The following is a 49,827-nucleotide window of genomic DNA, read 5'->3' as shown; positions in this document are numbered from 1 at the left end:
GCTTTATCCAAGAGTATACAGTCTGAAAACAGATTATTTTTAGAGAAAATACCTGACCTTATTTCAAAATAGGTTATTCGTTCGATAAAATAGATTAAATATTGAGCTATGAATTATTCAGGTTATTAACTACCCCAAACAATAAATTCATTTGCTAAAGCTGAATTTTTGATTTTCATATTAGTCGCACTTAGTACCTCACCAATTTTTTCTGGCAATGCAATTTTATTTGTTAGAGATGGCTGACAAGCTATAACTCGTCCACGAATCGGAACATTCTTCTTTAAATCTTTTTCCAAAAGTTTTATATCTCCTTTTATGAAAACACCGTATCCACTTTCTTCATTAGCCAACGGATACTGCACTGCTGAATAGTTATTAGAAAAATACTTCATAAAATTCCCCCGTTCTTTTTTACAACTCAGAATTTAACTAAGCTATTTAACCATTTGTTTACTCCATACTAAATTTCTACGATGACTAGGCAGTCCATTAATTGACAAAAATATAGAATCTTTTGCTGCTATCAAATCATCCTGCTTTTCTCTGTATCTTAAATTACCTTGCATTATATAACAGGCTTTCGAAGCTCTAGTTAAAGCTACATAGTGCACCTTCAAATCTTCTTCATAATATTTGTATTCATTTTCCCATTCACTCGGCAGTATATACTTATAATTATCGAAAATAAATGTAATATCAAATTCTAATCCCTTAGCTTTGTGAATACTCATTATCTGAACTTCATCATCCTTAGCGGGTTTAAAATAATCTAATTTTTCTTTATCACAAAGGATAGTTTTTAGAAAAGAAATTTGATACTCTGGTAATTTTTTATCACCAATTAAATGGCAAATACGCCGATTTGAGTTTTACCGTTACTAATTTCTTGAGAGTACAAAAACCTGCTGCAGAGAAGAAACTCAATGATTACGGTTTTACCGTTACTAATTTCTTGAGAGTACAAAAACGTCTCGCTTTTGTCGGTATTTCGCCACTTCGTTTTACCGTTACTAATTTCTTGAGAGTACAAAAACCCAACAAAACTCTTAATGTCGAGTAGCTCGTGTTTTACCGTTACTAATTTCTTGAGAGTACAAAAACGAGAAGCAATAAATGATGAAGTAGTAGAAGGTTTTACCGTTACTAATTTCTTGAGAGTACAAAAACCATTTATCTATTTCTTCAGTAACATTCACTGGTTTTACCGTTACTAATTTCTTGAGAGTACAAAAACGAGAAGCAATAAATGATGAAGTAGTAGAAGGTTTTACCGTTACTAATTTCTTGAGAGTACAAAAACACCCAATCATTCATCGTACCTGGCGATACAGTTTTACCGTTACTAATTTCTTGAGAGTACAAAAACATATAAAGGAAAGAAAAAGCTTCACACAAAGTTTTACCGTTACTAATTTCTTGAGAGTACAAAAACGTTCGCGTTCCTTTTATATCGCTGTTCACAGTTTTACCGTTACTAATTTCTTGAGAGTACAAAAACTTGGTTGGGACGGTTCAGACGTGAATGACTTGTTTTACCGTTACTAATTTCTTGAGAGTACAAAAACATAAAGATAAAGAAATAGATAAAGAAATAGGTTTTACCGTTACTAATTTCTTGAGAGTACAAAAACCAGGCAGACCAGCGGCGGGAAAGACGGCTTGTTTTACCGTTACTAATTTCTTGAGAGTACAAAAACAGCATTGGATTGGGACCAATGGAGCCAACGAGTTTTACCGTTACTAATTTCTTGAGAGTACAAAAACACTTCAGTTTCCTCCTTTAAAGGTAGTCCAGTTTTACCGTTACTAATTTCTTGAGAGTACAAAAACTAGTAGAGTAAGCAAAGCGCAAGAACATGAGTTTTACCGTTACTAATTTCTTGAGAGTACAAAAACCTCGGCAAACTTTTTCTTCTGATCAGCAATGGTTTTACCGTTACTAATTTCTTGAGAGTACAAAAACAGGTGACTATGCAGATGAACGTGTGTGAACGTTTTACCGTTACTAATTTCTTGAGAGTACAAAAACGCTAAAAAGATTGCTGAGGGGTTGAATCTAGTTTTACCGTTACTAATTTCTTGAGAGTACAAAAACCATGGCTAATGATTTTGAAGTCATCGGCAAGTTTTACCGTTACTAATTTCTTGAGAGTACAAAAACGATTACTGATTTTACAGTAACTTATCCTGAAGTTTTACCGTTACTAATTTCTTGAGAGTACAAAAACGTATGATGGATTCCCCCACTGAGTTTAAAAGTTTTACCGTTACTAATTTCTTGAGAGTACAAAAACATATTCGTTTAGATATTCGTCAAACTTATTGTTTTACCGTTACTAATTTCTTGAGAGTACAAAAACGTATCTGCCATTGATTTATCGTAATTAAACGTTTTACCGTTACTAATTTCTTGAGAGTACAAAAACGGTATATCCGCAATCACAAGTTGTGCTCTCGTTTTACCGTTACTAATTTCTTGAGAGTACAAAAACTAGAGACGTTTACGCAAACAGCCACCGGCAGTTTTACCGTTACTAATTTCTTGAGAGTACAAAAACGGGAGATAAAATTCAAGGTTTGGGATATAAGTTTTACCGTTACTAATTTCTTGAGAGTACAAAAACCAAAATATTTCTTTGATATCCACTAATTCCGTTTTACCGTTACTAATTTCTTGAGAGTACAAAAACTCGCCCTCGCTGACAAACTGCCCTTGTATAGTTTTACCGTTACTAATTTCTTGAGAGTACAAAAACCAAATGTTCGTTTACACCTCCTAGCTAAATGTTTTACCGTTACTAATTTCTTGAGAGTACAAAAACGAAAGGAAGATCATCATCATCGATATCTTCGTTTTACCGTTACTAATTTCTTGAGAGTACAAAAACACCTTTTAAGCGGAAAGTGAATGAGCAGTCGTTTTACCGTTACTAATTTCTTGAGAGTACAAAAACGTTTGCCAATACTTACCATCGTAGTAATAAGTTTTACCGTTACTAATTTCTTGAGAGTACAAAAACAGTGCAGATAAAAACAATAGTCAGAAAATCGTTTTACCGTTACTAATTTCTTGAGAGTACAAAAACTTGATTTTAATCTCATAGTCATAAGTTTATGTTTTACCGTTACTAATTTCTTGAGAGTACAAAAACTCTGGTGTTTTGTCATCCTTTAATTTTCGAATGTTTTACCGTTACTAATTTCTTGAGAGTACAAAAACAAGGAGATGAATTGGAACTTGAAGGACAATGTTTTACCGTTACTAATTTCTTGAGAGTACAAAAACGCTGGTGGGGGTCTGTTAAAAACAGACGTGGTTTTACCGTTACTAATTTCTTGAGAGTACAAAAACCTCAAATAGACGTCTCTAATCTAAAGTTTTCGTGTTTTCGTCAACTCAACAAAAATTTTTGTTCTAAAACCGATAAAGACTGCTCTTCTTCCGTACAATATAAGGTCGATGAACAACCCAAAAGTTGAATGACTACTTTTAATAATACCATATCTTTTGCTTTTAGATAGACCCCAGATGTATTCCATTTCCAACCAACATATGGAAATACTCGATAAAGTGCTTGAAGTATCTTATTATGATCCAATTTAGTTTCGTCTGGATAGTATCTCAAAATAGACTCGATTAATAAATCAAAATCAGGCAGTTGTTGATAATCATCATATACAACCACTGTATTCGATATGTCACTCACTGAATAGGTAAAATCAATATAATCTTCACTCATAATGAAGATATGTAACAATCCTGTTTTTTCTGCGATAGCTTTCAAATTCTTTATAAAAACAGGGAAAATATCTTTTGATATAAAAGAATTTGGATTATTAATCCATATCCATGTTTTTTTGTTCGTCCTTTCAATTTCGTTGTTAATTAATGTACAATAGTCATCTAACATCATTGAAATATCCATCATTTCAATCGGATATAAAACTGAATTTTCATAGAAACTCAATTCTAAAAAATATTTAATGACATTAGCATAGTTAATAGGTTTCATCACGGTAATAATTCTTTCCGTTGTTGCACTAAAATTATCCTGTAATTCTACCTCAAATTTCAAAATCTCATCATTAATTACATCAATTTGCTTAGTTAAAGCATAGTTGTTTTCTAGAGAATCAACATAGTTTTTCATCATACTGCCTCTTGAATAACGATATTGTTCTAAAAAACTTTCTCGACAGTCTAAAAAATACATAGGTAAATTTCTAGACTTCATTTGCTTCCCGTTGCAGCGAATGACTATTCCATCGTCTCCATAAACATTCTCTTCTAATTCAGATAAATTTTTACCTGTAGAAAATCGTTTAAGCCCTCGATATAATTTCCACTTCACTTCATGATTTGCACCTAAAATATAGGTTATTTCATCGCCACCAAACTTTAAAAATTTTCCGAATTCATATTCAATTTCTATTTCCATTAAATCACCACCAATCTTTGGCTTCCAATCACTTCTTCTTGATGTCCTTTTGTCCCCACTAAAAACTTCATATCTTCAAATTGTTTTTCGCTAACATATAACAGCCTAACCTCTCCAACTGGTGGTATCATTCTTTTTAAAATAGATTCATATTTTTTACCAGCTGATCGATTAGGAACCGTTCGATAATAAATAGAGTACTGTAGCATCACAAAGCCATTCGATAGAAGTTCCTTCCGAAATAACCGATAAGCTCTTCTGTCTTGTTGTGTTTCAGTTGGTAAATCAAACATACAAAATATCCTCATTTTTTGATACCTCATCTTTCTGCCTCCATAAAATCTCTTAATAATACTTCGTGAATTCCGCCATTTTTAGTAACCGATTTCAAAAAACTGCTTACAAATTTTTTCATCACTTGTTCTACTGTGCTTTTTTTCGTTCCATAGTACATAGGCTGATTCAAAAAATTAATAATTGTCAACCGAGCTTCATACGTCAAAAATTCATATTCCGGTAGAATCATTCGGTCAATCCAATAATCCATTAATGGACGAAAAGGTTCCATTAGATCATCTACTAAATTAAATGAATTAAATTCATTTTTATGAAAGATTCCCATCATGGTCATTAGACCTTGACCGACAATAATTCGAGCCATAGCAGCTCGGACAATAGCATAACCATAATTCATCGCACCATTCGTCAAACATTCATCATCTCTCGTGAAATCCAGTCCATACAATGAATTAAAATATACTTTTGCCACGTGTCCCTCTCTATTACTGGTATCTCCTGGCTGTAACTGATTATGCAACTCAATCATAGTCATCAACCGCTCGTCAGTGATTTTTTTATATACAGCAAACTCAATTTGATTCAAAATTTTTTGCCCCACTATTTCTTTCCAAAGTAGTTGCTTTTGCTCTTCTGTCCATTGAATTTGTTCTAAAACTCTCTTTGCTGTTCGATGATAGTTCCCATAGTTTAAAAGTAAGCCCGTTGGTAAATACTTATTATCGCAAATAACCAAAGCGATATTATGTTTAGTAAATTGGGCCAATATATTGGTTGTGACCGATGTATTTCCTTCAATAACCACCATACTAATATCAGATAACGGAATTAAATATTTACTACCACCTTTAAAAATTTCTAAATTGTCTAATTTGAGTTGTAGTCGTTCACTTTCTTTGATATGTATAATTCGCCATGTCATATCTTCCCCTCTTTTCTGAATAAAATAAAAACCCACTCAATAAATTGAGTGGGAAATTCGGCATAAAGCCTTATTTTTGTAGATTCTCAAAAAATTAGTAACGGTACAAGACGTCTCTTGTACCGTTATTGTATCAACCTTCGAAAACGGTGTCAAGGACATTCTTGGGCTCTGTACCTTCTTGACTAATATAATATGAATTCCCCAAAATATCAGTATTTACTTTTAGTAATCTATATCCTTTACGAGTAAATTTTTTTATAAATTGACCGTTTGGTGTCACTTTTCCGTATAATGACACAATTTCTTTCGAATCAAATTTTGTCTTATCAATTGGTTTTAATTCAACATAACCTTTTTTTGTTGGAATGGTTCTAGAACTATAAAGTAACTCCACAGACTCATCATTGACTATATCAATGACTTTAATTCTATCTCCTCTATAAAGAGTCATGATAAAATGAGAATCATTAGATACGCCTTCATTTACTTTAATCTCTTGATATCGTGTGCTCAGAATCCCATACTCTCTATTAACAAACTTAAGATCTGCATACTTCAATCCCATAATTTCGTATTCTTGTGTGTTGTCATTGAAGTACACATCTGTTCGCCACGGTTTTAATGACTGTAAGGCAACTTTTTTATTGTGACTGTTTTTAGGAGTAATATTGATATGACTTCCTAATTTACTATCATAATACTTCAATGTTCGGATTGCCGGACCATTATTTTTCTTTGCGTACTTAGTCACTGGTCCATGGTCTCTACGATACAGTTCAAAGGGACTGATAGCTACAGATTTTACTTTACCATTACTTTGAACCTCATCTACTGCAGCCGGATAGTCACTCATTATTTTTTCTAATTTTTCAAAAGTTTTCGGATCAATTCTTTGCATCAAGAATTTTGTTTTATCTTTCTCATAAATCTTTTTGAATGCTAAATAATCGGCTGTATCGTAAATATTTTTTATTTTTCCTAAAACATAATCCTGAGGTTGCTTGTCTTTGCCAACTTTCACAGAACGTGTCGAATAAATAGTTGCGTCACTCACTTTTCGGTTCATTTTTTTATCTACTTGATGACGAAACTTAATTTGATCGTCCATATTTACTAAATAGCTTAAAAAATGAGCATAAGGTAATTGATACATTTCGTTTTGATAGGTTTCATCATCCAGAACTTCTCCAGTCTTTACATCAATCACGTTTTCATTCACTTTTAGTGGAATAATTTCTTCGTTCCGTTCCCAAATTTTTAGCATCGGAGATACTGCAATAACGGTCGCATCTACGGCGTGATGATGGTGAGTCTCTCTTGATTTGTTAATCCGCCAAGTTCCTCTTAACTTACTTGTTAGTTTGCCACGAATAACTGTTACTTTCGTTTCTAGCTCTTTACTTCTCACAAACTGCTGCAACTCATTTAACACAATTCTTGAAGCATATCGGGTATCTACCAAATTTCGAGCAATGAATCTTTTCCGTACTTCTAAGTCATTAAGATTTTCGGTAAATTCTAAATTACGTTTTTTTGTCGCTGACATTCGTGAATTACTTCTGATCATTGCCTGCATTTCTGAAAATTTTTGTCCCTTGCCAAGTTGCATAAATCCATAGGGAGTTCTTTGGCCTTTTTCTTGATTCATCTCGCTGTAACAAAGAACTTTATTATTTTGACTATCATCATACGAAATGGACAAAGGGATAATGTGATCTACTTCAAATAGCTGATCTTTAAAAAATAAATCATCTGCTTTGATTGTTTTTCCAGAATATGGACATTTTCCTTGCTGTTGATACCACAAACGGATTTTCATTCTTAATTTTTTTCGTTTATATAATTGACTTTCTAACTGAGAATCACTCACTCCTGCGAGTTCTTGAAATTCCATTAACGCTGACTCTTTTTCAGCTTCATTTTCTTTCTGGAACTTTTGAGTCTGACGTCTCTGTTCATCCTCATCGCCATCTCTTGGCATTTCAATGACTATATAAGCAATATCCTTATATTTTTTAACTAATCCATTAAAAATTTCCATGGATTGTTTAACAGATTTCCTAACAATCGGATTGTAGATGTTCTCAGATAGATTCTTAATGTCTATGCCATTTCTTTCACTATAGTCTTTTTTATGTTCATGAATCAGACCTAAATTCGTTAAAATCGTCATCTGTTCATCAGAGGTTTGCAATAATTCCGGTATCAATAACTTCATAGTTTTCAAAGAAAACCTATGCCATTTATTATTACTATCCAAATTAAAGGCTTGTTTAGATTCAATGATTAAATCTATCAATGTATCATCTAAAAAGCTGTATGCTTGTTTTTTATTTTGCAACGCTCTTCTAATTTCACCATTTTCAGTATTCAAAGTTAGGATTCTTCCTAGCTCATCTAAAAATTCAATCGGCCATTCACTAATATCTACATCTTCAATCAAAAATTTATTTCTGACTTTGCGATAAATTGCCATAGAATGAATTTCTGGTTTATCCTTACGGTCAATTCGATAGCCAGAAATATCTTTTTCTTCAGACTGAGTTACTTTCTGAATCACTTTCATCATGTTAACACTTCGGCCAGTTGAAGTTTTTACTGTCTGAATGATTTCTTCTTTTTGAGCTGTCGATAATTTCCCATTTTCCAAAGTTTGGATTTTCAAATTATTTAAATCATTCAACAAGTTATACAGTTGTGCAGTATAAGAATTTCCGGCTGCACGATATTCGTCAGGAAAAATTTTATCTTTGCCAATCAAGATTTCAAACAGATTCTCTAGAGTTGTTCCATCTTCTCGATAGATTCCATAATCAGTCCGAGATTTTTCCGATCCCGGTCCAGTGTAATAGGCGCGTTTCCTAGAAATCACTTCTAAAACATTCTCCATAAATTCTTCCGAAATTTCATTATGGAATTCTTGTTGCTTTTGTAAAATTTTCTTGGTTTCATCAATATATGCGGAATTCGGAAATACATTTATTAATGTCTCATTATTCTCGTTTGATAAGTCTTTGACTTGTCCTCTGATTTTCCCGTATTTTTCCAAGCGTTCTAATTGGATTTCAGCAGGCGTCATTTTTTCTAACAACTTTTGATTGATATCCACACTTTGCTTGTAATCAGATTGACTCCTCGCATCTTCAGAGTCTTCCAAAGAATAGCTTATCCCTCGCCGCTTCACCAAGTGTAAGAGCGCAGTTACTATTTCTTCTTTAGTTAATTCTTCTGCCAGTCCTTTGACTCGTAATTCGTAAGGACTTAACGATAAACTGATTTCTTCTTTTATGAATCCTCGTTCACTTAGGTAATTCTTCAGATCTGATACTCGCTGTTTCCTTCTTCTAAGTAAGCGCCTTGATTGGCGAAAGCCACGCCGTTCTTCATTTCTAGATGCCGTTCCGCTAGGAAAAAGACTAACACCTGTCTCAAGGATTTTCCCAGAGTTCGTACTGACAACAGACCATCCGACTGATGCTATACCTATGTCAAAGCCAATATTTACTTTTTCATTAATTATACTTTTTTTCCCCATATGCAACCTCCCCATTCAAAAATTTATCTTCCCTCGCTAGAACATTAATCAATATTAGCTTAGCTTTTTAAGTAAATTTAATAGTACTTGATTCTGCGCTTCTAAAGTTTCGACTTTATTTTGAAGTGCCATCAACTCATTATTAATTTTTACCATCTCAAACCTAATTAGATATTGATTAATTTTATATCTGCTAATACCCAATAAATTAGATATTTCAGACGTCGAAAATTCAGCATTCGTCAATAATTGAATTTCCATTTCTTCAATAGTATTTTTGATAGCTTACCCTCCTCACTACATATTATTGTTTTATTTTTTGAGAAGTACAAAATCAAAATGTGAATCTATACCTCAAATATCATCAAGATATAGATTTTTATTTTAAATCTTTTTTTCAAAAAGAGTATAAAACTAGCGAGGGAAGACACCCTAATTGTATCATATTTCTTAAAACAAAACACCGTCTATAGAAAGCGCTTCATCAGTTGATATAAACATATTTATCAACTCTCAATTAGACTCATTTTATTGAAACAAGCTCAGATGTATCAAGGAGACAATTGAATTTTGGAGATTTCAATTTTTAGTTTTTAATAAAAAAACTGACACTCTACTTACTGTGATATCTTGGAAATAGAATAACCACTACTGAAAGTAAAGAACCAACTTAAAAATGGAGATTTACGTAAAAATTCAAATTTAAATTCAGCCTGATTATTTTAATCACAAGCTGTTGGAAGCTACAAACTTCTCCCGCCATAAAAAAATATTACTTACCCCAATAATTGGTCCAGTAATTCTAGAATTTCTTGTCGGTCAAAGTCAATAGCATCATTTTGAGGAATCAATTCACTATTTAACTGCAACAAACTGATAAATTTCTGCATATCATTTTGAATTGAATCTGGCATCTCTAATTTATTAGTATTCTCTAGTGAGCCTAATAGACGAGCAATATCATTTAAATGCTTTTTTATGTTCTTACTGTCAACTCTAGCGCCTGATTCTTTTCTTTCCGTTAAATCTATCCAAGCTTTTGCTTTAAACACAATCATTGCTTTACTATTTAGAACAGGATATCCTTCAATTATTTCTCTTCTTGACGTTAAAAAATCATAATAGTCTGTATCTAGAAGAAGAGCTGATAAACTCATTTCATCTTCAAATGACAACGGAACTGTGCGACTGTGATTAGATAAAGCATATAGTGGCTCTTTACTAAATAATTCAATCATCTTGGGAAATGCTTCATTCTCAGTAGTGAATCGAAACAATTGATTATTTTCGCTGACTTCTGGTGTATAGTTTCCCTCTTCAAGAAATGTCGTAATCACTTCATAGAATTCTTTATCCTTTTTATCATCAATAATGACCATGTCATAATCTTTGGTCGATCTGCTATCTAATCCTTTTGACTCTAGTATGATTGAGGTTGCTGTCCCACCTATGATTATATAGTACTCTTCAAATCCTTTGAACGCTTCAAGAAATTTCTCATTATAGTTTGCTGGCATCTGCTTCATATCCTTCCAAAAATTCATTTACTACTTCTGATAGCTCTAATTCTATTCGTGGATCAGTTGAATCTTTTAATGTTAAATATAAAGAGATTGGATCAACTATGTTATTTTGATTTTTAATTGGTTCATAACGCCAAATTTGTAGCTCAGTAAACCCTTCTAGGGAAGTTTCATAATAACTTATAGGTTCATTTTTCACTATCCAGTTAAATTTTTTATTGGAAATTGCAAAAATCTCTCTGTCTTCCGCCAACATGGATAATTTGGCTAATGCTAAAGTTCCAGCAATTGTATAAATAGGAGCTTTGAATCGATCTAGTTTTTCCCTTCCTGATGAGTCAAGGTATACTGTCTTTTTAATTGGATTAAACAAAAACTTTTGGCTTTCGCTAAAAATTTCTTTTCTACTTTTTCTAAATATGTACTCCCCATATTCAGATAATAACCACCCTTGATTACTGAACCTTTTCAAGACCCTATATATACTTGGTTTTGACAATTTTGTTTTGTCCATAATTTCTTCAAGAACAATTTCTTTCCTACTTTGATTCATCAAATAGATAAAAACTAGTTGTTCACTAGGTGAAAATTTTTTAGTCTCAAAAAACTCTAAATTCTTATTTAATACAATTCCTAATTGGGGTAAAAATAAACTTCCTTTATAATCAATAAAAGGAATTCTTGCTTTTAATAATAAGCTTCTATTTTGATTGGAAATAGCTGAAAAAACCAGAATATAACTGCTGCCAATCATATCCCCAATATATTCTGCCTGTTTGACAAAATTTTCCAAAGAGTTTTGTCTAACCTCTTTTACTAAAACGTATTCTTTCTCGTTTACTTCTAATCCTAAAAGTTCATATCGATTTTTATACGCCATGGGCAAATTCAGGGTGATATCAAATTCATTGGTAGAAATACCTAAATCGGAAAACACCTTTTTCAAAATATTTAGTTTCATCTACAAAACCTACTTCCTAAATTATCAATATATATTGATAATATCAAAACCATTGATAATTTACAATTTTTATGATAAATCACTTCAAATACTGTAGCTTGAGTCAAAATAAATATTTGGAGGAACTATAAATGAGTCGGAAAAAATACTGTTTAGTTTACTAACAGCTATAATCGCTTTTTTGATCCAATTACAAGTTTGGCTGCCGCTGTTAATTATAATAAGATTGCCGATTATGTTTCCACACGGCACATCTGGCTATGTAAATGCTGGTGACTTAAAAACAGTGATTGTCAAACCCAATCAAACAATGTCTCTTATCCCACCATTCAATCTATGACTATAAAAAATACAATACCTACCACGTGCGCCTCAGCTACCCTAAATTAATGTATACTGGAGCAACTCTAGTCAGACAATCTGGTACTTCATTAGAAGTAGATCTCGGAATCCCTGACACCTAACACAATACAAATATCACACTGATTACTGCCACTACTTTGTACCATTGTTGCCAAGTTTTGTACCAGAGTTTGCCATCGTTTGTACCACCCATTGCCACCAAATGTACCACATACGTAAACACCCCTTAGCCAGCTAAGCCTACGCTGGATAAGGGGTGTTTTTAGGCAATCCCTTGGATTGCTAGAAGGGATTTCTATTAAAGGGTGTGGGAAAGACCAATCCGTTCTCGCATGGATACTTCGCCGTCAATCGTAATCGTATAAGAATTATGTACGATACGATCAATCACCGCTTCCGCAGTAGGGCCACTTCCTAATTTCGAATGCCAGCCGCTGGTGTTGAACTGGGTACAGAAAATAGTAGAGGTCCGCCGTTCCCGCTTCTCAATGATTTCCATTGTGAGATAAAGTTCCTCTTCTGTAAGGTCGTGCAACAGCCACTCATCAATAATCAGTAACTCTTTTCTGGTATACTTCCGGATCAGCTTTTTGTAGCTGTCATCTGGTTGGTTCTTGGCAATCTTGAATTCATCCAACAGGTCTGGGAGCCGCACATATTGCACATCGTAAAATTGTCGGCAGGCGGCGATGCCGAAAGCACAGGCGAGGTATGTTTTTCCAGCTCCTGTTGCTCCCATCAAAATGATATTGTTCTTGTTTTCCAAGTAAACACCATGGGCGAGGCGCAAAATCTCTTCTTTTGGAAGCCGACGGTCTTCAAAGTACTGAACCTCTTCAATAGAAGCGGATGGCACTTCAAAATTTGCCTGTTTGATCAAACGTTGGAGCTTGTTGCTTTTCCGCCGGGCATATTCCCGATCCACCATCAACGTGAAGCGTTCATCAAAAGCCAGCTGCTCGTACTGTTTGCTCCTTGATTGGTCTTTATAGGCATCGGCCATGCCGCCCATTTTCATTTCGATTAACTTGTGGATTGTACTTTCATTCATCATTTGCTCGTCCTCCATAGTAAGCGGCACCGCGGGTGAAACCATAGGTGTGGTGATTATCCTCGGCTCGTTGCTGCTGTTCTTCTTCTGCTCGTTTTTGGTTGGTTTTTAATGCAGTTTTGATAAGGGAGACCGTCGGCCTTTTTGTGACATCCAAGACGGTCTGGCAGGCTTTTTCAAGTTCATATTTCGTGTGCTTGCGTAAGACTTTCTTGAGCGCGAATATGGCATTGACACCTTGTTTTTCTGCAGCTGCGTTCGCTAGAATGGCTTCCACCACGTTTAATGTAGCGAGGCCGACCTCTCTTGCCCAAGCCAAAGCATTCTCAGGGGTTTGGTTGACGTAGAGGCGGTGCTCATCGGGCATGTGATCCCGGTTAGTGGACTGCTGCCTTGACTTAGAGTAACTCTAAAGTGTTATAGTCTATTTATGAACAAAATAATATAATAAATGGAGGAATTAATGATGCATACAGTTAAACTAAATAACGGTATCGAAATGCCTATCGAAGGGTATGGTGTTTTTCAAGTATCACCCGAAGAGACTGAGCGTTGTGTGACAGAAGCTCTTGAAGTAGGATATAGGAGTATTGATACAGCTGCTGCTTATGGAAATGAAGAAGCAGTTGGTAAAGCCATCAAACTTAGCGGTATCCCTAGGGAAGAATTATTTGTTACAACTAAATTATGGGTATCAGATCAAGGATACGAAAACACTAAATTAGCTTTTGAAACCTCTTTAAAAAAATTGGGCTTAGATTATCTTGACTTATACTTGATCCATCAACCTTTTGGCGACTATTATGGTTCTTGGCGTGCAATGGAAGACCTATATAAAGAAGGGAAAATTAAAGCAATCGGAGTTTCGAACTTTGAAGCAGATCGATTAGTTGACTTGATTTTAAATAACGACGTGGTTCCTGCTGTGAACCAAATTGAAGTTCATCCATTCTTGCAACAAAATGAAGCAAAAGCTGTGATGGAAGAATACGGGGTTCACATTGAAGCCTGGGGACCTCTATCAGAAGGTGCAAACAACATTTTTGAAAATGAGCTCTTAAAAGAAATTGCTGAAAAACATCAAAAATCAGTCGCTCAAGTGATCTTAAGATGGCATCTTGATCGTGGTGTTATCATCATTCCTAAATCAGTTCGTAAAGAACGCATGCAAGAAAATCTAGCTGTTTTTGATTTTTCATTGGGTCAAGAAGACATCGAAAAAATTGCTACATTAGATTTAGGAAAAAGTACCATCATAGATCATCATAATGTTGAGGTTGTTAAACAATTAAACTCTTTAAACACTCCTCATTAAGGTAACTAAGCTTTTTTCAAACATTTTGTCAGAACAGTTTTTATAAATGTAAATTTTGATTAGTAGGAGGAATTATTTATGAAAGTTATGATTTTAGGCGCTGCTGGGCAAATTGGTAAAATGGTAACCGATGATCTATTAACTCAAACTGATTTTGATTTAGTATTGTATGGCCGAAATGTTTCTTCTCGGTTGTCAGCTAAAGCAAGTGATCGTGTTTCATTAGTTGATGGCGATTTTAAAGAATTGGATAAAATCAAAAAGCATCTTGTTGATGTAGATACCGTTTATTTAAGCTTTGTTGCGGAAGACGATTTTATCAAATCGTTAGTTGAGCTATTAGAAGAAAGTGATGTTACTCGGTTTATTGCAGCAAGTGTTCCTGACTTGTATCAAGAAGTTACTGGTAAATTTCAAAAGTGGTATCGAGCCAATACGGGTATTATGTGGACGGCTCCACCTCGTAAGGCGGCTGACATTATTGAAGCCAGCAAGCTCGATTATGTCATCCTTCGAATAACTTGGCTTTACAATGAAGAAGGGAATACAGATCTTCATATAACAGAAAAAGGTGAGCCTTTTGTGGAAGCACAAGTTACTCGTCAAGCTGTTTCTCAATTTATAACTGATTTATTGACAGGAAAAGCTGATTACCACCAAGCAAGTCTAGGTTTGGGCGAACCTGATACAGAATTTGAAAAACCAAGTTTCTTCTAATCTTGAGTTTTTATTATCCTTTGCCAAGACAATGAAACAAGACCTCAGAAATGTGTTTTTAATAAACACCTTTTAGAGGTCTTTTTTGCTATTTCAAAGTTGATTCCTTTATATGCTACAATTTAGATCTATTGATTCATAATCTCGTTAGTTCTTTTCTGATTTTATTCATTTCTGCTGGATTTCCTCGGTCAATTGTCTCTTTTCCATCTAATAAATTCTCGTAAAAGTGTACTTTTCCTGCAAGAAACTGAGAACTTTGCTGTAGTTCTGCTAACTGCGCATTTACTTTTTCTTGTTGGTCTTTTATTATCTCCAATCTTTCAGGAATTGCTGCTTCACCGACAAGACACAAATCAACATATTGTTTGATTGCTTCTACTGACATCCCACTATTTCTCAATGCCTTAACACCTTGTAGCCACCCTATTGTATCTTCATCAAATAAACGTACATTGTTTTCCCCTCTTTTTAAGCCGGGGATCAACTCTTTATCTGTATAAAAACGAACGGTATGAGGATTCATTTCTAATTGATCAGCAACTTGTTTTACCGTATACATAAAAAAACTCCTTTTTCTATTGGATTAGATAAACTCTAACGCGTTACATTCATTCTAGCAATAAAGATGAAATAATCAATGAAGTTTTCGCATACAGTTAGAAGAACATGAAAAAATAACGATTGATAGACCAATCAAGTCGTATTTATTCATGCCTCAGACTTGAATGTCTTGATTGTTATTCATTTCAACTTCTTTATTTTATAATCGTTTTTCATTACTTTCTATCATTTTGCACCGCATTCTGATAAACGCGTAACATGTTATCTAGCGGTTTCTCTCTTAACAAAACAGTTTTAAGGTATATTCTAATTAGATTTTTGGAATAGGGCATTTATTACGTTAAAGTAAACTCATCCTATTTATAAAACGTACAGCTCATAAAAATTATAGCCTCTTCATTCATCCTTAGACTTTTCATTTTGCACAACTCTCCTTTTATTTTACCAAAAACATAGCGTGGTATCCCTAAAGTCTGCTCGCTTTCTTCTAAATTAATTCCAATTAACTTTAGTGTAGGAAAATAAGCTATTTCTCCAACTGCCGAATACTCCCTCACTTGTCCTGAAATATCCAGTTGACATTGCTCGGAGAAGTAGCCAGTTCCATCATTTGTTTTATGAAATAAAATCGGAAAGCATCGGTCTGATAAATGTTTTTCTGAAAAATAAAGGTCTCTGGAAAGCATTACTTCACAGGTAACATCCCCCATACTGAAAAATATTTTTTTATTTTTTATCTTCAATTTCTTCATTAACATCCTTTCTTCAATCAGTATAAAAATGATTTCTAAGCCTTAAATTCAATTAAAATCATACACCATATAGTCCAGTTTATAGCAAGAAAAACATACAAAAAAGCTTAAGATTTATAGAATCCTAAGCTTTTTTGAGCAAGTCATAAGTTACTATTTTTAAACATCTATTCTTCGGCTGGCCATCCATTTGATCATTTGGGGATCAGAGTGAGAGAAAAACTGACTTTCTCCTTCATTTAAGGCTGCAATTTTTTCTTTATCACCATCACTTAAAGAGAAATCAAACACATCTATATTTTGTGCCATGCGACTTGGATTCACCGATTTTGTGAGAACAATAATATCTTGCTCTACTAACCAACGGACAATTACTTGTGCAACTGATTTATTGTATTTTTTTCCAATTTGAGTCAAGATCTCATTTTTGAAAATATCATTTTTACCTTTCGCAAACGGTGCCCAAGCTTCGACACTGATTCCTTCTTCTTTCAATGCTGCAATATTGGCTGTTTGCTGTTGGAAAGGATTAATCTCGATTTGATTCACTTGTGGAACAACTTTATTAAATTCTGCTAAATCTACCGCACGATCTACCGCAAAATTAGAAATACCGATAGCACGAATCTTTCCAGATTCCTGCAGTTCTTCCATTGCTCGCCAAGCGCCATATACATCGTTGAAAGGTTGATGCAAGAGCAATAGATCGATATATTCTAGTCCCAAACGATTTAATGAGCGTTGAAAAGATTCTTTCACGCCCTCATAAGAGACATTTTCTACCCATATCTTAGTTGTTACAAAGACTTCTTCTCTAGGAATACCTGATTTAACGATGCCTTTTCCCACAGCTTCCTCATTCATATAGGATTGGGCAGTATCAATATGACGATAACCTGCTTTTATCGCTTCAAATACTGCATCTTCAGCTTCTTGTGGGTCTGTGATTTGGTAAGTTCCAAAGCCCAAAATAGGGACTTCAACGTCATTATTCAACTTGATTGTTTGCATATTAACGACTTCTTTTTCATTTTATTTTTTGTTTAAAGTGTTTCATTTTCTATGATTCTTCTATTTGCTGACTAAAGTATACACCTTAGAGTGAACTTTATAGCAAGCGATATACTTGAAATTTTAGTGAAAGTTTTTTGATTGAATTTATTAAAGCGAGCTCCAGTGCAAGCATTTATCTTTTTCTATTGCTTATTATTGCTGCTATCAATAATTGATTTTTGTATACGAAAAAGAAGCCAACTTCAGTTTCTCATTTATTTTTGTATAGACCTCAGTAACTACAAAGGGATTGATTACTTCATGACCATCTACAATAGCTGTCAATTTTACTTGATTTAATAAGACAACCAGCGTATCGAATTCGTGAATGCTTTTTTCTTTGAAACTTACATCTTTGTAGATAATTTTCCCTGCTTTTAGCACATCTATTTCTTCGTCTCTTGTTAGAGTGACACCCATATGCACAAAGACTGCATTTGAGTGAACTAAATCCATTAATTTATCGGCATCAGCTTCTTTTAAAGCTTGCCATATTTTGTCAGAAATTTCTATGACCTTTTCCATCCTATTCATCCCCTATTCTTAATTGTTTTCACTTAGTAATAAAATCGGTAAAACATGATAGATATACTTAAATAGTTGAAGCTATCTTATCACAGACAATCAAAGGTTCTAAACTGTTTCGTTCGGCTTCATTTTCAAAATTAGAATCTCATCAGATTTCCAGCTCACCCTTATATAAAACAAAAAATTGTGTTATATAGAAGCATCATTTTTACCATACCACAAGGAAGATAAAAATTTGCTGGATTTTTAATGGTTTTCTTACTCGTAATCTGTTTGGGTACTAATTCTTTTCCACTCTTCTGTTTGTTTTAATCTTTCCTGAAAGACTTCTGTTGCAAATGAAACGGCATCACTGCCTAATAACAGCCTTCTTGGATAATCGTTTTTTTGGATCATCTCTACAATGATTTGACCTACTTTATCAGGATCACCGATTTGACCATGCGGATCGATAAGATTTTCTTTCCGATTTTTAGCAGCTGTTTCTTTGTAGTCATCAATAAAAATATCGCTACCTTTTAAAGAGTCTCCAGTAAAACGAGTGCGAATAGCTCCAGGTTCAACAGTCATCACTTTTATTCCAAGAGATTTTGTCTCCATTGCAAGAATCTCACTGATACTATCTAAAGCTGATTTAGCCGCTGCATAATATCCTGAGCCTACAATGCCTTTAATGGCAGAAATTGAGGTAATGTTAATAACGGCTCCGCTTCTTTTTTTTCGCATTTGTGGCAATACCAATTTTATAAGCTCAACAGGGCCAAAAAAATTGGTTTGAAACAACCTCGCTACTTCTTCAGTTTCCCCTTCCTCAACAGCTCCTCGGTAACTGTAGCCGGCATTATTGACTAAAATATCTATTCTGCCAAATTTTTGTGTTGCTTCTTCTACAGCACGTTGCATACTAGTTTGTTGATTCAAATCTAAATTCAGTGCAATAGCTGTCTTTGGATACGCTTTGACCAAACTGTCTAGTTTTGTGCTGTCTCTAGCGGTTACAATTGCCTGATCCCCGTTTTCTAGTACTGCTTTTGCAATACTCTGACCTATTCCTGAAGAACATCCTGTAATTAACCATGTTTGCATGATTTTTCCTTCTTTCCTGTCTTGTATCAGCTGGTTGTTATCCTTCAAATTTCGTTCATTATCACTTCGAAAAAATAAATACTTTTATTTAATTTGCAATTTCAATTCATTTTATGGTGCAATACCTCATTCAATTGCGAAACTTCATCTTCCATAGAGGCTATCCCAACAAAGTTCATTCCAAATCGTGAAGCTACATGATTCAAAGTATTGTATATAGTGGTGAGTGCCGCATTTTGATCTGTCGCCGATCCTTGAGCAATCACATACAAATCAGCATCTTTTAATTCTTCGCTTACACTTAAATGATCAATAAAGGTTTTTAAATAACCCGACATATCCGACCAATAGATTGGTGTACTAATTAACGGAATATCTGCAGTTTTTATTGGGTTCCAAATGTATTCATAATCTCCAGTTCCTTTACCGACTTGTGGAATTTCATATTCAGCCAAATTCACTTGTTTATACGGTAAATCTCCAAAAAGTTCTTTCGCCAAGAGTGTAGTCTTTCCATCTGCATTTTTACTGGCGTTAAGAAAAATTCGTTTATCATTTTTGCTTCCATGTGCAGCTTTTGAGAATTCCTTTTATTTCGTCCCCTTTCAATTCGTTTGTGTAACAGCCAGTTTACTGACTAAATCAAACCACTCATAAATCTTTTATCCCTGGAAGTTATTTATGATGAGATAAACTCAAATATCAATATCCTATATCTGTTAACCAATCTACTACTTCCTGTTGCGCATTAGGTACATCATTTCTTGAAATCGTTAAGCCATTGTCGATTTCAACAGTCGCATTTGGTTCCAGTTCAGCAATAGCTTCTCTTGTTCCGGTAAATTCGCTGCCGCCATGGGCATTGAATGGAATAATAGTTTTTCCTGAAAAGTCAGTATCCTCTAAGAAACTATAGACTACACTTGGAAGATCGTATACCCATATTGGATAACCAAATAAAATAGTGTCATAATCTTCTAAATTTTCGATTTGATCAGCAATTTCAGGTCGAAAATTATTTTCATTTTCAGCTTCTCCTTGAGCAACTAATTCATCATGGTCTCCCGGATATGCATCTACAGTATTTATTTGAAACACGTCAGAACCCGTTTGCTCTTCGATCCAGTAAGCCATTTGTTGAACATTTCCAAGCACTTCATCTTCATCGGTGACTACGCGACTAGAGCCAGCAACTGCATCTACTCCTCCTGTCTCTGGCATCGAGAAATAAACAATCAATGTACGCTCTGGATCCCGTTCTTCAGATATAAAATCTTGGCTATTTCCGGTACTAATCGAATTAGTTGTTTCCTGTTGCTCATCAGAAGTGCATGCAGTTAAAACAAATACAGTAGAAGCTAATAACACAGTTTTAATAATGGTCTTCATTTAGGTTCCCTTCTTTCTCTTACAGATTATTGTTTCATTTCAACATAGTTTCTACATCTTATATGGTAATAAATAAACAACTTTACATAAATGCATCAATGTTAGGTGCTGTTATCTCTTCTTATTTTTGCTTGTTGGATAAATAAAAATAATGGCAGCAATAAATGAAATCAAAATATAAATCGTCGCAATCATCATTTGATAATGATATTGCGCCACTATATTTCTTGAAGCACTTGTCAATGAAATGATTATAGACAAGCCAATTGATCCGCCGATTTGGTGAACCATATTGACAACGCCTGAAGCAGCACCTGCTTCATCTTCCGTTGTATCAGCAATGCCTGAAGAAGTCAGCGGGCTTAAAGAAAAACCTTGTCCCATGCCAGCTATTGCCATCGGCAGTGCAATCCCCAGCCAATAATTAGATTGATTGTTAAACAACATCAAACTCGCCAGTCCCACAAATGTAATAAACAAGCCAATCACCATTAATTTAGCATTTCCCCATTTCTTTGTCAGATAAGAGACCGGTAAAGAGAAAATAAAAATCGATAATGACAGTGGGAAAAAAGCAATTCCAGCAGTTAAAGGGGTATAGCCAAAATAATTTTGCATAAATTGAGGTGTTAAAAACCATAAGCTGAGCATGGCCCCCAGATAAGTAAATCGAGCAATATAGGCGCCTACTCGTTCCCGATTACTAAATAGCGATAATGGCAAAATGGGTGAAGTCACTCGTGCTTCGTACCAAATAAATACGCCAATAAATAAAACAGCTATAAAAAATATCAAAAGATTGTATTGTTCACCAACGATGCTATAAACTAAACTAATCATTCCAATAACCGATACAACCGAACCAAAAATATCAATTTTACCCGCTGAACGATCTCGCTCTTTAATAAACTTTGCAGATAAAATCAGCATCAATAAACAAACAGGGACATTGATAAAAAAGCCATCCCGCCAACTGAACATGCTGGCCAATACGCCACCAATGATCAATCCTACTGAAGCACCTATCCCTGCAGTCGCGCCATAAGCTGCGACTGCTTTAGTACGCGCTTCTCCTTGATAATTATCCAAGAGCAGAGCCAGCGTTGTTGGTGCCAAAATAGCTGAGCCTATTCCTTGAAAAGCACGTGCAAGAATGATAGTAGATGCATTTGTAGCTAGACCAACAAACAAGGAACCTAACCCAAAAACAATCAAACCAAGGTTGTACATCCGTTTTCTTCCAAAAATATCTCCTGAGCGGCCGCCCAATAACAACAACCCGCCAAAAGTGAGTGAATAGGCATTGGTCACCCAAGATAGTTGTGCTTGGTTTAAACCTAAATCTTGCGCAATTCTAACACTACCTGTAAATACGATTGAATTGTCCAATAAAATAATAAAATAACTTAGTAAAATGATAGGCAAAACCATATCCAATTTTCTTTTCTTACTTGCTATATCCATGTAAAATCCTCCAGTATTGTTGATAAAAACTAACCATACAGCATGAAGTGGACTTCAAGGCAAGTAAAAATTTCATTTCATTGTTGTGCTATTCAATCTGACAATTCAGCTTCTGCTGAGCTAATTAATATCCGTCCCTTCAGCTACAAAACTTTCTGCAATTGTACTATTTGGCTTTTCCACCAATTCCGCTTGAAGCACCTGTAATCACTACCATTTTTTCTTTCATAAATTCTTCTTTCTCTTCATAACTATAGCTTACATCTTATAAACGTCTCTAAAGCAAATATAATATAAAATCGAGCTAGTAATCTCAAAAATAGTTTTTATTAATAGACAGGACGATCTTCGCCTTGTGTATCTGCATCAGCTATTCCAACACTATCATTTTTAAGGAACTCTGGATTTTCAACCATGCGAACCACTACATCTGCTATACTTTGTCGCGAACCAGATACTCCGTTGTACTCTTCGCTTTTATGAGTAAGAACATATTTCACTTCGTCACGATCATTTAACCACGGCAAACGTAAAGTAGTATAATCTAAACCTGACTCTTCAAGAAGTTTGTCTGAACCAATTGCTGAAGGTAAGCCAGATGCAATCGCTTCTTTATTCCAGCGACCGTATTCCCCAGGTACTTCATCATAAATTCCAAGGACGTTGGTTGAAATTACGCGTTTAACGCCTTGTTCTTTCATTGCCTTAATCACATTTTTAGTAGCCGTATTATCTTTATCATGATCAACAAAGGCTATAAAAACAATATTTTGGCCTAACATCACAGTTTTCAGGTCCTTTAAGTTGTCAATATCTCCTTCAATAACTTTTACACGATCGCCAGCTAAGCTGCTCAAACGACTACTGTTGCGAAGATAGAGTGTCAACTCGGTATCTTCTTGTTCCTTTAAGAGTCTTTCTATAACAATTCGCGCAATTTGTCCATTTGCACCTATAATCAATACTTTTTTCATTCTTATCATCCTTTTCAAATTTTAAATTTCTAAAGTAATTGATTCACTAATTGAGTGAATTCTTCGACTTGATCATCTGTCAATCCTTGATCTTGACTAATTTGAGTATGTGTCTTTAATTGCCCCGGTACATTTTTTATTGCCGCTAATACGCTAATAGTGACAAGTTCTCGTTCCAATTTAGAAAGAGTTTCTCGAGCAAACAGGTCTGCAAATAAATGTTCTTTTAAAAAATCATCCAATGCTGGCGAAAATGTGGCGTACGCCGGTTCTGGACGTGGTCCAGTTAAAGAAGTTCGCATCTTTTCGCCGTATTCATTTTTATCGACTGAATCAGATAGACTACGTGAAGCAACTCCCTCTCTATCTATAATTCCTCGTTGACTACGTTCTTCCAATAGTTTCATCAAAGTGACGGTTCCATTGATACTTCTCGGAAAACCTGCGTACGCGTAGATATGCAGCATCGCTTCTTTTCCTTCATTCACCGTCAAACCATTATCTAAAGCTTTAGTAAATGCCAGTTTAAGCTGGTCTAAAGCGCCCAGTGTTGCATAAACTGCGACTGTGATTAGATCGATTTGTTTAGTACTTAATTTATCTGTCATCATTATCCCTCCGTCAAATTATTTTTTTCAACCAATCATCAATGACATTGGCTACTTCTTGATTATTTATATCTTGGAACAAAAAATGCGTATTTCCTTTAATGCCAATATCTGGTAACCTCAAAATTTCCGCTTGTCCGCCATGTTTATTAATACATCCGACCCATTTATCCGCCATTTCAGCCCGAGCTCGCCAGGCATCAACCGGCCATTCTTCTCCTGGTTCACGCGGTACTTTATCGCCATAAATAATAATGATTGGGATTTCCGTTAAACGTTTAAATTTCTCATCTGATATCTCACCAGCTGAAAGAGCTCCCCAAGGACTAAGCGATTCGATTGGTTCCGGTAATTCTCCCTTAGGAAATTCAAAACCACTCCCTGGTTCTAAACAAACAACTCCCTGTACATTTGGACTTTCAACGGCAACTTGCCAGCCTGGACCAGCACCTTGAGAATGGCTGATCAATACAGCTTTTCCGACTTTCTCGAAAACTTGCACAAATGCTTTTGCAATGACATCTTGATCATATGGTCCAACATCAGGTGTCATCATCCGCAAAAAGTTCTTCACATTTTGATTGCCTTTGGGAAATGCCATATCTTCATCTACATTCGGCCAATGACCGATTCTAAAATTACTAAACCAAAGCTGATCATCAGTAACTAGATCAATTTCTGCTTTTACAATATTTTGAGCCGCACGCCCTCTGCGTGGTTGGTCAACTAAATAAACACTATAATTCTTTCGCAAGAAAATATTATTAAAACCTTCTCTGCCATCTGGTGTCGTCTGCCAACCAGCAGCAGATTGACCCGCACCATGTAAGAAAATTAAAGGCAATTTACTGGGATTCATCGGCGCTTGATATTCTACATACGCATGGTCACCATGTCTTGTTTGTCCATCCGTACCATGCGTATCGTTAAAATCAAATTTCCCAGGTGCTGTAATTGTTTTACCACCAGCAGTAAATGATCCTTGTTCTTTGATCATTAAGGGTTCCATGTTAAAATCTCCTTGGTAAATGTAATAAATTTTAAAAATAGATGTATCGTATGCCGCGATTCACTCTTTTATCTATGGAAGCAGGCTGACATTCCTCAATTTAATAGGTTATATTCCTCATCAGTTACTGCTTCACACCATTCAGTTGTTGCTCCATCTGCCGAGACAGAAATTGCAACGTGAACGAATTCGCTGTTTTTAGCAGCTCCATGCCAATGCTTTCGTTCTGCTGGAATATTGACAACATCTCCTGTTGTTAATTTTTGTGCTGGTTTGTCCCATTCTTGATACCAGCCTTCACCTGCAGTAACCAATAAAACTTGGCCGCCTTTGTGATGAATATGCCAATTGTTACGACAACCTGCTTCAAAAGTAACATTCGTAATTCTAATAGGTTCCGCCGTTAACGTTTCCAAATAAACACCTTTATTAAAATTAGGATTATCCAGTGATTTTTCTCCTAATGGAAATGGTTGTTCTATCATATTTTCTCACTCCAGTTTATTATTTAATTTTTCACTAGTGTTGCATTAAAAATTGTACTGTTCCATGAAACAAAAAAATCCTTTATACTAGTACTCGGATGACTTATCCAAGACCAATAAAAAGGACTAACTCATGGATAAGTATAAAACAAATTCGGCATTTAATAAATGGTTTTCTGCCATAAATGTAGAAAATCTTTCTGTTTCTGCTAAACAATTCATTGTCAATTACAATTCATATCGGAAAAAACTCTCTTTTGAAGCGGTGTTGAAGCTTTTTCTCTACGCAATTAATGAAGAAAAAGAGAGTTTGCGTGACTTGAGTACGTCTCTCATCAACGAATCACTTCAACTAGAAACCGACGTGACCACCATCAGTCATACGCAATTATCACGTGCGTTCAATGCACTTGATTCCAGCGTGTTAGAAGAAATCTTCCAACAGCTTTTAGAAAAAATCCACTCTCAGACAAGACCAACAAAACGAAACAGTCTGTATCTGATTGATTCCAGTACTTTTTCGCTCAGTTTGAAGCATCATAAGTGGGCGACTTTTCGCCAAACAAAATCAGGCGTTAAGTTACACTTAAACTACTGTTATATGAACGATGCCACGATGTATCCCACTGATTTTACCTTAACCAATGCCCGTGAACATGATGTCAATCAACTGCCCTTGCTGGTGAATAAACCTGAAGCGACCTACGTGTTTGATCGTGGCTACTTGGACTTTGAAAAGATGGATCAGATGCATGGGGACGGCTACTTCTTCGTTACACGTATCAAAAAGAACACCCATGTTCACTTGATAGAAACACTGGAAACATCACCAGAAAAAGAAATTCTACGAGATGAACTGGTTCGTTTGGGTTCTAAGACTTATCTGACTGCCAATTTCCGACTCGTTACTGTTCAAGATAAAAGTAGACGTGAATTTCAATTTATTACCAATCGAATGGACTGTACGTCAAAAGAAATAGCGGATATGTACCACGCTCGGTGGCAAATTGAATTGTTTTTCAAACATATCAAACAACACATGACCAGTAAAACGTTTTTTTCTCAAAGTGAACAGGGCGTGCATAATCAGTTGATTTTAACCATGATTTCCGCACTGTTAACCTTTCTTATTAAAGTAGAAACCAACACAAAACAATCTGTGTTTCAAATCAAACGATTCTTTCGTTATTTACTGTTTCTTCCGTTTGAGTGTTGGTTAGAGAAGTTGATTCCAACATGAGAACAAGAAAATGGCGTGTCACTTTTGGTTTTCAGCTAAATAACAGGTAAAAAATTTTCTGGAAAAAGTCATCCTCTGCGTCAGCACAGTTTTTTTGGCTTATTTCCAGAGAAAACAGTTTTCAGAATATTCTAAAATACTTTTATGCAACACTAGTGTTAATTTTTACAAAACATACTAAGATTAGTAGGTTTTGCTTTTGTTTACTTAAGTCGCGCATCTAAAAATTCAAGCAATTTAGCCGCTTCTTTTTCAACATATTCTAGTTTCCAATAGGTTTCAATATGTTGGGCACCATCGATCAAGTATAATTCTTTATCCGTTGTTCCTGTTGCAGCAGCATACGCTTTTTCTGTTAGATAAAATGTATCAGCGGTTTTACCTGCCATCATTAATAATGGAACATTGATAAGATCCATATTAACTGAAGCGTCAAATGTTGCTAATTCCATTAAGCTGGCAACTGTATAAACAAAGGTTGATTTTGGATGTGGATAGTCAACAGCATAGTAGCAGTAACCATCTCTATATAAAGCATATGGCAATTTTTCAGCATCTTCTGGTGCCATTTCCTTCAAATCTGGAGTGTAGTCAACGCCTTCTTCGCGCACTTCTTTATTACGTGCATCTGTTGCTTTTTGCAATCTTTCTTGAATTGTATTGGCTTCAGAATCCATAAACCCATTACGACGAACGAGTCCCGAATTAAAAGCAGATAATGTAGCAACTACTTTGAAGCGTTTGTCTGTTTGTCCAGCACGTAACGTATAGCCCCCACCACCGCAGATGCCAAAAGCACCCATACGGTCGTAATCTACTCCAGGAAACAGTGACAAAGCATCTACCATTCCATGGATGTCTTCAACGCGGTTTGATGGACGATCCAGCATACGAGGTGACCCTTCGCTAGCTCCTTGGAAAGATGCATCGGCAGCAATTGCAATATAGCCATTTTCAGCTAATTTTTGGGCAAACAAACCAGCAACTTGTTCCTTTACTGAACCGTTTGGATGGGCAACAGTTAATGCTGGATATTTATTTTCTGGATCGTATCCCGCAGGCGTATAGACATTCGCAGCAATTTTTAAGCCATTCAAGATATAGCTGATTGGATGAATATTCACTTCTCCAGCAATATTTTCTGTGATAGCATTGTCATAAACTAGTCCCCAAGGATTGTCATTAACTTTGGGTAATTTTGTAATATCGACATTTTCAATTTTCATAAATTTTTCCTCCTATAATTTAGTAAGCATTTTTCACATTTTCAGAATATTATACATTCTCTTCCCTTGTGAATCTGTTGTAGTTTTTCTACGGTAAGTTATATTCTTCTAGAGAAATGTGTTCTTGACCGTTAGTTGATTGATTCAAAAACTACTAGTGATACAAACAGAGCTTTCGCCAAAAGCTTACCTTTTTTAAGGCTGATCAATTCCACCTCCTTCAATACAAATATAGTTTAAACCTTGTAGTCGACTCTAAAGCAACTAAAAAGACTTTTTAGCTAAATCTATTAACTCTAATGTTTCTTCAGTCAATTCTTGCATATAATCTTCTTGAAAAATAGTTTGACACGTTTCTATTCTCCTATCCGTAATTTTTTTAAACAGTGTCTCTATTTTATTAGCTCTCAGTTGTTTTAAACGTACTTGGCTGACATCACATGGTTCAGAGGCAAAATAATAATTTTCTAAGTCTATTCTTAATGTAATTGCATTATCAAAAATCATATCTAATAAATATTATGTCATCAAAAGCCTCTATACTTTACTTTTCTCATAAAAAAATGTTAGCGCATACTAAAAGATAAACAAAATTTGCTCTTTAGGATCTACTACTTCTGTTATAATCAAGAATATTAAAAAAACTTATTTTAATAATAAAAACGAGATAAGTTTATATCGTCTCATCTAAAACTAGAAATTCGTATATACTTGAACATTGAAGAACACTGAGAGTACAATTTTTCTGACTTCCGAGAAATAGGTCTATCTCCACTAGGGAACACTTTTAAAAACAGACGTTAGTTACCTTTGATTAGACAATCTTATCAAAGCAGAAGGAATCTTTCGGATACCTATTTTTCTCATAAAATTTATATGCTTTTTCGCATTGACTACTACTGTTTAAAATCAAACTGTGGTCTCGATTTTAAACAGTATATTATTCAAGGTACAAGAACAGTTTTTTACCTTGACCTTGGTACTTTTCTTTTACTGCTAAATCAATGATATGTAAGAACCCGTTTTATAATCCAGCCGCTTAAAAATATATAGATGGATAGTATTTAAAAGAGTCATAACTTCTTCATTGCTAACATTTTCTACTCAACTTTTAGTAGTCGCTAATAATTTTTCACGAATAATATCAAAATTAGTGGTATCACAGCCTTCGAGGTTTATATTGATTATTACAATCACAAGTGAATGAAAGAAAAGGTAAGTTAGATGAGATCAGATAACTATAGAAAGACAAAGGAAGATATTCTCACCGAAGTGCCTGTCTGTTTATTTGATAAGGTTTTCTAATTGCAGCGTAATAACGGGAAATCTAAACACACAAAAAACGGAGTAGAATCAACTACTCCGAAAAAAGTCTAACTTTTTGTGGTCATTACATACTTTTGTTGATTTTAGTGTCTTTAAATTGATTTAGTATTGAACCATTAGTTTCAATAATTTTTTTATAGCAATAAAAGCTATCTTTTTTCTTACGTTCTAAAGTACCTAATCCTTGATTATCCTTATCTACATAAATAAATCCATATCTCTTTTTCATTTCACCTGTACCTGCACTAACTATATCAATAGGTCCCCACCAAGTATATCCTATAATATCACAGCCATCCTCAATAGCTTCTGATAATTGTATTAGATGTTGATTTAAGTAATCTATCCGAGCATTATCATGAATTTCTCCATTTTCTGATATTTCATCGATGCAGCCCAGACCATTTTCGACAATAAATAGTGGTACATTATAACGATCAGTTAATTCATTACATACATATCGCAGTCCAAGGGGATCAACCTCCCATCCCCATTCAGTTTGTGGCAAATAGGGATTTCCCCGTGTCCCAATACCACCAGTATCACCAATTATAGGCATCCCATCCTCATAAGTATTGGTTCGATAATAACTAAATGCCAACATTTTAGATGGATATTGAGAAATAATTTCTAATTCTTTAGTGGTAATATCTAAACTAAGCTTCTTTTCCTTAACAATTCTATTGAAATAAGCAGGATATTCCCCTCTAATCATCACATCTGCATAGAGTAAAGATCTTCTTCTAAGTTGATAACTACCGAATACATCTTCTGGTTTACACGTATATGGATAGACTCCACTTAAAGCTAACATAATCCCTATTTTTGCATCTGGAATGATTTCTTCACATAATTTATTTGCTATTGCATTTGCAACAAACATATTATGGCTTGCTTGATATATAATATTTAGTTCGTCATCTATACTTCCTCTTAATCTGATTGCTCCAGACGCATAGGGAATTCGATGAATGGTATTCATTTCATTAAAAGTAAGCCAGTACTTTACTTTGTTTTTATAGCGATTAAATATAACTCTACAATATTTTTCAAATAGAGGGATCATTTCCTTACTTTCCCAACCATTGAACTTATTTATTAAATGTAAAGGAGTTTCATAATGAGAAATTGTCACAACCGGGATGATTTCCCTTTCTAGCATTGCGTCAAATAATTTATCATAAAATTCTAACCCTTTTTCATTTGGCTCCTCTTCTTCGCCTGTAGGAAATATCCTTGTCCAAGCAATAGAAGTACGGAAACACTTTAATCCAAGCTCTTTCATCAAATCTAAATCTTCTTCGTATCTATGGTAAAAATCAATCGCTTCGTGACTAGGATAATATTTTTCTGGATCCATTTCAAAATCGACATTACTAAAGATACCGATTCCATTAGGTGCCACATCGACTATCGATGGTCCTTTACCATCAATATCCCAAGCCCCCTCAGCTTGGTTTGCAGCGATTGCTCCGCCCCATAAAAAGTCTTTAGTAAAATACATTATTTATTCTCTCCTTTTTTACTCAAGCTATTTCCTCAATAACTTGTTTATTTGAAACTAACACAAATGGTAAGTAGGTTAGAACTCCAATAACAATAATTATTAATTGTAGAATTACACCTGGTATTCCCCAGCCTAGAAATGCATTTATTACTATAGGTAAGCCAAATGGAACATCTACAATGTTTGGTGTTAGAAAGCCCAAATTAAAAGCTACCATAGTGATAATAGTTGATATTCCAGCATTAAATACGTATGGAATTGCAAATATAGGATTTAATACTAAAGGCAAGCCAAATGCTAAAGGTTCACTAATACTAAAAATAGCAGGTACAAATCCAAGTTTAGCGATTGATCTTTGATCCGCTCTTTTAGATGCTATTATTAACGCAATAGCTGCAGATAGAACTAACCCTGCACCCCCGATATTAATAAATGCTCTCCATGTGGACATGGTTATTGCATTTTCTGGAGTCATTCCAGATTCATAAGCAGTAATATTTGCTGCTAATGCAGCTGCCATAATTGGTGCTCTAAAAGGTGATATTACTAACCCACCATGAATACCCACTAACCAAAAGGCTTGAGAAAGTACTGCTACAGCAACAACGCCCCATGAAGTTTGGAAAAAACCTTCTAGCGGAGATTGTAAGACACGATAGATAAATTCATTGATATAATCCCCTGTTCCTAAGTAAAAAAGACGACCTAAAATTGTAACCGCAAAAAGCGTGATAAAAACAGGAATTAACGCATTAAAAGATTTTGAAATTGCCTGAGGTACAGAAGCTGGCATTTTAATTTTTAATCTTTCAACAGCGCTCAATTTACAGAACATCTCAACCACCACCAAAGTTAATATCATTCCAATAAATAACCCTGAAGCATTAGTCGTTCCTGCTGGTAGTCCTGCTGCCAAACTCTCAACACCATCGATAATATTGATAATTCCTTGAGGTACAACCGATACATAGGCACACAGTGCTACCAATGCGGACAGCAATTCATTCCCTTTATTGCGTCTAGCAAGTAACGTAGAAAGAATAAATACAATTCCTAATGTCATAATACTCATCGTAGCAAAATTGAGCGCCGAAAACGCTGGATCAATGGCATTCAAAAATGAGAATGGTGAAAATTGAGCTAATCCAGTTGTTTCACTGGAAAGCAATGATCTACCAAGTGTTGCAAATGATCCTACAATAATAAATGGCATGAAAGTGGAAAAGGCATCTTTAATTACTGCTAAATATTTATTATCATCCACTTTTTCTGCAATAAATCCAACTTTTTCTGAAAAGGTATCAAAAAAACTCATATTTTACTCTCCTTCTTTTATAAGCTCTTCTGCAAATTCCAATACTGCTGCTCCATTTCCTCTACCGTAATCCATTGGTCGAATTACTGCCACAGGAGCATTACCATCCACTATTTTCTTAACTTTCCTTAGAGTGTGTTGGATTTGAGGTCCTAGTAAAAGTACATCAAAATTGCCAATCTCTTTTTCAATCAAACTTTGATCAATAGCCCAAATTTTGTAATTCTTACCCTGTCTTTTTGCTTCATCTTCCATTTTTGCCACAATTATACTCGTAGACATTCCCGCTTGACACGCCAACATAATTCTCATATTGTTTCTCCTCCTTTGATTGCTTTAAAAAGTCTATAAATATGAATCAGTTCTTCTGCTAAATCTAATATAGTAATTGCCGACGAAAGATGGTCTTGTGCATGTACTAGAAGAATAGAAAATTCTGGTAGATTTCCATTAGCTTCCCCTTGTATCAAGGCAGTTTGCGAGTGGTGAGCTATTCTCAAGTCTTCTTTAGCTTCTTCCATCAATACTTCAGCTCGTTTAAAATCATATTCTCTTGCACATTCAATCGCCATCATTCCTTTAGATTTGGCGTTCCCTGCATTTAATATTAAATTAAAACTAATTTCTTGAGTACTTATCGTCATGATTCTGTTAAATTCCCTTCTACCTTTTTTAGGGTGTTTATGAAATGGAAATAATCCCTTTTTTTAATTACACTTTGAATATCTTTAGTACTGATAAGAAAACGACTGATAATCTTATAAAACAGCTGTAAATCTTTATCAACATTTTTTTCAATAGACATCAAACAAATAAATTGAACTTTCCTTTCTCCCCAAAGTATTGGTTTATTCAAAATGCAAATGGTTACAAAAGTAGTGTCAGTCATAGGTGTATCTGGATGGGGTAAGGCAACGAGATTACCAAACTCAGTAACTGCTTGACTCTCTCGATTTTTCACAGATTCCAGGAAATTAGCTGGTATATTCTTTGTCTCCCCTATTTTTTTCACAATATAATCTAATACTTCATCTTTAGAAGTAACTTCGACATTGGTTAAAAACAGTCTTTCATCAAAGTACTTCAACACAAAATCCAATTCATCTTGCTTAAAAAATTTTTTTGCGTCATCTAAATCTTCTCCCTCGAGAAAATATTTTATTTCTAAAATTGGAATAGGTACTTGCCTTTTTATTGGTACAGTAGTAAAAAGATAATCAAATTGCTTGAAGTCAATATTCTCCAATTGATACAAATCGCACGTCTCAATCTTATTTACATATTTTCCAAATTCAGCTTGACATCTATATGCGAGAAGCTTAGCTGTTCCTTTTCCACTTGAACAAACAATTAGTATATTCTTTTGATTATTATTGCTTTTTTTTCTTTCTAAAGCCAAGTTGAAATGAAGAGCAAAAAAACCAATTTCTTCATCTTCTACACTGATACAGAACTTTGATTCAAAAATAGTGCATGCTTGAACTGCAATCGTATAAGCTAAGGTAAAACGAGTTTTAATTTGCTTTAACATAGGATTTTTAACTGCTAAATTATAGTCAAGTCTCGTTTTGAGAGGTATAAGATGAAGAGCTAATGACATTCGTAGTTCTAAATCATTTTTAAGATCAATCCTAAAATACTCATTTACCGTATCTAGCATCGCTTTAACCATCTCATTTATTTCATCAGAAATAACTAAGTTACCCTCCAAGAGCTGTTCCTCTTCAATTACTCTTTTACCCGCAAGATGAATTGCAATATAATATACTTCTATTGGGTTGATGTTTGTTTTAAAAAGTGACTCTAAATTAATTAAAAGTTTCTTAGCTATTTCGATTTCAGTCCTATAAAGGTTCTGGATTTCCTCCATTCTTTTTTCGGAAATTATTATAGCCGCTTCTTTATATCCTGATCGTTTAATCATGAGATAGATGTGAGTTACTAAATTTTGGTAAGCCATGCCTGATAATTGAAACATATTTTCTTCAAGTGTTTTTACTAAAATCTCAGATATTTTTTTCAAGTCTCTTTGTTGGATTTCCATGGACTCTTCATCTTGAATCAGAGTGGAATTTACGTTATTTGCTATGCAAAGTCGCATATTGAACTCTGTTCCTATTAACCTCATTCCGTATTTCGGTTTGTTTTCTACTTGAACGTTATATTTTAATAGCTTTTTTCTTACTACCTTTAAATCTTCTGTAACGATTGTTCGACTAACAAAAAGCTGCTGAGCTAAATATTCAATTTTCGTATACTCATTCTCTGACAACAAAAGATAGTCAAGAATGTACTGTATTCTTTCTTCTTTAGAGTTCGGAAACAAACTTCTTTTAGACTTCATATTTTTTATGAATCGAGAAAAAAGCTTATCATCAAAAACTCGAATTTTATAACCTGACCCAGCTTTTGCTTCTATCTCACCACCATTTTGATTAATAATATTCGAGAGTTCCTTAATTCGTTTTCTAATTGTTCTACTAGATACCTCGCATGATTCTGCAAGACATTGACTAGTCGAATAATTATCCCGGGGCAACAAATTAACTAATTGGAGAATTTGTTCCTCATTCAATTCCCTCAACTCCTTAACTATATATTAACTTTTTTTAAACCACTTACAACGAACTCTTTTTCCATAACCAATGTGGAAATATACCGGTTGAACAATAAACGCTAGAAAAAAAGTCCCAGCAAGGTACTAAAGCTTTAAATCCATTAAATTCAATGTTAGATTGAATATTGTCGCCAATTAATGCTCAAAACACACTGATTACAGTGCATAATAAGGAATTGATTAGATTTGTCAAATTGAGAATATATAATCACTCATTAGTCTGACAAATACACTGTACTCTGTACACAAACGAAAATATCAATTAAAGAACAAATTTAATATTCATTTGTTTAGAGGTAAGTTTAAGTACCCTTACAGAAGAATCAAATTCTTTCGTAAGCAGCTTTTATATTCTTTGAAACGATCAAACTTCTATACTGTTATAGAAACAATAAAAGTCAACATCTCTTCTTTTCAGGGATATGCCGTGCTGTAATCACTTCTTCCCTAGTTGTTGTTCCTGACAATTTGAAAAACAAAGAAATCAATAAAAAAGCATTGGCTTTTGAATTCCAATGCTTTTAAACAAATATATAAACAATTTATAACCCAGCCCGTTTAGCTAATTCAGGGGTATAGCGATTGCCAACAATTTGAATCCCATCTGTTGCTGCGTTAATCTCTTTTAACTCTTGTTTTGAAAACAGTATTTCGGCTGCTCCAATATTTTCTTTGATTCTGGAAAATTTTGTCGTACCAGGAATCGGAACGATCCATGGCTTTTGAGCTAGAAGCCATGCCAACGCAATTTGAGCTGGTGTAGCATTTTTTTCTTCAGCAATTTTTCTGATTATTTCGATCAATTTCATATTGGCTTCCATTGCTTCTTTTTGAAAACGAGGTAAGGAGTTACGGCCATCGCCTTCGCTAAAAGAGGTTTCTTTATTAATTGTTCCAGTTAAAAAACCTTTTCCCAATGGACTAAACGGAACAAAACCGATACCTAATTCTTCCAATGTCGGAATCAATTCCTTTTCTGGCTCTCTAGTCCATAAAGAATATTCACTTTCAACTGCTGCTAACGGTTCAATAGCATGCGCTTTACGGATCGTTTGAACACTAGCTTCAGACAAGCCCCAGTTTTTGATTTTTCCTTCTTTTTTCAGTTTTTGCATCGTTAGAGCTACCTCTTCAATTGGAACATTCGGATCGACTCGATGAAGGTAATATAAATCAATGGCATCTACACTCAACCTCTTCAATGAACCTTCTACTGATTTAAGGATCTCTTCTGGACGTCCATCCACGACTTGTTTTCCATCATTCATCTTGATTCCGCATTTGGTGGCAATAGTGACCTTATCCCTATACGGTGCCAATGCTTCTCCTAACAATTCTTCATTTGCAAAAGGACCGTAGACCTCCGCTGTATCAAAAAAGTATTCTCCCATTTCAACAGCTTCTTGCAAAACTTTAACCATTTCTTTTTTGTCAGGTGCAGGGCCATAAGCAAAACTCATGCCCATTGTACCTAATCCGATTTCTGATACGCTTAAATTGCTATTTCCTAGCTTTCTTTTTTTCATTTAGAAAATACACCTCCAACGAATTAGTTATTCTATAAAATATAAAGCTAGCTTGGTAACATAGACTTTGCTAAAGTGACCAACTAAATTAGTTAACCATTCTAGTCACACTAAAAATTATACCGTCTTTAATAGAAGGAAGGTTTTGGTAATTCTTCAGTACCAGGTTCATACACGCCTAGGCTCGCACCAAGATAGCGACTATCTTCAGAAAGCAATAAGTCTGCAATCAATCTAGCCACAGCTTCGCGAGTTACTTGCGCACCTACAAAAGGTTCGCCTTTAGAAGTCAATGCGTATTTTTCATTATCTGGTTGATTATATAACCAAGTCAGTCTCAACAACGTATAATCAAGTCCAGAATCTTCTACAACCTTTGCAGAATCTTTTTGTGCTTGCATTCTTGGATTTGAACCAATCATGCGTTCATTCCATTTTCCAAATTCGCCTACAACTTCATCATAGATCCCTAAAATAGCTGCACCAATCAACCGTTGTACTCCGTGTGCTTTCATTGCTTCCACAACATTTTCAACAGCTTTGGTATTTCCCATATCATTTAGATAAACCGCATCAACATTTTTCATCGCTTCACTCAACAGATCCGTATCTAAAAAATCCCCTTCTATAATCTCTTCACGGTTACTATCGCTCACGATGATTCGTTGCTTGCCATTTCGCGCATAAAGAACGACGTCATGGTCTGTTTCTTTTAATAATATGTCGGTTAACTTCTCTGCGATTTGTCCAGCAGCTCCTAAAATAAGAAATTTCATTTATTTTGCCTCTTTTCTTACAGCTTTTGTTGTTTTATTCCGTTTTTTCTATATTGTCATTGTCTATGTGCAATTTTTCCTTCTCAAATTCAGCCATATGCGTATAAAAGCTGTCTACCTTATATTGCAAATAGCCTCTAGCTTCTTCTAAATCTTTGATATGCTGATTGATCTCTTCCAATTGATCTGTTAAGATTTGTTTTCTTGTTTCTAAGGTTTTTCCACCTTGTTGTGATAACTTACCATAGTCCACTAGTCCTTCAATTGTCACACCTGCTTTACGAAGAACTTTTGCAAAATAGACCCAGTTCAAGTCTTTTTCCGAAAAGTCTCTATATCCCTTCTCGTCTCTATTCACCGGTGGAATGACTCCAATTCGTTCATAGTATCTGAGCGTATCTGTTGAGATACCATATTTTTCACTTACTTCTTTAATATTCATATTTTTTCACTCTCTTATGGTAACTATTTTTTGATACATACTTAATCTGTATTTCTAGACATACCGGCAAGCCGTTCAATTGCTGCAGCGTCACGGTGATCAAAGAAACTAGATTTATTTTCATCCAATGTAGTGATTTCCTGCATATCTTCAGCCGTCAATTCGAAATCAAAAATAGCAAAATTCTGTTGCATACGTTCGACATTGGCTGATTTGGGAATAGCTACGATTCCACGTTGAATATTCCAACGTAAGATGACTTGCGCAATTGATTTGTTGTACTTGTCCCCAATTTTTTGCAGTCTGTCATTATGGAACAGTTCATTCTTCCCTTCTGCAAATGGTGCCCAGCCTTCTACCTGCACACCTTTATCTTTCATCACTTGGATATCTTCTTCACGTTGGAAGAAAGGATTGATTTCAACTTGATTGACTGCTGGTGTTACTTCGTTGAAAGCAATCAAATCTAATAAGCGATCTGGATAAAAATTCGCCAACCCTATTGCACGGATCTTTCCTTCTTTATACAGTTCTTCCATAGCTCTCCATGAACCATAGACGTCATTTAACGGTTGATGGATCAAATAAAGGTCTAAATAATCTAATTCCAATTTGTCTAAAGAGCGCTGAAACGCTGCTTTTGTGCCTTCATATGTTGCATCACTGATCCATAATTTGGTTGTAATAAATAATTCTTCACGTGGCACTCCACTTCGCTTAATGGCTCTTCCGACTGCTTCTTCATTTCCATAAGAGGCTGCTGTATCAATTAATCGGTAACCATGTTGGATGGCTTGATAAACAATCTCTTCGCATTCTTCTAAATCCGTAATTTGAAATACACCAAATCCTAAACGGGGCATTTTCACTCCATTATTCAACGTTGCATAATCCATAATATACTCCTCTTTTCTTTTACTTTTTATAGGTGGATAAATACAGATAAACAAAACTAATTTGCTAACCAGTCTGCGACTTCATCCTGCGAAGAAATCACATCTTTGTCTTCAACCGAAAAGCTTTCTTCTATCGTACTATTTGGCAACAACTCTTGTATTCTTTCGATAGTATTCCCTTCACCGTAACCTGCATTTGATGAGAAGGGATAAATAACTTTATCATCAAGCATCTCTCCATAGCTTTCTAAGAAGCTGACGATTGGGTTTGACAATGTCATAGCCCAAGTTTGATAACCTAAATAGATACGATCATATTGGTTCAAATCAGGCATTTCTGTATTAATTTCCGGAAATTCTCCATCTTCTCTTTCTTGGTTCGCGCGGTCAACTGTTTCCTCGTAATTTTCAGGATAAGGGTTTGTAATCGTCAATTCTAATACATCAGCGTCTGTCTGTCCTTGGATCATCTTCACTAAATTCTCGGTGTTTCCACTTCTTGAAAAGTAGATAATAAGCGCATCGGCATCTTCCGTTAAAATCCTCATTGGTGCTTCATTACTATTCGTATCCTGACCATCTGACTTTGCCCCTCTACCATATTCATTAGTGCCAATGATTTCAGTCATCGATGAAGATTGTGCGGATGACTCTGAACGGCTTTCCTCATTATTGCTTTCACGATTCATACTGTTCTCATCTCCATTTCCTGTACACCCTGCAAGTAAAAATAAACTAGTAAACGTAGCGGCAATTATTTTTTTCAATCTCATCCCTTCTTTCATTATTGAATTTGTTTCGTTGGACGGATAATGATTTCATTCCAAGTGGTATCTTCCGGCACCTCAACTACTTGCTGGATAGCCGCAGCGACTCGATTTACTGGAATACCAAAATTATCATAAAATTGTTCATAGTTTTTCTTCAAGACTGGATCCGTCACAGAAGATAATAATTCGGTATTGATAGCTCCAGGAGAAATAATCGTGACACGAATATTCGATTCATCTTGCGCAACTTCTTCTCTTAATGATTCACTAATTGCACGAACAGCCCATTTAGTTGCTGAGTAGACAGCTCCTCCTGCATGAGCATAATGTCCCGCAACAGATGAAATGTTGATAATATGTCCTGATTTTTGTTCATTCATATAAGGAAGTGCTGCACCAATACCATAAAGCGTTCCTTTGATATTGATATCAATCATATTGTCCCAATCTTGAATACGCTTATCTTTCAATGGTGAATGAGGCATAATTCCTGCACTATTGACTAAAATATCAACTTTACCAAAAGTATCGACAGCTAGTTGAATCAAATCTTCTACTTCTTGACCATTCGTTACGTCGGTCACTCGATACAGCGCTTCACCGCCACTAGACTTAATTTCTTCAGTGATTTCTTTTAATTTTTCTTCTCGTCTTGCGCCTAAAATGACTTTTATTCCATGTGTGGCTAATAATTTTGCGGTTGCTTCACCAATTCCACTTGAGGCCCCAGTGATTACTGCCACTTTATTTTCTGTCATGATTATTCCTCCTTCGTTGTTATAAATACAGCATACACCTTGTAGTTGACTCCAACGCAACTAAAAAGATTGTTTTTAACTAATTTTATTAAGTCTAATTTACTTGGAAGGACATAGCTATTTCTATTTATTCTTCTTTTTCACAACAATAGAAGTTAATATCCTTATAGAACTTTACTGTGATTTGGGTATTGACGAGTCTATTAATAACTCAGATGTAACCATTTCTGTTATAATCAAAAATATTGAAAAAATCAAAATCTTATTCTAAAAAATCTTCCTTTGTACGAGCCTTTCAATGCTCAGTACAGAGAAAGATTTTTCATTTATTGCAACTATTGTTTAATCACTACTGAATAGTACGCGCTTTCGTAGTTCCATTATCCATACAAATGGAAGCATCAATAATTAGTACCATGCTAGATCCTTTTAGTGCCACAGATTGACCAGATTCTTTTTTATTTCTTTTCCGAAGAAAATCATGAAGTAGTGTGCTCTTCCTCAGTATCTTGCTGGGAAATTGCTTTCACGCGTTCTTCAATTTGTTTAGCCGCTCCATTTTCTTCTACTATTTTGTGATGTTTAAAGATTCGTGCGACATGTGTGTCCACTATATACTCTTCAGCCCTTTGAATTAAAAATGTGTCTCATCAATTTCCATTTGTTCAAGAGAGGTATTAATTTTCTTCATATCTTCCTGAGATAAAGAAATTTCCATAGTACCGAGATTTTCTTCTAGACGATGAAGTTTAGTTGTACCAGGAATCGGAACAATATAATCACGCTGTGCAAGTTCCCAAGCCAAAACAATTTGCGCTGATGTGGCTTGCTTTTCTTCTGCAATTTCTGCCAGCAGATCCAGCACAGCCTGGTTTTTTTCCATTACTTCTGGTTTAAACCGCCCCATAAAGCTCCGGAAATCTCCTTCTTCATACTTCATATTTTTAGAATACTTACCGCTTAAAAACCCGTTGCCCAATGGGCTGTAGGCAACAAATCCAATCCCTAGTTCTTCACAGATAGAGAACAATTTTTTCTCAGGTTCTCTCCAAACCATTGAGTATTGGTTTTCTATAGCCGCTAATGGACAAACAGCATGTGCTCGACGCAAGTAATCAATGGGCGCATTAGAAAGCCCCCAATGCAAGATCTTCCCTTCTTTTATTAAATCTTCCATAACTTGCGCAACTGCTTCTGGTTCTACATTAGGATCAACTCGATGTTGATAATACAAATCAATATAATCCACATCTAGACGCTTCAAAGACCCTTCTACTTGTTCCCTAATAGATGATGGCTGACTGTCTAAAATATTTTGCGGAGCTCCATCAATAACTTCTTGACCGGTAATTCCAAACTTAGTAGCAATCACCGCTTTATCTCGAATTCCTTTTACGGCTTGTCCAAGTACGATTTCATTGCCTTCACCGTAAACGACTGCAGTATCAAAAAAGTTACCGCCTAAATCAATTGATTTACGAATCAGATCAATCATTTGTTTTCGATCAGCTGGCTTGCCATAAGCATGATCCATCCCCATCAATCCTAACCCGATGGACGAAACTTCCAGTCCGTTTCCTAAAATTCTTTTTCTCACTTTTTTTCCTCCTGACTTTCCTCTTAGCAGTATGGGTAAAAAGCTTTTACTTTCCTGCTCCAGTTAAGGATTTAACTATTTCTGGATCATAATGAGAGAAAAATAAGCTTTCTTTTTGGTTTAATGTCAAAATCATTTCCATATTTTTCACCAATGATTTTCAATGTTTCATTAGTAAAGAAATCATTTTTACCTTCAGCAAATGGCCCCCATGACTCAATTTGCGTATTGTACTCTTGCATGATTTTTTGTGCTTCTACTTATTGATTAAACTCATGTGTTTCCAATTGGTTCACCATTGGCATGATTTCACTAAACTCAGCAATAACGATAAAACGATCTGGATAGAAATTGCTCACTACGATAGCACGTATTTTACTGACTTTATCATATTCTTCCATCGTTCAGTAAGTACCAGAATAATTATTAAAGGGCTGATGGATCAACAATCAATCAAGATAGTTCGTTTGCAATAAGCGCAGCGATTTCTCAATAGACTGTTTTGCCTTTTCGTAGCCGGTATCTGAAATCCATACTTTTGTGGTGATAAAGAATTCTTCGCAAGGAATACTGCTCTTTTTCACAGCATTTCCTACTGCGGATTCATTTCCATAAGCTTGTGCAGTGTCAATTGAACGATAACCTGCTTCTATCGCTTCACTTACGACACGTTTGCATTCTTCTAAATCATTTATTTGATAAATCCCACAATCTAAAATCGGCATTTCTACTCCATTCGATAATGTGACTGTCTCTACCCTCAATACTCCCTATTCGTTTAAATACTTTTACATGGCTTGCTTTGTTGGTCGAATAACAATTTCATTCCAAGCCGCATCTTCTGGTAAATCAACCGCTTGTTTGATTGTTAAAGCTACTCGATCAGCAGAGATGCCATAATTTTGATAGAAATCTTCAAAATTACTTTGGAACTCTTTGTCTGTAACTGATTCTAGTAATTCGGTATTGATAGCACCTGGTGAAATAACAGTCACTCGGATATTGGAGCCATCTTGTGCAACTTCTTCGCGTAACGACTCGCTGATGGCGCGAACAGCCCATTTAGTTGCTGAATATACGGCACTTCCGACATGTGCCATATGTCCTGCAATAGAAGAAACATTGATGAATTGTCCAGATTTTTGTTTCTCCATATATGGAAGAGCTGCTCCAATACCATACAACGTTCCTTTGATATTGATATCGATCATGGCATCCCAGTCTTCGATTTTCTTTTGTTTTAATAAGGATTGTGGCATGATCCCGGCATTGTTCAACCAAACATCGACGCGTCCGAATTTATCCATGGCCAACTTCGCTAAATCTTCCACTTGATCTATTTTAGTCACATCCATTACTGCATAGACAGCTTCACCGCCAAGTTTTTCTACCTCTTGAACTAGATCTTTTAATAAATTTTCACGACGAGCTCCTAAAACTAATTTCGCTCCGTCTTTTGCCATAATTTGAGCAGTTGCTTTCCCAATACCACTTGATGCTCCTGTAATCACGATAACTTTTGACATTTATTTTTCCTTCTTTCTTCAAACTAGTTTAATCTTCATTAAAGATTTCTTTTGCTAACGTAAATGCGGACCAAGCTTTTGGCCAACCTGTATAAAAAGCTAAATGGGTGATCAATTCTACCATTTCAGTTTTTGTTACCCCGTTTTGTTTCGCCATTTTCAAATGTGCTTCTAATTGAGGCGCCCCTTGAGTCATTAGACTTGCGCAAGTAATCATACTGCGGTCATGCGGAGATAATTCAGACTCTCTAGACCATACTTCTCCAAATAAAACATCATCATTTAATTCCGCAAATTGAGGAGCAAATTCTCCTAAATTGTCGCGACCTGCTGTTTGTTTTGCCATCGTTTTTCCCTCTTTCGCTATTATTTTTCTGCTAGTTTTGAATAAATTTCATCAGAAACAGGTTCTAACCATTCTGGTGTACCAGCTGTTATGGCAATATGTTCAAACCAGCTATCTTTTGTTGCTCCATGCCAGTGTTTTACACCATCATGCGTAACGATCACATCGCCAGATTTTAAGAATTGTGCTGGTTCTCCTTCTTCTTGATACCAGCCTTCGCCGCCAGTTACTAATAACAATTGGAAGCCGTCATGGTGAATATGCCAATTGTTTCGACATCCAGGTTCAAACGTCACATTTCCAACTCCAACATTCACTTCTGGATCAGAAATTAAATTATTCAAATAGCTCTGTCCTATAAAGTATTGTGCAAATGCCTCATTTTTTTCTCCTATTGGGAAAATCACACCTTTTTTTACTTCTTCATGTTTTGTCATTTTTACATTCCTCCGTTTTGTTGATAGTGAATCAACCAATTTTCTACGGCTTTATCTGCCCTATGAACTCTAGAGCCACGTACAGGCAAACCTTGCATGATTATTGAATTTGGACACAGCTCTTTTAATTCGAACATACTACTGCCAAATGCACTGCCTTCATGTGTACAAAATGGATAAATCGTTTTATCGGAAAGGTCATGGCTCTCCAGAAAATGAGCAACAACCATCGGAAAAGTACCACACCAATTTGGAAACCCCAGAAAAATCGTGTCATCTTCATCTATATTGACTTCAAGCTCCTTAAATAGCGGACGTAGTTGCTGCTGCTTTTCTTTTTCCGCCATTTGAACCAGTTGTTCGTATTTTTTTGGGTATTCTTCAATTGGAATAATCTCAATTAATTCCGCATGTATGTTGTTTTCAATTTTTTCTGCTAACACCTTTGTATTTCCAATTGAGAGAGTGGTAATTTTACCATTCACAAAGTTTTCATACTTTCTAGAAAAATAGACAATTTTTGACACTATTTTCACCTCAAAAAAACTGTAACTAAACTCATTTCGCTTACAAGTTTATGTTACAGCTGAATATATGTGCCGTCCAATACTTCTTAAACAGGGATGCATGCTTAAAGAGCATAGTTGAACTTTTCTATTAATTTATGGACTGTCGGTGAAAGAATAGTATTTTTCTTCCAAACTAAAACACAATTGGTTTTTATTTCTGGAACTAATGGTAAAAATTTTACATTCTCTGATTTTCTATGTGAAATAGCTCCTTCAATAGTCAACGCTGAGCCTACTCTATTTTCTACAAGAGAGAATACGTTAAAAATCAGATTGAACGTTCCTATAATATTTAATTCTTTTTCTTCTATTTCTGCCCATGAATAAAACATATTTTGAACCTCTAATCTAGCAGAACATAACAGTGGGATCCCGACAAGCTCTTCTACTGTTAGATCATTTTTGTTAGCTAAAAAAGACTTGTTTGATACAAGCAACCCCCATCTTTCTTGCCTTGGCAGAACAATTTTATCATATTTTTCTGTAGAAACTGGTTCAAGTAATAATGCAACATCTAATAATCCTTTGTCTAATTTTTCAATAATATCATCACTTGTTCCACTAACAATATTGAAACTTATTTGCGGATGGTCAGCAATCAGTTCTTCCAAAAACAGTGCTAAGGTGTCAGAATTATCTGCTTCTACACATCCAATCGAAATATGGCCGCTCAAAAGTCCTTGTTTTTTATTTAGAAATTCCTGTTCAGTTTTGTCGTTCAATAGCAGGATTTCTTCTGCTCGTTTCTTAAGGAACATACCCGTTTCTGTCAAAAACATTTTTTTGTTTTCTCGAATAAAAAGATCTGTTCCCAGCTTTTCTTCAAATTCTTTTAGCTGTCTGCTGAGTGTCGGTTGCGTAATATGTAACACTCGTGCAGCTTGGGAGATATTCTGTTCTGCCGCAATGGTTAAAAAATATCTTAACATCCTGATTTCCATTAATCATCCCTCCAAAAGTCAGTCAAATTTCTTCAAACTTTGTTCTATTTTTTGTTCTGTTTGTATGATCTGCTAATAACTGATTTCTTTCTGAAATCGTTTGTTCGCCTTTTTGAAATAGATTTGAATAGTTCACAAGCACTTCAATTGGCAAGCTGGCATTTCTCACTTGTCTGGCAAAAATAAGCCATCTTATTTCTTCTTCATCGAACATTCTGACACCATTTTTGTTTCTTTTTACAGCTGGAATCAAACCAATTTTTTCGTACTAAAGAATGGTATCAGGTGTTGCTCCGCTTTATTTGCTAGCTTCTCTTATATTCATTTTCTTTCTCCTTTAAAAATCACCTATTTAGTTAAAGGATGAAGTAAAAAGCAAAATAAAGCAACTGCTAAACTTGACCTAGAGTGCACTCCAAAGAATACAATAAAAATGTAGTCATTCAATTGAATTTACGATGAGGAAAATGCATGGAAAAAACATGGTTTATTACAGGCGTAAGTAGTGGGTTTGGTTATGAGCTAACGAAACAATTATTGGATAAAGGGAATACAGTTATCGGTACTGTCCGCAACAAAGAAAAAGCAACAGATTTTTTGTCATAATGAACTGTCAAAAATAACAATATGAAAACATCTATTTTGTTATTTAGTGCTGTTTATCAGAGAGTAATCCTTCTTGTTTTTGTGTCTTTTTTTCTATTTTTAAATTTTTTTTCAAAAGAATACAAATTTACCCCTATTCAGATTGGTACATAGTGCGAAAGGTGGTGTTTATATGAAATCTACACATTTTCATTTATCGGTAGAAAATAAGTTTGACTATATGTGTAAACGTGTCATGCAAGATGAAAAAAATACTTACTACAAACAATTATTAACTATTGCAAATCGAGAAGCTACATTTTCAGAGATTGGAAATTATATTGTCACTCAATTCTCAACAACAGATACTTACTCCACTGATTTTCTTTTCTTCAATATCCTTGGCTTTTCTATTGGAATTAAAAATGAATTATTAGTAGCTTCTATAGAAAAGTTATCAGAACAAAAAGCAGACTGAAATAAACAAAAATGCTTGTTCCAGTCTGCTCTTATCTAATATTTTCAATTAAGGATCATTGATTACTTAGATTTTCGCCATTTGTTGCAATGACTTTTTTATACCAATAGAATGATTTTTTTCGACTGCGGTCTAATGTCCCGTTGCCATCGTCGTCGCGATCTACATAGATAAAGCCATAACGTTTGCTCATTTCACCAGTCCCTGCACTGATCAAATCAATACAGCCCCAAGGTGTGTAACCAATCAACTCTACACCATCTTCAATCGCATGGTCCATCTCGACAATATGCTGTTTGAAATAGTCGATGCGATAATCATCATTGATCGATCCATCTGGTTCAACTTGGTCGAAAGCGCCCAAACCATTTTCAACTACCATCAACGGTACTTCATAGCGAGAATAGATTTGATTTAGCGTATAACGCAGACCTACTGGATCAACTTGCCAGCCCCAATCACTCGTTTCCAAATACTCATTTGAAACGCCACCAAACAAATTTCCACCAGTTTTATCGTCACGGTCTTCCAGATTATCAGCAATGCATGTGCTCATATAATAACTGAAGGTATAGTAATCCACCGTTCCAGCCTTCAGTAGCGCTTTGTCCTCATCGGTAATGTCTATTTGGATTCCATTGTTTTCAAAATAGCGTTTCATGTAATAAGGATAGGCACCTTTTACTTGGACATCTCCGCAAAAATAATTCAGGCGATCGTTCATTTGCTGCGTTTTTAAGACATCTGCTGGACGACAAGTTTTCGGATACATTGTAATATAAGCCAACATGCAGCCAATTTTGAAATCCGGATTGATCGCATGTCCTGCAATGACCGCTTTAGCAGATGCTACAAAAACATTGTGTAATGCTTGATACTGTTCTGTTTCTGTATATTCACGATTGAACAATCCATTGATTCGTTTGCCATGCTCCAGAGTACCAAAATTTATTTCATTAAATGTCAACCAGTATTTGACTTTGTCTTTGTAACGTTCAAAGAGCGTTGTTGCATAGCGTTCGTAAAAGTCAATCGTCCGTTTATCTAAGAAACCATCGTATTTTTTCCCCAATTGAAAAGGTAATTCAAAATGCGAAATCGTTACTAAAGGCTCTATGCCATGCCTGTGCAATTCATCAAACAAATCATCGTAAAACTGCAAACCCGCTTCATTTGGTGTCGCTTCATCGCCGTTCGGGAAAATGCGTGTCCAGGCAATTGACAAACGATACACCTTGAAGCCCATTTCTGCAAACAAAGCAATGTCCTCTTTGTACCTATGGTAATGATCAATAGCCGTATGACTCGGATAATAATAATTATCCTGGTCAATTTCTAAATCGAAGGAACGACGAGTCCCAGCTGTACGGCTGCCAGCACGGTTGTGGTCACTGATCGAATCTCCTTTACTATCAGTATTCCATGCCCCTTCGCACTGGTTAGCTGCCGTCGCACCACCCCATAAAAAATTCTTTGGAAAGCTCATAAATGTTTCACTCCTTCATGCTCGATTAATTTGCCACAATAGCTGTCGTCAACAGCGCCCCTTGTTGCACGTTGAGTGCATCCGTCGCAATGATGTCCGCATAGTCCGGCGTATTCGTAATGATAATCGGCACTTGTGTACTATAGCCTTCATTCTCAATAGCTTCAATATCAAAGCGAATCAGTACATCGCCTTTTTTGACCGTGTCTCCTTGTTTAACAAGTGCTTCAAAGTACTTGCCCTCCAATTGGACAGTATCGATACCAATATGAATCAACAGCTCCATGCCATCGTTTGAGATTAAACCCAGTGCATGGTTCGTTGGGAATAAGGTCATCACTGTTCCGTCAAATGGCGCAACAACTTCCCCTACCGTTGGCTCGATAACCACTCCTCTACCCATGACTCCTTCAGCAAAAGCTGGATCTTTTGCTTCACTCAAAGGAAGTACTTTGCCTGCTAATGGTGCAAGCACTTCCGTTTTGTCTAATTTTTTTTTATGTCCAACAAATGAATTTTTCGCTTCATCTTTACTCATTGCTGTTGGTGCATCATCTTCAAAACCTAACAACCAAGCTAAACCAAAACCTGCAAATAGCGCTGCTGCATCCAAAATCATACTGTAGATAGCAAACTTCATATCCCCATCTGGTGAAATTGAACCAGTATAACGGAAAATACCCAGTCCTCCCATTTGATACGCTTGAATCCCCAAAGCCATCGTAATGGCACCAGTTATAGATCCGACTACACAAGAGACCCAAAATGGTCGTTTTTTCGGTAAAGTAATCCCATAAATCGCTGGTTCAGTTACTCCAAAAATTCCTGAAATAAATGCTGGGATAGATAATTCTTTCAGCTTTAAATTTTTAGTTTTTAACATCACTGCTAAAACTGCTCCTGTTTGGGCGAAAGAAACACTCCCACTTGGAGACAATAATGCTGTAGGTTGGCCTTGAGATAAGGCGATAATCACAAATGGGATCAACGCCCAGTGCATGCCAAACATCACCAGAATTTGCCAAGCAAAACCTAAAACTGCTCCATAAATAATCGGGCTAAATGTTTGAATGCTAATCAAACCACTCCCTAGTACATCTGAAGCGACATTCATTACGGGACCAATTACAAGAAAAGTTAGCGGTATAGTAATCAATGCCACAAAGAAAGGAACTAAGAACAGCTTCACTACATCTGGAAGAATTTTTCTTAATTGTTTTTCAATAAATGCCGCAAAAGCAGTAGAGGCGATGATCGGCATTACTGTAGAACCGTAACCGGCTGTCGGTACTGAGAATGGAATACCGAAGAAGTCCAAACCACCCGATTCCGCAAATTGACCAGCAATAGAGCCATCAATAAAACCTGTGTAAACCAAGCTTGAAGCAATCATCATCCCCACAAATGGTGAGCCGCCGAATTTATTCATGGCTGTATAACCAATAAAGATAGGTAGCAATAAGAATAGCCCATCCCCCATCGCATTTAAGACTGCATACGTAGAGGTTGCTGCGAATTCAGCTCCAAGTGCAAAAGAAAGAACGGCTGCAACACCTTTCAGCATACCGGCAGCAGACAGAGGTGCTAAAATCGGTTGGAAGATGTTTGAAATAATATCTACAAATTGATTGAATAAGTTCCCTTTTGGTCCGGAATCTGTTTCTGGCTCCAATACACCTAAAACAGCATCTACCTCTTTTTTAACATCTGGCACATGATTTCCGATAACAACCTGATATTGTCCGCCAGACTGCATGACCGTTACAACACCATCCATATTTTTTAATACTTCTGTATTTGCCTTGCTTTCGTCTTTTAATTTGAAACGCAAGCGTGTGATACAATTGGTAAGCGAGTTGACATTTTCTTTACCGCCAATTTCTCGTACAATATTTTCTGCTAATTTTTCATATTTACCCATCGTTTTTTCCTCCAAAATTAATTTTATTTTGTTTAATCTAGAGGTTTCGCCAACTGAATGTCACGATCCAAGCCTTTCCACAGGATAATCTCTCCTCTGCTCCTTTCATTTTTTATAGTATAGTAAGAGTCTTGCTCTTATTTCGTTTTTTCAATGATGCGCGCGATGTGTATCGTAATATACACTTGCTCATCTTTAGATGCCTCGTAGTTCCAACGACTGTCCAATAATTCCACGACTTTTTTAGTTGCTTCGAATGCTTCTGGATATTTCTTATTAATCAGTATAAACAGCTCATTTTCCACTACATTTTCTTCTATTTCAGCGACCTGCGCATTTAGTACTCTCTCAGAAAAATAACGCAAATGTGTAATCCTGAATCATTCATAGATTTTTATACAGGGACATTTTTATCAAAAAATTAGGCGAAGCTGAAATGTTTCTTTCTTTTTTACAAATCGATTAGATTCCTTCCTAACGGAAGAAAAGAAAAGTTCATTT

General features: G+C 35.4%; 51 protein-coding genes, 1 pseudogene and 1 CRISPR repeat array. Of the genes and pseudogenes, 5 read left to right on the top strand and 47 right to left on the bottom strand.

Going from position 1 to position 49,827, the window contains the following annotated elements; all coding sequences use genetic code 11:
* Positions 1–125: 125 nt before the first annotated feature.
* The 10 genes from ACWODM_RS12870 to ACWODM_RS12825 all read right to left on the bottom strand — a co-directional run bounded on the left by ACWODM_RS12870 (position 126) and on the right by ACWODM_RS12825 (position 13,464).
* Positions 126–395 carry a hypothetical protein gene (locus ACWODM_RS12870; RefSeq protein ID WP_455321769.1) on the bottom strand — a complete coding sequence of 90 codons (270 nt, stop codon included), beginning with the start codon at positions 393–395 and terminating at the stop codon, positions 126–128.
* Between the two features lie 42 nt (positions 396–437).
* A complete protein-coding gene (locus ACWODM_RS12865; protein ID WP_455321773.1) occupies positions 438–815 on the bottom strand; it encodes a 3'-5' exonuclease in 378 nt (125 codons plus the stop codon).
* A gap of 54 nt (positions 816–869) precedes the next feature.
* A CRISPR array of direct repeats spans positions 870–3,355; the repeat unit is 36 nt; unit sequence GTTTTACCGTTACTAATTTCTTGAGAGTACAAAAAC.
* Positions 3,356–3,395: 40 nt separating this feature from the next.
* On the bottom strand, positions 3,396–4,442 hold the full coding sequence (csn2-St, locus tag ACWODM_RS12860; protein WP_455321768.1) for a CRISPR-associated protein Csn2-St: 1,047 nt from the start codon (positions 4,440–4,442) through the stop codon (positions 3,396–3,398).
* Positions 4,442–4,750, bottom strand: coding sequence for a CRISPR-associated endonuclease Cas2 (gene cas2, locus ACWODM_RS12855; protein WP_455321772.1), 309 nt, complete (start codon positions 4,748–4,750; stop codon positions 4,442–4,444). Before cas2 ends, csn2-St begins: the two co-directional genes overlap by 1 nt.
* An 11-nt stretch (positions 4,751–4,761) precedes the next feature.
* The gene (gene cas1 / locus ACWODM_RS12850) at positions 4,762–5,661 is read right to left on the bottom strand and encodes a type II CRISPR-associated endonuclease Cas1 (RefSeq protein WP_455321767.1); all 900 of its coding nucleotides are present in this window, start codon (positions 5,659–5,661) and stop codon (positions 4,762–4,764) included.
* A gap of 133 nt (positions 5,662–5,794) precedes the next feature.
* Positions 5,795–9,199 carry a type II CRISPR RNA-guided endonuclease Cas9 gene (cas9, locus tag ACWODM_RS12845; RefSeq protein ID WP_455321766.1) on the bottom strand — a complete coding sequence of 1,135 codons (3,405 nt, stop codon included), beginning with the start codon at positions 9,197–9,199 and terminating at the stop codon, positions 5,795–5,797.
* 776 nt (positions 9,200–9,975) lie between these two features.
* Complete coding sequence (locus ACWODM_RS12840; RefSeq protein WP_455321765.1) at positions 9,976–10,716, bottom strand: hypothetical protein; 741 nt, start codon at positions 10,714–10,716, stop codon at positions 9,976–9,978.
* The gene (locus tag ACWODM_RS12835) at positions 10,700–11,683 is read right to left on the bottom strand and encodes a hypothetical protein (RefSeq protein WP_455321764.1); all 984 of its coding nucleotides are present in this window, start codon (positions 11,681–11,683) and stop codon (positions 10,700–10,702) included. The genes ACWODM_RS12840 and ACWODM_RS12835 overlap by 17 nt, the downstream gene beginning before the upstream one ends.
* Before the next feature lie 661 nt (positions 11,684–12,344).
* Positions 12,345–13,100, bottom strand: a complete 756-nt coding sequence (gene istB / locus ACWODM_RS12830; protein ID WP_455321763.1) for an IS21-like element helper ATPase IstB — start codon at positions 13,098–13,100, stop codon at positions 12,345–12,347.
* Positions 13,090–13,464 carry a hypothetical protein gene (locus tag ACWODM_RS12825; RefSeq protein ID WP_455321762.1) on the bottom strand — a complete coding sequence of 125 codons (375 nt, stop codon included), beginning with the start codon at positions 13,462–13,464 and terminating at the stop codon, positions 13,090–13,092. Before ACWODM_RS12825 ends, istB begins: the two co-directional genes overlap by 11 nt.
* Positions 13,465–13,563: 99 nt before the next feature.
* On the opposite strand from ACWODM_RS12825, the gene ACWODM_RS12820 reads away from it, so the two are divergent.
* The gene (locus ACWODM_RS12820) at positions 13,564–14,412 is read left to right on the top strand and encodes an aldo/keto reductase (RefSeq protein ID WP_455321771.1); all 849 of its coding nucleotides are present in this window, start codon (positions 13,564–13,566) and stop codon (positions 14,410–14,412) included.
* Positions 14,413–14,490: 78 nt separating this feature from the next.
* The gene (locus ACWODM_RS12815) at positions 14,491–15,129 is read left to right on the top strand and encodes an NAD(P)H-binding protein (RefSeq protein ID WP_455321761.1); all 639 of its coding nucleotides are present in this window, start codon (positions 14,491–14,493) and stop codon (positions 15,127–15,129) included.
* 136 nt (positions 15,130–15,265) lie between these two features.
* Here ACWODM_RS12815 and ACWODM_RS12810 read toward each other — a convergent pair whose 3' ends face one another.
* From ACWODM_RS12810 to ACWODM_RS12755, 12 genes are all read right to left on the bottom strand, one after another.
* The gene (locus ACWODM_RS12810; protein WP_455321760.1) at positions 15,266–15,691 is read right to left on the bottom strand and encodes a MerR family transcriptional regulator; all 426 of its coding nucleotides are present in this window, start codon (positions 15,689–15,691) and stop codon (positions 15,266–15,268) included.
* A gap of 358 nt (positions 15,692–16,049) precedes the next feature.
* Positions 16,050–16,445 (bottom strand): hypothetical protein, encoded by a 396-nt coding sequence (locus ACWODM_RS12805; RefSeq protein WP_455321759.1) that lies wholly within the window; start codon positions 16,443–16,445, stop codon positions 16,050–16,052.
* A 159-nt stretch (positions 16,446–16,604) separates the two neighbouring features.
* On the bottom strand, positions 16,605–17,456 hold the full coding sequence (locus ACWODM_RS12800; RefSeq protein WP_455321758.1) for an aldo/keto reductase: 852 nt from the start codon (positions 17,454–17,456) through the stop codon (positions 16,605–16,607).
* A gap of 207 nt (positions 17,457–17,663) precedes the next feature.
* Positions 17,664–18,023 carry a nuclear transport factor 2 family protein gene (locus ACWODM_RS12795; protein WP_455321757.1) on the bottom strand — a complete coding sequence of 120 codons (360 nt, stop codon included), beginning with the start codon at positions 18,021–18,023 and terminating at the stop codon, positions 17,664–17,666.
* Positions 18,024–18,284: 261 nt separating this feature from the next.
* The gene (locus ACWODM_RS12790) at positions 18,285–19,112 is read right to left on the bottom strand and encodes an oxidoreductase (RefSeq protein ID WP_455321756.1); all 828 of its coding nucleotides are present in this window, start codon (positions 19,110–19,112) and stop codon (positions 18,285–18,287) included.
* 101 nt (positions 19,113–19,213) lie between these two features.
* Complete coding sequence (locus tag ACWODM_RS12785; RefSeq protein WP_455321770.1) at positions 19,214–19,657, bottom strand: flavodoxin family protein; 444 nt, start codon at positions 19,655–19,657, stop codon at positions 19,214–19,216.
* A 157-nt stretch (positions 19,658–19,814) separates the two neighbouring features.
* Positions 19,815–20,501 carry a flavodoxin gene (locus ACWODM_RS12780; protein WP_455321755.1) on the bottom strand — a complete coding sequence of 229 codons (687 nt, stop codon included), beginning with the start codon at positions 20,499–20,501 and terminating at the stop codon, positions 19,815–19,817.
* A gap of 111 nt (positions 20,502–20,612) precedes the next feature.
* Entirely contained in the window at positions 20,613–21,965 is a 1,353-nt protein-coding gene (locus ACWODM_RS12775) for an MFS transporter (RefSeq protein ID WP_455321754.1), read from the bottom strand.
* A 329-nt stretch (positions 21,966–22,294) separates the two neighbouring features.
* Positions 22,295–22,939, bottom strand: a complete 645-nt coding sequence (locus ACWODM_RS12770) for an NAD(P)H-binding protein (RefSeq protein ID WP_455321753.1) — start codon at positions 22,937–22,939, stop codon at positions 22,295–22,297.
* Between the two features lie 29 nt (positions 22,940–22,968).
* On the bottom strand, positions 22,969–23,550 hold the full coding sequence (locus ACWODM_RS12765) for a carboxymuconolactone decarboxylase family protein (protein ID WP_455321752.1): 582 nt from the start codon (positions 23,548–23,550) through the stop codon (positions 22,969–22,971).
* Positions 23,551–23,560: 10 nt separating this feature from the next.
* The gene (locus ACWODM_RS12760; RefSeq protein ID WP_455321751.1) at positions 23,561–24,556 is read right to left on the bottom strand and encodes an alpha/beta hydrolase; all 996 of its coding nucleotides are present in this window, start codon (positions 24,554–24,556) and stop codon (positions 23,561–23,563) included.
* Between the two features lie 95 nt (positions 24,557–24,651).
* Complete coding sequence (locus ACWODM_RS12755) at positions 24,652–25,041, bottom strand: cupin domain-containing protein (RefSeq protein WP_455321750.1); 390 nt, start codon at positions 25,039–25,041, stop codon at positions 24,652–24,654.
* A gap of 133 nt (positions 25,042–25,174) precedes the next feature.
* Here ACWODM_RS12755 and ACWODM_RS12750 point away from each other — a divergent pair, with 133 nt between their 5' ends.
* On the top strand, positions 25,175–26,281 hold the full coding sequence (locus ACWODM_RS12750; protein WP_455321749.1) for an IS4 family transposase: 1,107 nt from the start codon (positions 25,175–25,177) through the stop codon (positions 26,279–26,281).
* Between the two features lie 203 nt (positions 26,282–26,484).
* On the opposite strand, the gene ACWODM_RS12745 is transcribed toward ACWODM_RS12750, so the two are convergent.
* The 22 genes and pseudogenes from ACWODM_RS12745 to ACWODM_RS12640 form a co-directional block, all read right to left on the bottom strand.
* Complete coding sequence (locus ACWODM_RS12745; RefSeq protein WP_455321748.1) at positions 26,485–27,507, bottom strand: alpha/beta hydrolase; 1,023 nt, start codon at positions 27,505–27,507, stop codon at positions 26,485–26,487.
* 264 nt (positions 27,508–27,771) lie between these two features.
* The gene (locus ACWODM_RS12740) at positions 27,772–28,014 is read right to left on the bottom strand and encodes a hypothetical protein (RefSeq protein ID WP_455321747.1); all 243 of its coding nucleotides are present in this window, start codon (positions 28,012–28,014) and stop codon (positions 27,772–27,774) included.
* A gap of 883 nt (positions 28,015–28,897) precedes the next feature.
* On the bottom strand, positions 28,898–30,337 hold the full coding sequence (locus ACWODM_RS12735; protein ID WP_455321746.1) for a glycoside hydrolase family 1 protein: 1,440 nt from the start codon (positions 30,335–30,337) through the stop codon (positions 28,898–28,900).
* A gap of 22 nt (positions 30,338–30,359) precedes the next feature.
* On the bottom strand, positions 30,360–31,655 hold the full coding sequence (locus ACWODM_RS12730; protein WP_455321745.1) for a PTS sugar transporter subunit IIC: 1,296 nt from the start codon (positions 31,653–31,655) through the stop codon (positions 30,360–30,362).
* A 3-nt stretch (positions 31,656–31,658) separates the two neighbouring features.
* Positions 31,659–31,967, bottom strand: a complete 309-nt coding sequence (locus ACWODM_RS12725; RefSeq protein WP_455321744.1) for a PTS sugar transporter subunit IIB — start codon at positions 31,965–31,967, stop codon at positions 31,659–31,661.
* On the bottom strand, positions 31,964–32,299 hold the full coding sequence (locus ACWODM_RS12720; protein ID WP_455321743.1) for a PTS lactose/cellobiose transporter subunit IIA: 336 nt from the start codon (positions 32,297–32,299) through the stop codon (positions 31,964–31,966). The genes ACWODM_RS12725 and ACWODM_RS12720 overlap by 4 nt, the downstream gene beginning before the upstream one ends.
* Complete coding sequence (locus ACWODM_RS12715; protein WP_455321742.1) at positions 32,296–34,230, bottom strand: BglG family transcription antiterminator; 1,935 nt, start codon at positions 34,228–34,230, stop codon at positions 32,296–32,298. The genes ACWODM_RS12720 and ACWODM_RS12715 overlap by 4 nt, the downstream gene beginning before the upstream one ends.
* A gap of 584 nt (positions 34,231–34,814) precedes the next feature.
* Entirely contained in the window at positions 34,815–35,798 is a 984-nt protein-coding gene (locus ACWODM_RS12710; protein WP_455321741.1) for an aldo/keto reductase, read from the bottom strand.
* A gap of 128 nt (positions 35,799–35,926) precedes the next feature.
* A complete protein-coding gene (locus tag ACWODM_RS12705; RefSeq protein WP_455321740.1) occupies positions 35,927–36,574 on the bottom strand; it encodes an NAD(P)H-binding protein in 648 nt (215 codons plus the stop codon).
* A 34-nt stretch (positions 36,575–36,608) separates the two neighbouring features.
* Positions 36,609–37,016 (bottom strand): MerR family transcriptional regulator, encoded by a 408-nt coding sequence (locus ACWODM_RS12700; RefSeq protein WP_106195808.1) that lies wholly within the window; start codon positions 37,014–37,016, stop codon positions 36,609–36,611.
* 41 nt (positions 37,017–37,057) lie between these two features.
* Complete coding sequence (locus ACWODM_RS12695) at positions 37,058–37,912, bottom strand: aldo/keto reductase (RefSeq protein WP_455321739.1); 855 nt, start codon at positions 37,910–37,912, stop codon at positions 37,058–37,060.
* 56 nt (positions 37,913–37,968) lie between these two features.
* Positions 37,969–38,679 (bottom strand): flavodoxin family protein, encoded by a 711-nt coding sequence (locus tag ACWODM_RS12690; RefSeq protein WP_455321738.1) that lies wholly within the window; start codon positions 38,677–38,679, stop codon positions 37,969–37,971.
* Between the two features lie 17 nt (positions 38,680–38,696).
* Positions 38,697–39,440 carry an SDR family oxidoreductase gene (locus tag ACWODM_RS12685; protein WP_455321737.1) on the bottom strand — a complete coding sequence of 248 codons (744 nt, stop codon included), beginning with the start codon at positions 39,438–39,440 and terminating at the stop codon, positions 38,697–38,699.
* 479 nt (positions 39,441–39,919) lie between these two features.
* Positions 39,920–40,051 carry a hypothetical protein gene (locus ACWODM_RS12680; RefSeq protein ID WP_455321736.1) on the bottom strand — a complete coding sequence of 44 codons (132 nt, stop codon included), beginning with the start codon at positions 40,049–40,051 and terminating at the stop codon, positions 39,920–39,922.
* 23 nt (positions 40,052–40,074) lie between these two features.
* Positions 40,075–41,037, bottom strand: a complete 963-nt coding sequence (locus tag ACWODM_RS12675; protein ID WP_455321735.1) for an aldo/keto reductase — start codon at positions 41,035–41,037, stop codon at positions 40,075–40,077.
* 46 nt (positions 41,038–41,083) lie between these two features.
* Positions 41,084–41,762, bottom strand: a pseudogene (locus ACWODM_RS12670) (aldo/keto reductase).
* Between the two features lie 63 nt (positions 41,763–41,825).
* Complete coding sequence (locus tag ACWODM_RS12665; protein WP_455321734.1) at positions 41,826–42,563, bottom strand: SDR family oxidoreductase; 738 nt, start codon at positions 42,561–42,563, stop codon at positions 41,826–41,828.
* A 28-nt stretch (positions 42,564–42,591) separates the two neighbouring features.
* Positions 42,592–42,909 carry a carboxymuconolactone decarboxylase family protein gene (locus tag ACWODM_RS12660; protein WP_106195797.1) on the bottom strand — a complete coding sequence of 106 codons (318 nt, stop codon included), beginning with the start codon at positions 42,907–42,909 and terminating at the stop codon, positions 42,592–42,594.
* A 20-nt stretch (positions 42,910–42,929) separates the two neighbouring features.
* Positions 42,930–43,346 carry a cupin domain-containing protein gene (locus ACWODM_RS12655; protein ID WP_455321733.1) on the bottom strand — a complete coding sequence of 139 codons (417 nt, stop codon included), beginning with the start codon at positions 43,344–43,346 and terminating at the stop codon, positions 42,930–42,932.
* Between the two features lie 2 nt (positions 43,347–43,348).
* On the bottom strand, positions 43,349–43,873 hold the full coding sequence (locus ACWODM_RS12650; RefSeq protein WP_455321732.1) for a flavodoxin: 525 nt from the start codon (positions 43,871–43,873) through the stop codon (positions 43,349–43,351).
* 104 nt (positions 43,874–43,977) lie between these two features.
* On the bottom strand, positions 43,978–44,856 hold the full coding sequence (locus tag ACWODM_RS12645) for a LysR family transcriptional regulator (protein ID WP_455321731.1): 879 nt from the start codon (positions 44,854–44,856) through the stop codon (positions 43,978–43,980).
* A gap of 22 nt (positions 44,857–44,878) precedes the next feature.
* A complete protein-coding gene (locus tag ACWODM_RS12640) occupies positions 44,879–45,109 on the bottom strand; it encodes a hypothetical protein (RefSeq protein WP_455321730.1) in 231 nt (76 codons plus the stop codon).
* 218 nt (positions 45,110–45,327) lie between these two features.
* Between ACWODM_RS12640 and ACWODM_RS12635 the strand changes: the two genes are divergently transcribed.
* Together ACWODM_RS12635 and ACWODM_RS12630 are read left to right on the top strand one after the other, a co-directional pair.
* Positions 45,328–45,462, top strand: coding sequence for a hypothetical protein (locus ACWODM_RS12635; protein ID WP_281260059.1), 135 nt, complete (start codon positions 45,328–45,330; stop codon positions 45,460–45,462).
* A gap of 172 nt (positions 45,463–45,634) precedes the next feature.
* Positions 45,635–45,919, top strand: coding sequence for a DNA-binding protein (locus ACWODM_RS12630; protein WP_455321729.1), 285 nt, complete (start codon positions 45,635–45,637; stop codon positions 45,917–45,919).
* Between the two features lie 55 nt (positions 45,920–45,974).
* Here ACWODM_RS12630 and ACWODM_RS12625 read toward each other — a convergent pair whose 3' ends face one another.
* From ACWODM_RS12625 to ACWODM_RS12615, 3 genes are all read right to left on the bottom strand, one after another.
* Positions 45,975–47,405, bottom strand: a complete 1,431-nt coding sequence (locus ACWODM_RS12625; RefSeq protein WP_455321728.1) for a glycoside hydrolase family 1 protein — start codon at positions 47,403–47,405, stop codon at positions 45,975–45,977.
* A gap of 25 nt (positions 47,406–47,430) precedes the next feature.
* Positions 47,431–49,326 carry a beta-glucoside-specific PTS transporter subunit IIABC gene (locus ACWODM_RS12620; RefSeq protein ID WP_455321727.1) on the bottom strand — a complete coding sequence of 632 codons (1,896 nt, stop codon included), beginning with the start codon at positions 49,324–49,326 and terminating at the stop codon, positions 47,431–47,433.
* A 137-nt stretch (positions 49,327–49,463) separates the two neighbouring features.
* Complete coding sequence (locus ACWODM_RS12615; protein ID WP_455321726.1) at positions 49,464–49,691, bottom strand: PRD domain-containing protein; 228 nt, start codon at positions 49,689–49,691, stop codon at positions 49,464–49,466.
* Between the last annotated feature and the right edge of the window lie 136 nt (positions 49,692–49,827).

The organism is Enterococcus olivae, assembly GCF_053760925.1.
The sequence above is the reverse complement of the archived record's forward strand: the minus strand, read 5'-3'. Positions and strand labels throughout refer to the sequence as shown.

Excerpts from the sequence above, each read along its gene's own strand:
- ACWODM_RS12750 (WP_455321749.1), top strand. The coding sequence starts at position 25,175 with ATGGATAAGTATAAAACAAATTCGGCATTTAATAAATGGTTTTCTGCC.
- cas2 (WP_455321772.1), bottom strand. The coding sequence starts at position 4,750 with ATGAGGATATTTTGTATGTTTGATTTACCAACTGAAACACAACAAGAC.
- ACWODM_RS12755 (WP_455321750.1), bottom strand. The coding sequence starts at position 25,041 with ATGATAGAACAACCATTTCCATTAGGAGAAAAATCACTGGATAATCCT.
- ACWODM_RS12710 (WP_455321741.1), bottom strand. The coding sequence starts at position 35,798 with ATGAAAAAAAGAAAGCTAGGAAATAGCAATTTAAGCGTATCAGAAATC.
- cas9 (WP_455321766.1), bottom strand. The coding sequence starts at position 9,199 with ATGGGGAAAAAAAGTATAATTAATGAAAAAGTAAATATTGGCTTTGAC.
- ACWODM_RS12840 (WP_455321765.1), bottom strand. The coding sequence starts at position 10,716 with ATGCCAGCAAACTATAATGAGAAATTTCTTGAAGCGTTCAAAGGATTT.
- ACWODM_RS12730 (WP_455321745.1), bottom strand. The coding sequence starts at position 31,655 with ATGAGTTTTTTTGATACCTTTTCAGAAAAAGTTGGATTTATTGCAGAA.
- ACWODM_RS12790 (WP_455321756.1), bottom strand. The coding sequence starts at position 19,112 with ATGCAAACATGGTTAATTACAGGATGTTCTTCAGGAATAGGTCAGAGT.
- ACWODM_RS12685 (WP_455321737.1), bottom strand. The coding sequence starts at position 39,440 with ATGACAGAAAATAAAGTGGCAGTAATCACTGGGGCCTCAAGTGGAATT.
- ACWODM_RS12645 (WP_455321731.1), bottom strand. The coding sequence starts at position 44,856 with ATGGAAATCAGGATGTTAAGATATTTTTTAACCATTGCGGCAGAACAG.
- ACWODM_RS12835 (WP_455321764.1), bottom strand. The coding sequence starts at position 11,683 with ATGAAACTAAATATTTTGAAAAAGGTGTTTTCCGATTTAGGTATTTCT.
- ACWODM_RS12740 (WP_455321747.1), bottom strand. The coding sequence starts at position 28,014 with ATGATTTTTGATAATGCAATTACATTAAGAATAGACTTAGAAAATTAT.
- cas1 (WP_455321767.1), bottom strand. The coding sequence starts at position 5,661 with ATGACATGGCGAATTATACATATCAAAGAAAGTGAACGACTACAACTC.
- ACWODM_RS12775 (WP_455321754.1), bottom strand. The coding sequence starts at position 21,965 with ATGGATATAGCAAGTAAGAAAAGAAAATTGGATATGGTTTTGCCTATC.
- ACWODM_RS12665 (WP_455321734.1), bottom strand. The coding sequence starts at position 42,563 with ATGTCAAAAGTTATCGTGATTACAGGAGCATCAAGTGGTATTGGGAAA.
- ACWODM_RS12765 (WP_455321752.1), bottom strand. The coding sequence starts at position 23,550 with ATGATGACAGATAAATTAAGTACTAAACAAATCGATCTAATCACAGTC.
- ACWODM_RS12795 (WP_455321757.1), bottom strand. The coding sequence starts at position 18,023 with ATGGAAAAGGTCATAGAAATTTCTGACAAAATATGGCAAGCTTTAAAA.
- ACWODM_RS12735 (WP_455321746.1), bottom strand. The coding sequence starts at position 30,337 with ATGTATTTTACTAAAGACTTTTTATGGGGCGGAGCAATCGCTGCAAAC.
- ACWODM_RS12810 (WP_455321760.1), bottom strand. The coding sequence starts at position 15,691 with ATGTATACGGTAAAACAAGTTGCTGATCAATTAGAAATGAATCCTCAT.
- ACWODM_RS12620 (WP_455321727.1), bottom strand. The coding sequence starts at position 49,326 with ATGGGTAAATATGAAAAATTAGCAGAAAATATTGTACGAGAAATTGGC.
- csn2-St (WP_455321768.1), bottom strand. The coding sequence starts at position 4,442 with ATGGAAATAGAAATTGAATATGAATTCGGAAAATTTTTAAAGTTTGGT.
- ACWODM_RS12770 (WP_455321753.1), bottom strand. The coding sequence starts at position 22,939 with ATGAAAAAAGTATTGATTATAGGTGCAAATGGACAAATTGCGCGAATT.
- ACWODM_RS12870 (WP_455321769.1), bottom strand. The coding sequence starts at position 395 with ATGAAGTATTTTTCTAATAACTATTCAGCAGTGCAGTATCCGTTGGCT.
- ACWODM_RS12655 (WP_455321733.1), bottom strand. The coding sequence starts at position 43,346 with ATGACAAAACATGAAGAAGTAAAAAAAGGTGTGATTTTCCCAATAGGA.
- ACWODM_RS12725 (WP_455321744.1), bottom strand. The coding sequence starts at position 31,967 with ATGAGAATTATGTTGGCGTGTCAAGCGGGAATGTCTACGAGTATAATT.
- ACWODM_RS12805 (WP_455321759.1), bottom strand. The coding sequence starts at position 16,445 with ATGAAGAAATTGAAGATAAAAAATAAAAAAATATTTTTCAGTATGGGG.
- ACWODM_RS12705 (WP_455321740.1), bottom strand. The coding sequence starts at position 36,574 with ATGAAATTTCTTATTTTAGGAGCTGCTGGACAAATCGCAGAGAAGTTA.
- ACWODM_RS12800 (WP_455321758.1), bottom strand. The coding sequence starts at position 17,456 with ATGCAAACAATCAAGTTGAATAATGACGTTGAAGTCCCTATTTTGGGC.
- ACWODM_RS12745 (WP_455321748.1), bottom strand. The coding sequence starts at position 27,507 with ATGAAAATTGAAAATGTCGATATTACAAAATTACCCAAAGTTAATGAC.
- ACWODM_RS12635 (WP_281260059.1), top strand. The coding sequence starts at position 45,328 with ATGGAAAAAACATGGTTTATTACAGGCGTAAGTAGTGGGTTTGGTTAT.
- ACWODM_RS12695 (WP_455321739.1), bottom strand. The coding sequence starts at position 37,912 with ATGGATTATGCAACGTTGAATAATGGAGTGAAAATGCCCCGTTTAGGA.
- ACWODM_RS12700 (WP_106195808.1), bottom strand. The coding sequence starts at position 37,016 with ATGAATATTAAAGAAGTAAGTGAAAAATATGGTATCTCAACAGATACG.
- ACWODM_RS12760 (WP_455321751.1), bottom strand. The coding sequence starts at position 24,556 with ATGGAACCCTTAATGATCAAAGAACAAGGATCATTTACTGCTGGTGGT.
- ACWODM_RS12825 (WP_455321762.1), bottom strand. The coding sequence starts at position 13,464 with ATGCCCGATGAGCACCGCCTCTACGTCAACCAAACCCCTGAGAATGCT.
- ACWODM_RS12820 (WP_455321771.1), top strand. The coding sequence starts at position 13,564 with ATGCATACAGTTAAACTAAATAACGGTATCGAAATGCCTATCGAAGGG.
- ACWODM_RS12815 (WP_455321761.1), top strand. The coding sequence starts at position 14,491 with ATGAAAGTTATGATTTTAGGCGCTGCTGGGCAAATTGGTAAAATGGTA.
- ACWODM_RS12625 (WP_455321728.1), bottom strand. The coding sequence starts at position 47,405 with ATGAGCTTTCCAAAGAATTTTTTATGGGGTGGTGCGACGGCAGCTAAC.
- istB (WP_455321763.1), bottom strand. The coding sequence starts at position 13,100 with ATGATGAATGAAAGTACAATCCACAAGTTAATCGAAATGAAAATGGGC.
- ACWODM_RS12720 (WP_455321743.1), bottom strand. The coding sequence starts at position 32,299 with ATGACGATAAGTACTCAAGAAATTAGTTTTAATTTAATATTAAATGCA.
- ACWODM_RS12660 (WP_106195797.1), bottom strand. The coding sequence starts at position 42,909 with ATGGCAAAACAAACAGCAGGTCGCGACAATTTAGGAGAATTTGCTCCT.
- ACWODM_RS12780 (WP_455321755.1), bottom strand. The coding sequence starts at position 20,501 with ATGAAGACCATTATTAAAACTGTGTTATTAGCTTCTACTGTATTTGTT.
- ACWODM_RS12630 (WP_455321729.1), top strand. The coding sequence starts at position 45,635 with ATGAAATCTACACATTTTCATTTATCGGTAGAAAATAAGTTTGACTAT.